Origin of the sequence: Blautia sp. CAG:257 (genome assembly GCF_000433815.1) — a bacterium.
GTDB lineage: Bacteria > Bacillota > Clostridia > Lachnospirales > Lachnospiraceae > Blautia_A > Blautia_A caecimuris.
Genome location: NZ_HF998988.1, coordinates 1 through 57,671, shown reverse-complemented (window position 1 = coordinate 57,671; position 57,671 = coordinate 1). Strand labels below are relative to the sequence as shown.

Here is a 57,671-nt window from a genome sequence, read left to right as displayed (position 1 = left end):
TCATTCCTCCGGGAATGTTTCAGAAGCCGGTTTATACGATTGTGGCAACTGCAACCTCCTGTGTGGTGTTCTGGGTGCTTTATCTGAAAAAAGAGCTTCTGGAAGGCCATTTCAGGGAAATCTATGACCGTTTTATGCTGATCATGGACACCATAGGACTTGGGATCTTTACTGTGGTAGGTGTAAATACAGGAATCCGTCACGGGTATATGGACAATACGTTTCTCCTGGTATTTGTGGGAACTATTACGGGTGTAGGAGGAGGACTTCTGAGAGATATGATGGCAGGAGTTCCACCTTATATCTTTGTCAAGCATATTTATGCCTGCGCTTCGATTGTGGGAGCAGTAGTATGTGTGTATATGTACAGAAGCTTCGGGACGGTGGCAGCCATGGTAGGGGCTTCTGCGGTGGTATTTCTGATCCGTTATCTAGCGGCTCATTACAGATGGAATCTTCCAAGGCTGAAAAGAGAGGACTAGGCCTGTCGGAAAACGGGAGCATAAGCAGAATCAGGCGAAAAAGACCGGAGTTTTTTTGTATACAATGCATATTTGTGATGAAAAATATATAATTAAAATGGAAAATATGGCTAATGTGTGTTATACTAAAGTGTACTAACTGCAAAGCTGAGTGATCTGCCTGTTATTTTTCTAAATGCAGAGGGAAAAAATAGCGAAACAGAGAAGCAGAAAGCTTGTATATCAATTTGACAAGGAAGGTGAGCAATTGGAAAACTACACCAAGTATAAGTTAAAAAGTAACGATGAACTGGCAGAATTATTGGCCGATAAGGATCATTTGTTCGTTGTTGCCTGCAACAAGTGTTTCAAGGAATTTGAAACCATTGAAGAACCGGAATGTGGTGAGTTTGAGAAATTTGCTGCTGAACAGGGAAAAACAGTTACGGGCAGTGTAAAGGTTGATTTCCTGTGCAACAAAACTCAGACTGAGAAAAAATTACAGGATATCATTCCGGAGGGAACAGAAAATGTTATTGTGATCTCCTGCGGACTGGGTATTCAGACAGTTGCAGACCTTGCAGGCAAGCCTGTATATGCTGCCAGCAACTCTCTGAACTATACCGGACATCACGGAATGGCTCTGACCAAAAAGAGCTGTGATGCCTGCGCACAGTGCTATCTGAATCTTACAGGAGGAATCTGTCCTATCGTTGACTGTTCCAAGAGTCTTGTCAACGGACAGTGCGGCGGTGCAAAGGACGGTAAATGTGAGGTAGACGGAAACAAAGACTGCGCATGGGAAAAAATTTACAGAAGACTTGAAAAACAGGGTCGTCTTGAGGAATTTTTAAACCAGCCGGTGCAGCTTCGTGATTATTCCAAAACCAATTTCAAGGTGATCAATGATTATGTAAAAGCTGTCCGCGAAGAACGATTCGCAGGCTACTATGGCGGTGTTCATCCATCAGAGCGTAAAGAATTCAGTGAGCATCTTTCTCTTAAGAGATTTCCGGAGCCGAAGACAGTTGTTATTTCCATGTCACAGCATCTTGGCGCTCCTGCAAATCCGATTGTGCAGGTGGGCGATACCGTTAAGGTAGGTCAGAAGATCGGTGAAGCATCAGCCTTTATCAGTGCGCCTGTACATTCCAGTGTCAGCGGAACTGTAGTTGCAGTAGAACCGCGCCTCCATGCCACCAGAGGCGGTGAGGTTATGGCTGTTGTCATTGAATCTGATGGAAAAAATACTCTGCATGAATCTGTAAAACCACATAAAGGATACGAGGATCTGACACCGGATGAGATCATTGAAATTGTCCGTGAAGCAGGAATCGTAGGCATGGGAGGCGCCGGTTTCCCGACTGCTGTTAAATTAAAACCAAACAAACCGATCGAAGCAGTTCTTCTGAACGGATGCGAATGTGAGCCTCTTCTGACTGCAGACCACAGAGTGCTTCTGGAATTTGCAGATGACATTATCTATGGTCTGAAGGCAGTGCTTAAGACTGTTGACGCTCAGAAGGGTATCATTGTGATCGAGGACAACAAGCCGGATGCCATTGCGCTGATGGAAGAGAAGCTTGCTGACTGCGACAATATTGAAGTGGTGACTGCTAAGACAAAATATCCGCAGGGAGCAGAAAAAACTCTGATCAAGCGTGTAATGGGAAGAACCGTGCCAAGAGGCGGGCTGCCGGCAGATGTAGGAGTGGTTGTCAGCAATATCAGTACCGTTAAAGCGATTTCTGACGCGATCCGTACAGGAATGCCGCTGATCGAGCGTGTGGCTACCGTAACCGGAGAGAAGATCAAAAATCCTGGAAACTATATTGTCAAGATCGGTACCAGTGTGAAGGAAATGATCGATTACTGCGGCGGAACGACAGATGACGATGTTATGATCAAAATGGGCGGACCAATGATGGGATTTGAGCTTACCGATCTCAATGTTCCTATGATGAAGGGCTCCAATGGAATCATTGCCATTGATACTGACCAGACTCAGCCAATGGAGTGTATTAAATGCGGACGCTGCGTAGACGTCTGTCCAATGGAACTTTCACCGCTGTATTTTGCAAAATTTGCGGATGAGCAGAACTGGCAGGGTATGAAAGACATGAACGTAATGGATTGCGTGGAGTGCCGTTCCTGTGAATTTATCTGTTCCTCCAAGATTCCGTTAGTAAGCAAGATCAAAGCCGGAAAAAATGCGATAAGGGAGATGAAGTGATATGCTGATTACTGAACTGAAATCAAAAGAGACTATCGCATCACTGGTGGACGGAAAAAAAGTTTTTATGATCAACTGCCAGGGATGTAAGGAAGTACATTTCCCGGAAAAAGAATCCATGGAACTCCGCAAGGAGCTGGCTGCTGACGGGAAGTTGACAGGTTTTATTACAACCGACTATATCTGTAATCCGGAAAACATGAAGCTGCGTCTTGAAAAACATATGAGCGAAATTCAGGAGGCTGATGCTGTTCTGGTACTTTCCTGCGGAGTAGGAGTACAGACAGTTGCAGAATATCTTGAAGACAAGCCGGTATATGCAGCCTGTGATACATATCCGCTGCCGGGCTTTCAGGGTGTGACTCCTCTGGAATATAAATGCGACCAGTGCGGAGAATGTTATTTGAACTTAACCGGAGGAATCTGTCCTATCACTGCCTGCTCCAAGAGCCTTGTCAATGGACAGTGCGGTGGCTGCAAGGATGGAAAATGTGAAGTGGACAGCGAAATGGAATGCGGCTGGGAACGCATTTACAGACGTCTGGCACAGATCGGACGCCTGGATGTGCTGAAATGCCCCACACAGATCCGTAATTTCGCAACGGATGATGAAGTGTCCAAATAAGACAACGGTTAAAATTTATAGAGTAGGAGCAATGTACGATGAAAATTACTGAAGCATTTGAACGTGGTGAATTTGCAGTAACAGCAGAAGTAGGACCGCCGAAAGGGATTCATATTGAGGGATTGCTGGAGGAAGCAAAAACGTATTTAAGCGATATTACAGCGGTAAACGTAACAGATAATCAGTCTTCTGTTATGCGTCTTGGTTCTCTGGGCGTATGTAAGGCTCTGAAGGATGAAGGCCTTACCCCTATTTTCCAGCTTACCTGCCGTGACAGAAACCGTATTGCGCTGCAGTCTGATCTTTTAAGCGCAGCAATGCTGGGAATCGAAAACCTTCTGCTTCTCACAGGCGATCATACAAAAATGGGTGATCACCCGCAGGCAAAACCGGTATTTGACCTGGATTCCGTATCTCTGATCCATGCGGTAAAACAGCTGGAATCAGGTGTTGATCTGGGTGGAAACCAGCTGGTAGGCGAGCCGCCAAAATTTGCAAAAGGCGCTGTTGTATCTCCGTGCAGCGACTCTGTTGATGCGCAGCTTGCAAAAATGGAACGTAAAGTAGCTGCCGGAGCAGACTATTTCCAGACACAGGCTGTTTTTGAGCCGGAAAAATTTATTAAATTTATGGAAAAAGCAAAACAGTTTGGAAAACCTGTTCAGATCGGTATCATCATTCCGAAATCAGTGGGAATGGCAAGATTCATGAATGCCAATGTTGCAGGCGTTCATGTTCCGGAAGATATGATCAATGAATTGAAAGCAGATAAAGAAAAAACAAAAGCCGGTATTACCGGAGTTGAGATCGCTGCCCGTATTATCAGAGAATGTAAGCCATACTGCCAGGGTGTACATATCATGGCATTAGGCTGGGAATCCAAAGTTCCGGAAGTTCTGAAACTGGCCGGAATCTGATCAGTCCCGGAGCTGCAAAAACAATAGATTTCCCAAATTGAAGGAGACTGTGGTTGTTTGAAAACCACAGTCTCTTTGTCTTATCCTGAGAAAGAAACGGACAATTATTCGATTGGCTGCGTATCCTGAAGTGCCAGATATCCTTCTTCTCCGGTACGGATCTTGACAACATTTTCTATGTCATAGATAAATACCTTGCCGTCTCCGTACTGTCCGGTATGAAGCACTTCTTTGGCTGCTTTCAGAACTGTCTGAACCGGAACCAGACTGACAACAATTTCAATTTTAATTTTTGGAAGAAGATTCATATCCATTTCAATACCACGGTAATAGGTTCGAGCTCCTTTTTGTACCCCACATCCCATCACATTAGTGATAGTGATTCCGGTGACCCCGATTTCATTCATGGCATGCATGAAATCTTCCAGCTTATTCTGACGGGTGATAATAACAATTTTAGTCAGTTTGTGAACTCCCTCTGCCGGAATCTCCGGAATGGCTTCTGCAGGAGCAGATGCGGCAGAATAGTTCTGTACAGGAACTTTTTTAGTGACACCCATAGGTGTCGGAACCGGTGACACGGTATCATGAACAACAAATCCTTCATAAGCACTGGCAAGACCGTGCTCTTTTCCGTCAAGACCTGCAATTTCCTCTTCCGGAGAAACACGAAGTCCCATAGTATGCTTCAGTGCTTGGAAGATGATAGTCATAGTAACTGCTACCCAGCCAATGGTGATGCACATACCAAGAAGCTGTATGCCGAAACCATGGAAGCCGCCTCCGGTAAGAAGTCCTTTCCAGCCTGTTCCTGTTCCGTCAGAAAACAGACCAACGGCAAGTGTACCAAAGGCTCCGTTTAAGGCATGGACACCAACTGCGCCTACCGGATCGTCAATTTTCAGAACCTTATCAATAAATTCAATACCAAATACAACTACAAAACCGGAAATGATGCCGATGATCGCTGCAGAAGCCGGAGAAACGGTATCACAGGCTGCTGTAATTGCCACAAGACCTGCAAGAGAGCCGTTCAGAGACATGGAAACATCAGGCTTTTTGTAACGAAACCAGGTGATAAACATAACAGCTACTGTGGCAACTGCCGCAGAAAGGTTGGTATTTACAAAGATTTTGCCGGCACTTACAATAGCATCGCCTTCCATACTGACAGTAGAAGCACCGTTAAAACCAAACCAGCAGAACCAGAGGATGAAAACACCAAGTGCGCCGACGGTCAGGTTGTGACCGGGAATGGCTTTGGATTTTCCGCTTTTTGAGTATTTTCCGATACGGGGTCCGAGAATGGCTGCACCGATCAGTGCTGCGATACCGCCTACCATGTGTACTGCACAGGAGCCGGCAAAATCATGGAAGCCCATCTGGCTGATAAATCCGCCGCCCCAGATCCAGTGTCCTGATACCGGATATACAATAAGGCTGATCAGAAAACTGTAGACACAGTATGCGGAAAATTTGGTACGTTCTGCCATTGCGCCGGAAACTATCGTGGCGGAAGTGGCACAGAAAACAGTCTGAAAAATAAGAAATGCCCAGAAAGGTACACCATCCGGAAGCATTGCATTACCATAGTTCGCTTCAGATGCAATTCCGTGGATGGAACCAAAGAATCCGTTTCCTGTACCAAACATGATACCGAATCCGATAATCCAGAAAGTCGGTGTACCAATACAGAAATCCATCAGATTTTTCATAATGATATTTCCTGCATTTTTGGCACGGGTAAAACCTGTTTCTACCATTGCAAAACCAGCCTGCATAAAGAAGACAAGCGCGGCACCTATCAGCACCCAGATCGTGTTTACTGCTGAAAATTCCATAATAAATCTCCCCTTTTCCTTTTTATATCGAAAAAGCGCGGGAAAATCAGATTTTCTCGCGCCTTTACGAAGCTTTATAATATGTAAAACAGAGGATATCCGTTATGATGTATGACGAATGGATGAGGAAATCGATAATCAAATTGAGCAAGTCTGACTTGCAGGATATCCTCTGTATTTACCAAAGTATAAAATTAATAATGTTGATCGCTGTTTATACAGAAAACAGTAGTTTTCCATAGGTCGGATATGGAAGAACAGCTTCAGGAAGCAGTGTTTCCGCTTCATCCGCAAAGCTGCGGAGTTTATCCATATCTGCGAGGACTGTTTTCTGATACATTCTGGCACTTTCCAGAAGATCCGCTGTTTCCTGAGCCCGGGCGGTATCTGATTTCAGGGCGGAAAGTTCTATCATCATATTTTCAGAAAGTGCCGTCAGTTTTTTCAGAAGTTCAGCTTCGCCGGAGACAGAGATATCCGGAACGACAGCCTTCTTCAGACTGGCTGTGTGAGCAATCTGTTCCATATAGGTGCAGACAGCCGGGATCAGATCCTTCTGAATGATCTCTGCCATAGTGCAGGATTCAATGTGAAGTGTTTTCACATAGTTTTCAAGCTTGATCTCATAGCGGGAATAAAGTTCGGGTTCTGTAAAAATTTTATGTGAGATCAGAAGCTCTTTATTTTTAGTATCTGTAAAATGAGGCAGAGCATCCGGTGTGGAAACCAGATTATAAAGTCCGCGGTCTGCGGCTTCCTTAAGCCATTCATCTGTATATCCGTTTCCGTTAAAGATAATTCTTTTGTGCTCAGTCACCGTTTCTTTCAGAAGATTGTGAACAGCTGTTTCCATTCTATCAGCAGGGACCTCCTTAAGCTGTTCTGAAAACTGATGAAGTGCTTCTGCAACTGCCGTATTCAGGATGATGTTGGGGTTTGCCACAGAGGATGAGGAACCCAGCATACGGAACTCAAATTTATTTCCTGTGAAAGCAAAAGGAGAAGTACGGTTTCGGTCAGTTGTATCTTTAATGAAATGCGGAAGTACCTTGGCACCGATATCCATCTGCACAGAATCATGACTGCTGAAATATTCATCATTTTCAATTGCCCTGAGAACGTCGGTCAGCTCATCCCCAAGAAAAATGGAAACTACAGCAGGCGGTGCCTCGTTGGCGCCAAGACGATGGTCATTTCCCGCGCTGGCAACTGAGATACGGAGGAGATCTGCATAGTCGTCCACGGCCTTGATAACAGCTACCAGAAATACCAGAAACTGTGTGTTTTCGGCAGGTGTTTTGCCGGGATCCAGAAGATTTACGCCGGTGTCGGTGATCATGGACCAGTTGTTGTGCTTACCGCTTCCGTTGATTCCCTCAAAAGGCTTTTCGTGAAGGAGACATACCAGATCGTGGCGGTCAGCAACCTTTTTCATGATTTCCATTGTAAGCTGATTGTGGTCTACGGCAACATTGGTGGTATCAAAAACCGGGGCAAGTTCATGCTGTGCCGGAGCAACTTCGTTATGTTTGGTTTTTGCAGGTATTCCCAGTTTCCACAGCTCTTCATCCAGATCGTGCATATAGGCAGATACACGGGGTTTCAGAGTTCCGAAGTAGTGATCCTCCATTTCCTGGCCTTTTGGCGCCGGAGCGCCGATCAGTGTACGGCCGCAGAAAATCAGGTCTTTTCGCTGATTGTAAAGATTCTTATCTACCAGAAAGTATTCCTGCTCCGGACCTACGGTGGTATTGATATGCTTTATCTCGTTATTTCCAAGAAGATGAAGAATCTTCACGGCTTCTCTGTTCAGCGTATCCATGGAACGGAGAAGAGGAGTTTTTTTGTCCAGAGCCTCTCCGCTGTAGGAACAGAAAGCCGTCGGAATATAAAGAGTACGGTCTTTGATAAAAGCCGGAGAAGTCGGATCCCATGCAGTGTAGCCTCTGGCTTCAAAAGTTGCACGAAGTCCTCCGGATGGAAAGCTGGAGGCATCCGGCTCTCCTTTTACCAGTTCCTTTCCAGAAAAATCCATAATGATCTGTCCGTCTCCTGCAGGAGAAATAAAACTGTCATGTTTTTCGGCTGTAAAATTGGTCATTGGCTGGAACCAGTGAGTATAATGGGTTGCACCGTTTTCAATGGCCCATTCTTTCATTGCAACAGCTACAGAATTGGCAACATCCAGTTCCAGATGCGTGCCGTTCTGGATGGTTTTGCGCAGAGCCTTGTACATATCCTTAGGTAATTTGTTCCTCATGATCCTGTCGTTAAAAACAAGGCTTCCATACAGTTCGGGAATATTTTTTTCCATAAAGAGTTTCTCCTTTCAGGTATAGGTTTCAGAAAATAAAAAAGACGCCTCGGATCCTGATGGTCAAGATCCAAAGCGTCTTTGCTTATGTGAAGTAGTATACACAAAAAATTACGGTTGTCAATAACTTTTTACAAAAAACTTGACAAAAAATTTTATCACACTATAATGGCAGTGTGAAATAGAGAGGAGGACATAAGATGGCAGAATTAAAAGAAGCCTGTGGTGTGTTTGGAATTTATGACCTGGATGGAGGGAATGTGGTACCGGCTGTTTATTATGGTCTTACGGCACTGCAGCACAGAGGACAGGAGTCCTGCGGACTTGCAGTTTCCAATACAAAGGGAGAAGCTGGAAATATTCAGTTTCATAAGGATCTGGGGCTGGTAAGTGAGGTGCTCCGCCGGGAAACACTGGAAAAAATGTCAGGAGATCTGGGGATCGGACATGTGCGGTATTCTACTACCGGAGCTTCTGTGGCAGAAAACGCGCAGCCTCTTGTACTGTCTTATATTAAGGGAACACTTGCCCTTGCCCATAATGGAAATCTGATCAACACAAAAGAACTGAAATGGGAACTGATCCAGAATGGGGCCGTTTTTCATACGACAACAGATTCTGAGGTAATCGCTTTTCATATTGCAAGAGAAAGAGTTCATTCCGATTCCGTAGAGGAAGCAGTTTTAAAAACAGCGCGAAAATTAAAGGGGGCTTACGGTCTGGTGATCATGAGTCCAAGAAAGCTTATCGGTGTCCGCGATCCTTATGGACTGAAGCCTCTTTGTATTGGAAAAAGAGATCACACGTATGTGCTTGCTTCCGAAAGCTGCGCACTGAATTCTGTAGGTGCTGAGTTTGTCCGTGATGTGGAGCCGGGAGAGATGGTGATCATTTCCCGGGAGGGGATACGATCCAACCGTGAGCTTGCCGGAGAAAAAACTGCACATTGTGTATTTGAATATATTTACTTTGCCCGGCTTGACAGCGTTCTGGACGGAGTTGGAATTTATGATGCCCGTATCCGGGGTGGAAAATCTCTTGCAAGGTCCTATCCGGTGGAGGCGGATCTGGTTACCGGCGTTCCGGATTCCGGCATTCCGGCGGCAAAAGGCTACTCAGAGGAATCTGGAATTCCCTTTGGTCTTGCCTTTTATAAAAACAGCTATATAGGAAGAACCTTTATTAAACCTACGCAAAAGGAAAGAGAATCCAGTGTACATATGAAACTCAGCGTACTGGAATCAGCAGTAAAAGGGAAAAGGATCGTTCTGGTAGATGATTCCATAGTAAGAGGAACCACCATTGCCAATCTGATCCATATGCTGAAGAAGGCAGGAGCCAGAGAAGTTCATGTAAGGATCTCGTCTCCGCCTTTTCTTCATCCCTGTTATTTTGGGACGGACGTTCCTTCCAACGATCAGCTGATCGCATCCATCCACAGTACAGAGGAGATCTGCCGTATGATCGGCGCCGATTCTCTGGGCTATATGAAGCTGGAATATCTGGAAGGGATGGCAGGGGGACTGCCTTTATGCAGAGCCTGCTTTGATGGAAATTATCCCATGGAGATCCGATAAGAGCGGATCGGAACTTTTGAAATTTGCTGACTTGAAATTTTGTTAAAAATATCTTTACAAACGAAAAAAAATAGGTTATAGTAGGGAACATATTTTAAACAGATCAGTAATATCTGACAAAGGCGTCAGAAGCTTTGGGGCTTACCCTCCCCTTTCAGGCTTCCGACGCTTTTTTTATGATCTGGAGGAGGAAATCGAAGATGGTAAAATATGTATTTGTTACTGGAGGAGTGGTATCCGGTCTTGGAAAGGGAATCACAGCAGCGTCCCTTGGAAGGCTTCTGAAAGCCAGGGGATATCAGGTGACCATGCAGAAATTTGATCCCTATATTAATATGGATCCGGGAACTATGAACCCTATCCAGCATGGAGAAGTATTTGTTACAGAAGACGGAACAGAAACAGATCTGGATCTTGGTCACTACGAACGTTTTATCGATGAAAATCTGGACAAAAATTCCAATGTGACAACCGGAAAAATATACTGGTCTGTTCTTCAGAAGGAAAGGCACGGAGATTTTGGAGGAGGAACCGTTCAGGTGATACCTCATATTACAAATGAGATTAAAAGCCGCTTTTACCGTGCAAAAAAACAGGATGAGGACCGAATCGCCATCATTGAGGTGGGAGGAACTGTAGGGGATATAGAAAGCCAGCCTTTTCTGGAGGCAATCCGCCAGTTTCAGCAGGAGACAGGACACGAAAATGCTGTCCTGCTCCATGTTACTCTGATCCCATATCTGAAAGCATCTGGAGAAATGAAAACAAAACCTACCCAGGCAAGTGTAAAGGAACTTCAGGGAATGGGGATCCAGCCGGATGTTCTCATATGCAGAAGCGAATATCCTCTTACCGAAGAAATCCGGCAGAAAATTGCCCTGTTCTGTAATGTTCCGGTCAGCCATGTACTGCAGAATCTGGATGTGGAATATCTTTATGAAGCGCCTCTGGCAATGGAAAGAGAGAAACTGGCAGATGTAGTGCTGGAAAGCCTTCGTATGGAAAACAGAAAGCCGGATCTTCGTGACTGGGAAGCGATGGTGGCAGATCTCCGGGCTCCGGAAACAACGGTGAACATTGCCATCGTTGGAAAATATACGCAGCTCCACGACGCATATTTAAGTGTAGTGGAGGCATTGAAGCACGGCGGGATATCCTGCAGGGCAAAGACAGAGCTTATATGGATTGATTCCGAGGAATTAAATGAAAAAAATATGGATCAGCTGCTCCATACAGCGGACGGAATCCTTGTTCCCGGCGGCTTCGGAAACCGGGGAACCGAGGGTATGATTCTGGCAGCACAGTATGCAAGGGTTCACAGGATCCCCTACCTGGGAATCTGTCTGGGCATGCAGATGGCTATTGTAGAATTTGTCCGTCATGTACTGGGCTATGAGGATGCAAACAGTATAGAACTGGCTCCTTCAACAGGTCATCCGGTAATCGCGCTTATGCCGGATCAGGAAAAAGTGGAGGATCTGGGAGGAACTCTGCGGCTGGGAAGTTATCCCTGTATTCTTGCAGAGGGCTCCAGAGCAGAGGCGCTTTTTGGAACAAGGGAGATCAGGGAACGCCACAGACACCGCTATGAGGTCAGCAATGCGTATCGGCAGGAACTGTCAGAGAACGGAATGGTGATTGCCGGAACATCTCCGGACGGAAGAATCGTGGAAATGATTGAACTGGAAGATCATCCGTTTTTTCAGGGAACGCAGGGACATCCTGAATTTAAGTCACGACCAAATCATGCGCATCCTCTTTTCCGGGGATTTGTGGAGGCGGCCAGTGCACACAGGAAGGAAATGAGGATATCTGATTAAAGATACAGGAGGATGAGGATTATGAAAGAAGTGAGAAAGGAAGAACAACAGGGGCTTTATCGCCGGGAGTTTGAACATGATAACTGCGGTATCGGTGCAGTAGTAAATATTAAAGGCAAAAAAACACATGAAACAGTTGCCAATGCCCTGAGGATTGTAGAGCATCTGGAACATCGTGCAGGAAAGGATGCAGAAGGCGAGACTGGTGACGGAGTAGGGATCCTTCTGCAGATTTCCCATAAATTTTTTAAAAAAGTATGCAAAAAAGAGGGATTTGATATTGGCGGAGAAAGGGAATATGGAATTGCCCAGCTGTTTTTTCCGCAGCATGAGATCCGCCGTGCACAGGCGAAAAAAATGTTTGAGATTATTCTTGAAAAGGAAGATCTGAAGCTTCTGGGCTGGAGGACGGTTCCGGTATTTCCGGAGGTTCTGGGAAGTAAGGCAAGAGAATGTATGCCCTGTATCATGCAGGCATTTATACGGAAACCCCAGGATGTGGAAGCCGGAATCAGTTTTGACCGGAGGCTTTATATTGCCCGTCGGGAATTTGAACAGAGCAATGATAATACCTATGTGGTGTCCATGAGCAGCAGGACCATTGTGTATAAAGGAATGTTTCTGGTGGGGCAGCTTCGGACTTTCTTTGCGGATCTTCAGAATAAGGATTATGAATCTGCCATTGCAATGGTCCATTCACGGTTCAGTACCAATACCAATCCCAGCTGGGAAAGAGCACATCCAAACCGCTTTATTGTTCATAACGGAGAGATTAATACCATCCGTGGAAATGCAGACAAGATGCTGGCAAGAGAGGAAAACATGGAATCTCCCTATCTGAAAGGAGAACTTCACAAGGTACTTCCGGTGGTGAACCGAAACGGTTCTGATTCCGCCATGCTTGACAACACACTGGAATTTCTTGTTATGAGCGGTATGGAGCTTCCTCTTGCGGTTATGATCACGATTCCGGAACCCTGGGCATACAATGATACAATTTCCCAGGAAAAAAGGGATTTCTATCAGTACTATGCGACAATGATGGAACCCTGGGACGGCCCGGCTTCTATTCTGTTTTCGGATGGAGATGTAATGGGCGCAGTTCTTGACAGAAACGGTCTTCGTCCTTCCAGATATTATATTACTTCTGACGGATATATGATCCTTTCTTCTGAGGTAGGTGTGCTTCCGGTACCGGAAGAAAATATTGTTCTGAAGGAGCGCCTCCATCCGGGAAAAATCCTTCTGGTAGATACGGTTCAGGGCAAGGTGATCGACGATAATGAGCTGAAAGAAAAATATGCCAAAGCGCAGCCGTACGGAGAGTGGCTGAACAGCAATCTGGTACGTCTGAAAGATATCAAAATCCCCAATGTCCGTGTGGAGGAATATACAGAGGAGCAGAGGGCGAGGCTTCAGAAGGCTTTCGGCTATACCTATGAGCAGTACCGGACTTCCATCAGAAATATGGCGTTAAATGGAGCGGAAAGCATCGGAGCCATGGGAGCTGATACCCCTCTTGCGGTTCTGTCCAGAGAACACCGCCCTTTGTTTGATTATTTTAAACAGCTTTTTGCACAGGTGACAAATCCTCCCATTGATGCTATCCGTGAGGAAATTGTTACATCTACCAGTGTTTATGCAGGAAAGGACGGAAATCTTCTGGTGCAGCAGCCGGAAAACTGTCGTGTCCTGAAAATCCTGCACCCGATCCTGACCAATACGGATATGCTGAAAATCAAAAATCTGAAGCAGGAAGGCCTGCGGTCCGCCGTTGTATCGACTCTCTATTATAAGAGCACCAGACTGGAGCGGGCAATGGATCGTCTTTTTGTGGAGGTGGACAAGGTATTCCGGGAAGGCGCCAATATTCTGGTGCTTTCAGACCGGGGAGTAGATGAGAACCATATGGCGATCCCGTCTCTTCTGGCAGTTTCCGCGGTGCATCAGCATCTGGTAAAAACCAAGAAAAGTACTTCTCTGGCTATTATCGTAGAATCCGGAGAGCCCAGAGAGGTTCATCATTTTGCTGCTCTTCTGGGATATGGTGCAAGTGCAGTCAATCCGTATCTTGCCCAGGAAACCATCCGGGAGCTGATTGATAATCACATGCTGGACAAGGACTATTATGCGGCAGTAGAAGACTATAATCATGCAGTACTGAGTGGAATCGTAAAGATTGCGTCTAAAATGGGAATCTCCACGATCCAGTCCTACCAGGGATCCCAGATCTTTGAGGCGGTAGGTATCTCCAAAGAGGTGATCGATAAGTATTTTACCGGAACCGTAAGCCGGATCGGCGGTATTACTCTGGAGGATATTGAGGAAAATGTGGAAAAACTCCATTCGGAAGCCTTTGACCCTCTGGGGCTGAATACGGATCTGACTCTTGACAGTGTGGGTGCGCACAAAATGCGCAGTCAGGGAGAAGAGCATCGCTATAATCCAAGAACCATTCATTTACTCCAACAGTCTGCAAAATGCGGAAGCTATGAGATGTTTAAAGAGTATACAAAACTGGTAGATAAGGAGAATCACGGATCTTTAAGGGGACTGATGGATTTTGTTTATTCAGAAAATCCAGTCCCTCTGGATGAGGTGGAAAGCGTTGAGGAGATTGTGAAGCGCTTCAAGACAGGCGCCATGTCTTATGGTTCCATTTCACAGGAAGCCCATGAGACCCTTGCTATTGCAATGAATCATCTTCATGGAAAGTCCAACACAGGTGAAGGCGGGGAAAGTGAGGAGAGGATTGCTTCCTCCGGATCGGCGGATGACCGCTGTTCTGCCATCAAACAGGTTGCCAGCGGACGATTTGGCGTGACCAGCCGTTATCTTGTATCGGCAAAAGAAATCCAGATCAAGATGGCGCAGGGGGCAAAACCGGGCGAGGGCGGACACCTTCCGGCAAAGAAGGTTTATCCATGGGTTGCAAAAACCCGCCATTCCACTCCCGGAGTAAGTCTGATCTCCCCTCCGCCGCATCATGACATTTACTCCATTGAAGATCTGGCCCAGCTGATCTATGATCTGAAAAATGCAAATAAATTTGCGGATATTTCGGTAAAACTTGTATCAGAGGCGGGAGTAGGAACAGTAGCTGCCGGAGTGGCCAAGGCAGGAGCCCAGACTATTCTGATCTCCGGATACGATGGAGGAACTGGAGCTGCCCCCAGAAGCTCCATACACAATGCAGGACTTCCATGGGAACTGGGACTTAGTGAAACTCACCAGACACTTCTGAAAAACGGACTTCGCAGCCGGGTGCGTATTGAAACAGACGGAAAGCTCATGAGCGGACGTGACGTTGCCATTGCGGCGCTTTTAGGAGCAGAGGAATTTGGATTTGCCACAGCGCCTCTTGTAACCATGGGTTGTGTGATGATGCGAGTCTGCAATCTGGATACCTGTCCTGTAGGTGTAGCTACACAGAATCCGGAGCTTCGGAAGCGTTTCCGGGGAAAACCTGAATATGTGGAAAATTTCATGAAATTTATTGCAGAAGAGCTGCGGGAATATATGGCCAGACTGGGCGTGCGTACCGTTGACGAGATGGTAGGAAGAAGTGATCTTCTCAAGGCGGCGGACAGGGCTGACGAACCGCATATCGGAAAAGTAGACCTGAGCGCTATCCTGGATAATCCTTACACAGGCAAAACACAGAAGGTGACCTTTGATTCCAGGGCTGTTTATAATTTTGAACTGGAAAAAACGTTAGATGAAAAAATTCTTCTGAAAAAATGTATTCGGGCTGTCTCCGGCGGAACAAAGGCGGAATTAAACGTGGAAGTGACCAATACAGATCGTACATTTGGAACAATCCTGGGAGCAGAAATTACCAGACAGAACCCAGCAGGTCTTCCGGATGATTCCATTGTAATCAACTGCAAAGGTGCCGGCGGACAAAGTTTTGGAGCGTTTATCCCAAAAGGTCTGACGCTTTGTCTTACCGGTGACAGCAATGATTATTTTGGCAAGGGGCTGTCCGGCGGCAGGCTGATCGTAAAAGTTCCGGAAAAGGCCGGATATAAGGCAGAAGAAAATATTATTGTGGGAAATGTGGCTCTTTACGGCGCCACAAGCGGAACCGCCTTTATCAACGGCGTGGCCGGAGAACGGTTTGCAGTGAGAAATTCCGGGGCCTGCGCTGTGGTAGAAGGTGTAGGCGAGCACGGCTGCGAATACATGACCGGAGGCCGGGTTGTGGTTCTTGGAAAGACCGGCAAAAACTTTGCGGCGGGTATGAGCGGCGGCATCGCTTATGTACTGGATACAGAGAACATGCTTTACCGGAATATCAATAAAGCGATGATCTCTATCGAACAGGTGGAAAATAAATATGACAGACAGGAGCTGAGGAATCTGATCGAGGCCCATGTGAAGGCGACTGGGTCAGAGCTTGGTAAAAAAATTCTGGATAACTTTGCATATTATCTTCCTCATTTTAAAAAGCTGATTCCGGATGAATATAAAAGGATGCTTACTTTAAGCGCCAAGCTTGAAGAAAAAGGTCTTACCGGTGAACAGGCACAAATGGAAGCTTTTTATGAAAGTATCGGAGTAAAACATTAAGGAGGAAGCTATGGGAAAACCAACAGGATTTTTGGAATATAAAAGAGAAAATGCAAAGGTACTGGCTCCTAAGGTGAGAATTGCGGACTTTCATGAATTTCGTTTCCCTTTAAGCCTCGAAAAACAAAGACTGCAGGGAGCACGCTGTATGGCCTGCGGCGTTCCCTTCTGCCAGTCAGGCGCAATGATCGCAGGAATGACTTCTGGTTGTCCTCTGCACAATCTGGTGCCAGAGATAAATGATCTGGTATACACAGGGAACTGGAAACAGGCTTATTTAAGGCTGACCAAGACACACAGCTTTCCGGAATTTACGTCCAGAGTGTGTCCGGCTCTCTGTGAGGCTGCCTGTACCTGCAATCTGGACGGAGAGCCGGTGGCAACCAAAGAAAACGAAAGAGCCATTATTGAAACCGCATTTGCAGAAGGCTGGGTGAAGCCTCAGAAACCAAAGGTTCGTACCGGAAAAACAGTTGCAATCGTAGGAAGCGGACCAGCCGGTCTTGCAGCGGCGCAGGAGCTGAACCGGAGAGGACATACGGTCGTTGTTTATGAAAGAAGCGATCGTCCCGGAGGTCTGCTGCGGTATGGAATTCCAAATATGAAGCTGGAAAAATCTGTAGTAGACCGCAGAATCCGTCTGATGGAAGAAGAAGGTGTAATCTTTAAAGTAAAGACAGACGTGGGAAAAGATGTCAAAGCAGAGGAGCTTCTGAAAACGTATGACAGAGTACTTCTGACCTGCGGAGCTTCGTCTCCCAGAGATATCAGAGTGCCGGGAAGAGACGCAAAGGGAATATGGTTTGCCGTAGATTTCCTGGGAACAGTAACCAGAGCTCTTCTGGACAGTGATTTTACAAAGATACCATATGAGATGGCCAGAGACAGGCATGTTCTTGTGATAGGCGGAGGCGATACCGGAAACGACTGTGTGGGAACAGTGATCCGTCTGGGAGCCAAATCTGTTACACAGCTGGAAATGATGCCGAAGCCTCCGGCTGAAAGAGCTGCTGATAATCCGTGGCCACAGTGGCCGAGAGTTCTGAAAACCGACTATGGACAGGAAGAGGCCATTGCTGTCTTTGGAAAGGATCCAAGAGTATACCAGACAACAGTTACAGAGTTTATTGCCGACAAAAAAGGGAATATTTGCAAGGCAAAGACAGTTGGACTGCAAAGTAAAAGGGATGAAAAAACAGGAAGGATGATCATGATTCCGGCCGAGGGAACGGAGAAAGTGATCACTGCCGATCTGGTTCTGATCGCAGCCGGATTTCTGGGAAGCCAGAAATATGTGACAGATGCTTTTCAGGTAGCTGTAAATGAAAGAATCAATGTGGAGACGGCTCCGGACGGCTATGCTACGACGGTTCCCCGTGTATTTGCAGCAGGAGATATGCGCAGAGGACAGTCTCTTGTTGTCTGGGCAATCCGGGAAGGAAGAGAGGCTGCCAGAGCTGTGGATGAATCTCTGATGGGATATACCAATCTCTGATTCTGTGAAGAATTTTGTCGAAAGTTTATAGGAGATCTTCTTCAGGAATTTGTTGACAAAGGAAAAACACATTGCTATAATACCTGCATGAACAAAGGCGTTCTTTCAATGGGGATACTGTTGGAAGTGCGCCTTTTTTAATTTAGCGATTAAGGAGAGAATAACATGGGGAATTATTCCAGAAAGGAAATATTACAGCTGGTTGAAGAAGAGGATGTGGAATTTATCCGCCTTCAGTTTACAGATATGTTTGGCGTTATTAAAAATATCGCAGTGACATCCAGAGAACTTCCACGGATACTGGATAACAGATGCAGAGTAGACTGGACACTGATAACAGGTGAATGTATGGATAATGAGGCAGAAATGTTTCTTTATCCGGATCTTGATACGTTTGCAATCCTTCCCTGGCGGCCTCAGCAGGGAAAGGTGGCCAGATTTCTGTGTGATCTCTACTGTGCAGACGGTACACCGTATAAGAACAGTTCACGATATATCCTGAAGCAGAATCTGGAAAAAGCAGGAGAAGAAGGATATACGTTTTTTGCAGATCCGGAATGTGAGTTTTTTCTGTTTCATACAGACGATAATGGAATTCCCACTACTGTCAGTCATGAGCAGGCAGGATATCTGGATGTGAGTCCTCTGGATCTTGGAGAAAACGCACGGAGAGACATGGTTCTTACTTTGGAAGATATGGGGGTGGAGGTAGAATCCTCCCACCATGAAAAAGCACCGGCACAGCATGAAATTGATTTCAGATATGGGGAAGCGGGCAGGATCGCCGACTGTGTCATGACTTTTAAGATGGCAGTCCGTACAGTTGCCAGACGCCATGGACTCCATGCAACTTTTATGCCAAAGCCCAGATCAGAGTTTAATGGTTCCGGTATGCATCTGAAATTTTCTCTTGTAAAAGACGGACAGAATATTTTTGAGTGTAAGGAGATACCGGGGAAAATCAGTGATGCGGCATTTTATTTTGCAGGAGGTCTTCTTGCACACAGCAGAGAAATGGCGCTGATCACCAATCCGCTGGTGAATTCTTACAAGCGCCTGGTTCCCGGATACGGGGCGCCTACTGAACTTACCTGGACAGATTCAGATCAGAAATCTCTTGTAAGGATCCCGTTTTTCAGAGGACAGGAGTCCATGGTAGAACTGAGGAGCCCGGATGCTGCGGCAAATCCTTATCTTGTGCTGGCGGTATGCCTGGCAGCAGGGATGGACGGTATTCGAAAACGGCTGGTTCCTCTGAAAGCGGGGGAAACGGAGAATCCGGACTGTCTTCCGGAGACTTTGAAAGAAGCAATCGATATTTTTGAAAACAGTTCCTGGATCAGAGAAATCCTGGGAGAGGATTTCTGCAGGATTTATGTGGAGTCTAAGAAAAAAGAATGGCTGAGATATACGCGGCAGGTAACAGACTGGGAGGTTGAGGAGTATTTGTACCGTCTGTAGCCCGTAAAAAGGAATCCGGGTTTTGGAAGGATTAAGGAGAGGAACATATGGACAGCATTGTGATCGCATTACCGAAAATTGAAGACGCAAAGAAGCTGCGTGCGGTTCTGGAACGGCATGGTTTTTCGGTGGCGGCAGTGAGCAGTTCCGGATCAGGCGCTCTATCTTATTTATCGGAGCTTGGAAATGGTGTGCTGATATGTGGACGTCGGCTTTCTGATACAGGATATCTGGAGATTAAGGAATGTATGCCGGAGGGATTTGAAATGCTCCTGCTGGCATCGGCAGGGTTTATATGTCAGGTACCGGATTCTGTCCTCTGTGTGGAAATGCCTGTCAAGGCCGGCGATCTGATTAATACTGTTCATATGATGCTGACTCAGCAGGAACGACGCAGAAGGAAAGAAAAGAAAAAAAACAAGAACAGAAGCTGGAAAGAGCAGAATTATATTTCCAATGCAAAACTGATCCTGATGCAGAGAAACCACCTCAGTGAGGAGGAAGCATATCGCTATATACAGAAATGCAGTATGGATTCAGGAACGAACATGGTGGAAACAGCCCAGATGATCCTGATGCTGTTTTTTGAGGAATAACGAGGAGTAACATGAAAAAATAATAAGCCACTGACGTAATGGAGGATGAGGATATGGAATATACGGATGGGAAATGGAAAAAAAACAGTACGGACTGGGATGAGCTTATGAGTACTTCCCTGCTGGACCGGGAAGCAGTGATTGAAGGAGCCGTTCACAGCATCCGAAATATGGGCGATGTGGCTTTTATAATATTGAGAAAAAGAGAGGGGCTGTTTCAGACTGTTCTGGAAAATAAAATTCCGGACTGTTCAGTTCATCAGCTGAAAGAAGCAATGACTGTACAGGTGAAAGGAATTCTGAAAAAAGAGGAGCGGGCTCCTCATGGACGGGAACTGAGGATCACAGGTGTGAAGATATTGTCTTTCCCGGCAGAATCTATGCCCCTTGCCATAGACAAATGGAAACTGAATACTTCGCTTGAGTCAAAGCTGAATATGCGTTCCATTGCGCTTCGAAATATCAGGGAACGTTCCAAATTCAGGATTCAGGAGGCTCTTGTGAGAGCATTCCGTGATTATCTTTATGAACATGGTTTTACAGAGATCCATACGCCGAAACTGGGCGCCAGAGGAGCAGAAGGTGGTGCAAATGTTTTTAAATTAAGCTATTTTCATAAGCCGGCTGTTCTGGCGCAAAGTCCGCAGTTTTATAAACAGATGATGGTGGGAGTATTTGACAGAGTGTTTGAAACAGGTCCTGTATTCCGGGCGGAAAAGCACAATACCAAACGTCACTTAAACGAATATACCAGTCTGGATCTGGAAATGGGATATATAGACAGCTTTCAGGAAATCATGTCCATGGAAACCGGATATCTTCAATATGCCATGGCTCTTTTAAAAAAAAGTTATGGTAAAGAACTGTCTTTATTGAAACTGGAGCTTCCAAATGTAGACAGGATTCCGGCAGTACAGTTTGAGAAGGCAAAAAAACTTGTTTCAGAAAAATATAACAGGCCCGTCCGCAATCCTTACGATCTGGAACCGGAGGAGGAAGCTCTGATCGGAAGGTATTTTAAGGAAGAATATAATTCTGATTTTGTATTTGTCACTCATTACCCGTCAAAAAAGCGGCCGTTTTATGCAATGGATGATCCGGCAGATCCGCGTTTTACGCTGAGCTTTGATCTTTTGTTCCGTGGTCTTGAGGTCACAACTGGAGGACAGCGCATCCATGATTATCAGCAGCTTACCGCCAAGATTGCAGACAGAGGGATGGAAGAAGAAGGCATGGAACAGTATCTGGATGCTTTTAAACATGGTATGCCGCCTCATGGCGGATTGGGGATTGGCCTGGAACGGCTGACGATGCAGCTTCTGGGAGAGGAAAATGTCCGTGAAGCCTGTCTGTTTCCAAGAGACATGAACCGTCTGGAACCCTGATCCGGATACAGGAAAAATATTTCAGGTCAACAGGGAATCAAAAAGCAGAAAAGAGGAATATCCATGGCAAAGATCATAGATGATGAAACAATGGAAAATGTCTGCCTTCTTGCAAAACTTTCTCTGGAAGAGGAAGAACGGGAGGCCGCACGGGCGGAAATGCAGAAAATGCTTACCTATGTAGAGAAGCTAGATCAGCTGGATACAGAAGGTACAGAGCCTATGTCCCATATTTTTGGCAGTGAGAATGTGTTCCGTGAGGATGAAATCGTAAATGAAAACCAGAAAACTGCCATGCTGTTTAATGCGCCAAGAACAAAAGACGGCCAGTATCATGTGCCGAAGACAATAGGATAGGAAGTGACATAAATGGAATTAAGCCAGATGACTGCACTGGAACTGTCCCGTAATATCAGGGAAAAAAAGATCTGCGTTTCAGACAGTGTAGAAAGTGTGTTTCACCAGATCAGAAAAAAAGAAAAGAAAATTCATGCATACCTGGATCTTTATGAAGAGGACGCATATAAGAGGGCAGAGCAGGTTCAGAAAGGAATTGAGCAGGGAATCTATACAGGTCCTTTGGCAGGAGTACCGATCGCGGTAAAGGATAATATCTGTATCAGAGGTAAAAAGACAACCTGTGCATCCGGAATACTGGAAAATTTTATTCCTACATATCAGGCTGAGGTGATCGACCGTCTGGAACAGGCAGGAATGATCCTCATAGGAAAAACGAATATGGACGAATTTGCCATGGGAAGTACAACAGAAACATCTGCTTTTGGTGTTACGGCAAATCCGTGGAATACAGAGCATGTACCGGGCGGTTCATCAGGGGGTTCCTGTGCGGCAGTTGCGGCCGGAGAGGCATATATGGCTCTTGGATCCGACACAGGCGGTTCCATTCGTCAGCCCAGCGCTTTTTGCGGAGTGACCGGAATCAAGCCAACCTATGGAACCGTATCCCGATATGGTCTGGTGGCATATGCGTCTTCTCTTGATCAGATTGGTCCTGTGGGAAAAAATACAGAAGACTGTGCTGCTCTCCTTCAGGTAATTGCCGGATATGATCCAAAGGACAGCACTTCTCTCAGGAGAGAACTTCCGAAATCTGGACTGACTTCAGGGAAAGATCTGAAGGGAATGCGGTTTGGCGTTCCTGAAGAATATATGGCAGAGGGAATGGAAGAAGGAGTACGTAAGGTTTTTCTTGCTTCTCTGAAGCTTTTGGAGGAACTGGGAGCTGAAGTGGAATTTTTTTCCATGAAAACTACGGAATATGTAATCCCGGCATATTATATCATTGCCTGTGCAGAAGCAAGCTCCAATCTGGAAAGATTTGACGGTGTAAAGTATGGATTTCGTGCGGCAGAATATCAGGGACTTCATGATATGTACAGAAAAACAAGAACGCAGGGGTTCGGAAAAGAGGTAAAAAACAGAATCATGCTGGGCTCATTTGTTTTGAGCTCCGGTTATTATGACGCTTATTATCTGAAAGCATTAAAGGCAAAAGCTCTGATCAAAAAAGAATTTGACCAGGCCTTTGAGAAGTATGATGTGATTCTTGCTCCGGCGGCTCCCCATACGGCTCCAAAGCTGGGAGAAAGCCTGAAAGATCCTCTTACCATGTATCTGGGTGATATTTATACAGTAGCAGTAAATCTCTGCGCCCTTCCTGCCATTTCCCTTCCGGGTGGCTTTGACAGAAAAGGGCTGCCCGTAGGATTTCAGATGATTGGCCCTTGTTTTGGAGAAAATACGCTGATCCGGTCAGCGGCTGTATTTGAAAATGCACGGGGGAAATTTCCATCAGCAGAAAAAGGAGGCACAGAGGTATGAGACAGTATGAGACCGTGATCGGACTGGAGGTTCATATAGAGCTTGCCACAAAAACCAAAATTTTCTGCGGCTGTTCTACGGAATTTGGCGGAGAGCCCAATACCCATACCTGTCCGGTATGTGCCGGGATGCCCGGTTCTCTTCCGGTTCTGAACCGTCAGGTGGTGGAATTTGCGCTGAAAGCCGGAATTGCGGCAAATTGTCAGATCAATCAACTATGCAAATTTGACCGGAAAAATTATTTTTATCCTGACAATCCGCAGAATTATCAGATATCACAGCTCTATCTGCCTTTGTGTCATGATGGATGGATAGAGATTGAAACCTCAGCCGGAAAGAAAAAGATCAGGATTCATGAAATACATATGGAAGAAGATGCCGGTAAACTGATCCATGACGAATGGGAAGACTGTTCACTGGTAGATTATAATAGAAGCGGAGTACCTCTGATCGAGATTGTTTCCGAACCGGATATGAGAAGTGCTGAGGAGGTTATTGCATATCTGGATAAACTTCGCTGCATGATGCAGTATCTTGGAATTTCGGACTGTAAGCTTCAGGAAGGTTCCATGCGTGCAGATGTCAACCTTTCTGTCTGTGAGTCAGGAAGCGATGTCTGGGGAACCAGAACAGAAATGAAGAACCTGAATTCTTTCAAAGCCATCACAAGAGCGATTGAAGCTGAACGGGAGAGACAGATCGAGCTTCTTGAAATGGGAAGACCGGTAATTCAGGAGACAAGGCGGTGGGACGACAATAAAGAAAGCTCTCGTGCCATGAGATCAAAGGAAGACGCTAAGGATTATCGATATTTTCCGGATCCGGATCTGCCGCCGGTTCATATTTCAGATGAATGGATTCAGAGAATCCGTAATACGCAGCCACAGCTGCGGGAAGAAAAGCAGCAGAGATATCAGGATGAGATGGGACTTTCCGATTATGATGCCAGAGTTTTGACGGAATCGGCACATCTGGCTGATCTTTTTGAAAAAACAGCAGAACTCAGTCAGAATCCCAAAAGGACAGCAGCATGGTTTATGGGGGAAGTTCTTCGCCTGATAAAAGAATACGGTACAGAACCGGAAAAGGTTTGTTTTTCGCCGAAACACCTTGCACGGCTGATTTGTATGGTAGAGGAAAAGAAGGTCAGCCCTGCCAATGCAAAAAAGGTATTTGAGCATATCTTTAACGAAGATACAGACCCGGAAGTTTTTGTCCGGGAGCATGGTCTGGGGATCGTGCAGAATGACGATCTTATGCAGCGTGTGGTTCAGAAGGTTCTTGCAGAGAATCCGGGTCCTCTTTCAGAGCTTCTGGGAGGTAAGGAAAAAGTATTCGGTTTTTTTGTAGGCCAGATGATGAGAGAATTGAAGGGTACAGCAAGCCCTGAGGCGGTAAGGGACGCCCTTACGGAAGAAATAAACAAGAACAGGAGATAGAATATGGTAACAGTAAATAGAAACTATCTGAAACTGCCGGGCAGTTATCTGTTTTCCACAATTGCCGGAAAAGTGTCCGCTTTTCAAAAGGAAAATCCGGAAGCCAGAATCCTTCGCCTTGGAATTGGAGATGTGACACAGCCTCTTGCCCCGGCAATCATTGAAAGTCTTCACAGATCAGTGGATGAAATGGCACATCAGGAAACTTTCCGGGGGTATGCACCGGATCTGGGCTATGAATTTTTGAGAGATGCCATTGCAAAGAATGACTACAAAGACAGAGGATGTAACATTTCAGCAGATGAGATATTTATTTCTGACGGAGCAAAAAGCGATTCCGGAAATATCCAGGAGATCTTTGGGGCAGATAATAAGGTGGCTGTCTGTGATCCGGTTTATCCGGTTTACGTGGACACCAATGTGATGGCGGGAAGGACCGGGGCTTATAACAAAGAAAAGGAAAATTTTGACGGAGTGATCTATATGCCCTGTCTGGAATCCAATGGATTCCTTCCCGAAATTCCGGAAGAAGTGCCGGATCTGATCTATCTTTGTTTTCCGAACAATCCAAGCGGCGCTGCCATTACCAGGGAAAAGCTTCAGGAATGGGTGGACTATGCCAATCGTACAGGTGCAGTGATTATTTATGATGCAGCTTATGAGGCGTATATTACGGAAACAGATATCCCTCACAGTATTTATGAATGCAACGGGGCAAGAACCTGTGCGATTGAGCTGCGCAGCTTTTCAAAAAATGCCGGATTTACCGGTGTGCGTCTTGGATTTACGGTAATACCCCGGGAACTGGTTCGCGATGGAGTGCCGCTTCACAGGTTATGGGCACGACGTCATGGAACCAAGTTTAATGGAGCTCCTTATATTGTCCAGAGAGCCGGAGAGGCGGTGTATTCTCAGGAAGGAAAAAAACAGCTTCGGGAACAGGTGGCATATTATATGAGAAATGCCCATTATATCTACAGTGAACTGAAAAAAGCCGGATATTCCGTTTCCGGAGGAGTGAATGCTCCTTATATCTGGCTGAAAACACCGGATCAGATGTCCTCCTGGGAGTTTTTTGATCATCTTCTGAGAAATGCGCATGTAGTGGGTACTCCAGGATCCGGATTCGGCGCTCATGGAGAAGGCTTTTTTCGTTTGACAGCATTTGGTTCCTACGAAACCACACAGGAAGCAATCCATCGTATAACGCAGATTTAAAGAAACAGAAGGCTGCAGGTCTGTATATGACCTGCAGCCTTTTTTGAAGAAACCAGGTTTTCATTGCGTTACTGTGAATTTTACCGTATAATAGAAAGGAGTCAAAAGATAAAGGGGTAAGTAGAAATGTATTACGAAACAGCAGAGAAATTACTTGAATTTATCAGAAAAAGTCCAACTGCTTTTCATGCAGTGGATACAATGAAAAAAACACTGGCCGGCCATGGCTTTCAGGAGCTTTCCGAAAAAGAACTGTGGAGCCTGACCCCCGGCGGAAACTATATGGTTACAAGAAACAATTCAGCGCTGATCGCTTTTTCCATTCCGGAAAAAGCGCCGTACAGCTTTCACATTATGGCAAGTCACAGCGATTCTCCGACTTTTAAGATTAAAGAAAATCCTGAGATCACAGTGGAAAAGGCTTATGTAAAGCTGAATGTGGAAAAATACGGAGGAATGCTTATGTCTCCGTGGTTTGACCGTCCTCTTTCCGTGGCAGGAAGAGTGGTTGTCCGGGAAAACGGAGAGCTGAAAGAAAAACTGGTAGACATTGACAGAAATCTTCTTATGATCCCCAGCCTTGCCATTCATATGAACAGGGAAGTAAATTCCGGATATGCCTATAATCCGCAGAAGGATCTTCTTCCTCTGTATGGAACAGCAGGAACCAAAGAGCCATTTGGAAAACTGATCGCAGAGGCAGCAGGAACCAGTGAGGAAAATATTTTAGGGCATGACCTGTTTCTGTACAACCGGGTACAGGGAACCGTATGGGGTGCTGAACGGGAATTTGTTTCAGCAGGAAGACTGGATGATCTTCAGTGCGCTTTTGCATCTCTGGAAGGCTTTCTTTCAGGCGGCAAAAAAGAGAGCATTGCTGTACATTGTGTTCTTGACAATGAGGAAGTGGGAAGCGGAACCAGACAGGGGGCAGCTTCTGCATTTCTGAAGGATACACTGCTGCGCATCAATTCCGGTCTGGGAAGGACCTATGAAGAATATTTGATGTGCCTGGCAGACAGCTTTATGATCTCAGCAGATAATGCTCATGCTCTTCATCCGAATTATACAGATCAGTCCGACCCGGTGAACCACCCGGTTCTGAACGGCGGAATTGTCATTAAATATAATGCAAACCAGAAATATTGTACAGACGCTGTATCAGCAGCAGTATTTAAAGAAATTTGCGCGAGAGCAGAGGTTCCGTACCAGACATTTGTAAACCGTTCCGACATGGCAGGAGGTTCTACGCTGGGAAATATTTCCAATACTCAGGTGCCGGTAAGCACGGTAGATATCGGACTTCCTCAGCTTGCTATGCATTCTCCTTATGAGACAGCCGGAGTGATGGATACCTACAGTCTGGTAAAAGCAGCAGAACTGTTTTTTGCGTAAAAGAATACAGGCTGATTTTGAAAATAACAGCATAAAAGAAAGACAGACGAGGAAAAATGAATAAAAAAGCAGTATTTTTTGATGCGGATGGTACTGTCTGCGATATAGAGAAGGGAGTTCCGGATAGCGCGGTAAGAGCCATTACACAGCTTGTGAGAAACGGACATGAGGCATGGCTGTGTACAGGAAGAAGCCGGGCGTTTGTTCCGGGATATCTGGAACAGATCCCTTTTACCGGAATGATCAGCGCCTGTGGCGCCACCATAGAAAAAAACGGCCAGCGGCTGTTTAACAAGGAGATGTCTTCTGAAGTTGCAGAGCTTTCTGTAAAAATCCTGCGCAGATACAGTCTGGTCCCGGTAATGGAAGGGGCGGATTTTATGTATTATGACAAGGATGAGTATACACTGGAAGTAAACTGGTACCGGGATCTTATCACGGAAGCTCTTGGACCGAAGTGGCGTCCCATTAAAGGCAATGAAAAGTCTATGAGGATCAATAAGATCAGTGCAAAAATGAAAGAAGGCTGTAATGCAGAGCAGGCTCTGAAAGAACTGTCCGACTACTATGATGTGATTCGTCATGAAAATAATTCTTTTGTGGGGACAACAGTGGAATTGATACCAAAGGGCTGCAGCAAAGCTGCGGGAATAGCTGCTGTGTGCAGAATCTACAATATTCCATGGGAGGATACGGTTGTCTTTGGAGACAGCAATAATGACCTTTCCATGTTTGAATATGCGGCAACAAAGGTGGCAATGGGAAATGCCTCACAGAAGATCAAAGAGCTGGCAGATCATATTACCACGGATATGTTCCATTATGGAATAAAAAACGGGCTGGAAAAGCTGGGACTGATCGGAACAGGAAGCAGATTCTGACAGACAGAGAATATGCTTTTCGTCTGAAAGAGAGAAACAGAATAATTTACAGGAAAGTGAGGGAATTTGAATGAAAACACTTGAATTACGCGATGGTTTTTACTGGGCAGGAATTGTGGATGATAATCTTCGGGTATTTGATATTATCATGTATACGGAATTTGGAACTACCTATAATTCCTATGTATGGAAAGCCGGAGACAAGGTCGTTCTTTTTGAGACAGCCAAAGAGAAATTTTTTGACGAATATCTTGACAAGCTGAAAGAAATTATTGATGTAACAAAAATTGATTATCTGATCGTGGATCATACAGAGCCGGATCATGCAGGAAGTATTGGAAGACTTCTGGAGTACAGTCCTCAGATGAAAATTGTGGCTACAGGCTGTGCCATTGGATTTCTGAAAGAAATTGTAAATCATGATTTTACTTCCATTGCTGTAAAAGATAATCAGACTATGGAAATCGGCGGAAAAACTCTCCGTTTCCTTGTAGTTCCCAATCTTCACTGGCCGGATACCATGTATACTTATATTGAAGAAGAACAGCTTCTTGTAACCTGCGACTCTTTTGGTTCTCATTATGGTTTCCATGATGTTCTTGCCAGCAAGGTCACAGATCAGGAAGGCTATATGCGTGCCACAAAATATTATTTTGACTGTATTATCGGACCCTTTAAGCCGTTTATGCTAAAGGCTCTGGACAAGGTACGCCAGCTTGATGTCTCCATGATCTGCCCGGGACACGGACCGGTGATCGATGAAAATATCGACCGTATGTATAACATTTATGAGGACTGGTGTACAGTTGTGAATCCCAACCGGAAAAAAACAGTCATTATTCCTTATGTAAGTGCATATGGTTATACGAAGCAGCTTGCCGAAGAAATTTCAAGAGGTATTCAGGACAGCGGCGATATTGATGTCAGAAGCTATGACCTTGTGGAAGCTGACCAGGACAAGGTGCTGGAGGAACTGGGCTTTGCAGACGGTATTCTGTTCGGTACTCCCACAATCGTAGGAGAGGCCTTAAAACCAATCTGGGATCTGACTACCTCCATGTTTGCCGGAACACACGGCGGAAAGCTGGCAAGCGCCTTTGGAAGCTACGGATGGAGCGGCGAGGGAGTTCCTCATATTATCGAGAGACTGAAACAGCTTCGCATGAAGGTTGTAGATGGTCTGAAGATTCGTTTTAAACCGGGCGAAAATAATCTTCTGGATGCCTATGAATACGGATATAATTTCGGATGCATTCTTCAGAAAAAAGAGAATCCGAAGAAAAAAGGTTCACGCACACTGGTAAAATGTCTTGTCTGCGGTGAGATCTTTGATTCATCCATGGAAATCTGCCCGGTCTGCGGTGTGGGAAAAGAGAATTTTGTGCCGGTAGATGCAGAAGAAAGCAGCTTCCGTAAAGATACAGATCATTTTTATGTAATCCTCGGAAACGGTGCGGCAGGATTAAGCGCGGCAAAAGCAATTCGTGAAAGGGATAAAACAGGCTCTGTGATCATGATCTCAAATGAGGCTTATCCTACGTACAACCGTCCTATGCTGACAAAATCCATGGTAGCGGAGCTGGATGCAAAAGAAATCCTGGTTGAGCCGGAAGCCTGGTATCAGGAAAACAATATCCACCTTCTCCTTGAAAAAGAAGTAACAGGTATTCATACAGATAAAAAAGAGATAACACTTTCGGACGGAACAGCATTGAAATATACAAAGCTTATTTACGCGCTGGGGTCCGAATGCTTTGTGCCTCCGATTCCGGGAACGGACAAGCCTGAGGTTGTTGCCATCCGCCGTATGAGCGATATCGAAAAGATCGAGGCAATGCTGGACAGAGTACAGAATGTGGTTGTGATCGGCGGAGGCGTTCTGGGTCTGGAAGCCGCCTGGGAGCTGAAAAAAGCCCGCAAACAGGTGGTTGTTCTGGAGGCTGCGCCACAGATCATGGGACGCCAGCTTGATGAGGGCGCAAGCCAGATGCTTACAGACATCAGCAGGAATAATGGAATTGACATTCACGCAGGAGTTCAGATTGCGTCAATCGAGGGCGAAAGCTCTGTAACGGGTGTAAAACTGGCTGACGGAAGAGAATTTCCGGCAGAGCTGGTGATCGTTTCTGCGGGAGTACGCGCAAATGTGGGAGCTGCAAAAAATGCAGGACTTGACATTAACAGAGGCATTGTGGTAAACGCAGATATGAGTACCAGTGACGAGAATATTTTTGCCTGCGGAGACTGCGCGGAATATGAAGGGATCAATTATGCCATCTGGCCTCAGGCTCTGGAACAGGGAAAGGTTGCAGGAGCCAATGCGGCAGGAGATGCGCTGACATATACTACGGTTTCAGCAGGACTTTCTTTCCACGGAATGAACACAGGTCTTTATGCCATCGGAGATAATGGAAAAAATCCGAATCTTATTTACAGAACTGTGGAATTTAAAGACATGGGACGGAAGCAGTATGAGAAATATTATTTCCTGAACAACCGTCTCTGCGGAGCTATTCTTATTGGTGATACTTCAAAAATGGCTTTTGTTACAGAGGCAGTGGAACAGAAAAAAACATTTAAAGAGATGTTCAGTTAATGAAAGAGGCGGAAAACTATAAAGAAGAGCTTCTCCGGCACAGGCATTACTTTCATATGCATCCGGAGCTGGGTCTTGAGGAAAAGGAAACATCGGCATATATAAAAAGCTATCTGGAGAAACTGGGGTATGAAATTACCCCGGTTTTTCCTACAGGAATGATCGCGGAACTGCCTGAGCTGAAAAAAAGGAAAAAAACTGTGGTGGTAAGGGCAGAAATGGACGGCCTTCCTATGGAAGAAAAGACAGGGCTTCCCTATGCCTCTGTGAATCCGGGGCGTATGCATGCCTGCGGACATGACGGTATTCTGGCAGTGGCGCTGACTTTATGCGGTATTCTTTCTGAGGAAAAAGAAGAATTTCCGGTAAATGTAAGATTTTTGTTTGAGCCGGCAGAAGAAATCGGAGAAGGGGCAAAAAGGATGATAAAAGCAGGAGCCCTGGACGGGCCGGCAGATGCTTTTCTGATGTTTCATTTTGCTGTGGATATGCCCTTTGGAATGGCGGTTCACGAAGGCCAGGCTTCTGCTATGATTGCAGGAATCGGAATTGAGGTAAAAGGAAAATCCAGCCACTGGAGTGAAGCTCATAAAGGAATTGACAGTATTTATGCAGGCGCCAGAGTGATACAGGAGGTGCATGACCTTAACGAAAGCTATCAGGGACATGCGCCCTGCCTTGTGGGAATCGGAACGGCTCACGGAGGCGAATACGGAAATATTATTGCAGATTCCATGACGCTTACCGGAAATATAAGGGCCTGCAGAGAAGAAGACTTTCAGGCGCTGTACCGTCTGTTGGAAGAACGTCTGAAAAATACAGAAAAAGAAACCGGAACAAAGATCACTCTGAGTCTTTTAAAGGAACCTGTGCTTTCTTTTGCAAACGATTCTGAGTTTACAGAGCTTGCAGCAGGAATCGGTCAGGAGGTCTTCGGGGAGCGTTTTATTCTTGAGGGAGAGGATGAACTGTTTCTGGCAGGAGACAATGCCTATCGCTACTTCCAGAGGACAAGGGGAGTCTTTTTGATTTTTCTGGCAGCAGTTCCGGGAAAAGAATATCCGCTTCATCATCCGAAGATGGAACTGGATGAAAATATTTTTCCGTACAGTCTGGAAACGGTTTATCAGATGATAAAAAAAATGGGAAAAGTCTGCTGAACCTGCGACAGATCACAGGAATAAGAGAAAGAGAGAAAAAGCCAATGGAAAAACATGGCGGAAATCTGCAATGGGGGGATCATTATGAAATATGGGAAAATAAGGATTGAAGATGGAAATCTGGTCTTTGCCAGACATATGATGATGAACTATCTTCCATGCAGGGATATCCTGTGGGTTTATAAAAGACAGGAAGGTGTGGAAGGCGGCGCTCAGAAACAGATCAGCACCAGTTATCTGGTGGTTGTGACCAGAAGACGCAAACGCTATAAATTTGATATGACAGACAGGGAAGTAAGAGACTGTGTACAGCTTCTGAAAGCGCTGAATCCTGACATTGTGGTGGGCTTTCCGAAAGGAGGCAGGATCCACCTGCAGAGTCTTCCGAATACCAGAGACCTGGGAGCGCTGATGACAGAGGACGGAAGACATATTCTTCCCAGACGTCTTTTAAGAAGCGGCAGTCTTTATCATATTTCTCTGACAGACCAGGATGTCCTCACAGAAGAATATCATCTTACGGAAGTGATTGATTTCAGAACCCAGAAAGAGATCCTGGAAAAACCGGATACTGTGATCGAGGGAGTGCGTTATCATGAGATTCCCATTGTGGATGAAGAGACGGCCGGGATTTCCCAGGCAGGAAGTTTCCTTGAGCTGATTACAGAAGCCGGTCAGCTTCCCGATGATTTTTTACATAATCAGTACCGCAGCTTTGTCAGGGACGAGTATTCAGTGAAGCAGTATGCCCGTTTTATGGATATCCTTCTGAACCATGAGAAGGGCGCTGTTCTGTGGCACTGCAGTGCAGGAAAAGACCGGGCGGGGATCGGTACCGCCCTGCTTCTCTGCGCTCTTGGGGTTCCCGGAAAAACCATCCGTGAGGATTTTATGAAAACAAATCTTTATCTGGAAGAGGAGATGCAGCATATGGTCCGTTATCTGGAAACAAAAACCATTGTAGACAGTAAGGTAATGGACAAAGTGCGGATTCTTTATAAGGTCAAAGGGGAATATCTGGACACAGTTTTTGACACAATTGAAAAGGATTACGGTTCTGTGGAACATTTTCTGAAAAAAGCGCTTTATCTGACTCCTAAGGCAATTGAAACCCTGAAAAATAAATATCTTGTATAAACATACATTTTTACATTGACAAATGATTGAATCTTGTTATAATGATATCCATGCAGAGTTTTTATGAAGTAAAGGTTTACAGGACTAAAGTGGTGAAAGCAGGTGTGTTATGCAAAAGAGAATTTTGTCCCTGTTAGTAGATAATACCGCAGGTGTGCTCAGTCGTATTTCAGGACTTTTCAGCCGGAGAGGTTATAACATTGACAGTCTTTCCGTTGGTGTTACGGCAGATGAGCGTTTTTCCAGAATGACAGTTGTATGCAGTGGAGATGCGCTGATTTTGGAGCAGATTACAAAACAGCTTGCAAAGCTGGTAGATGTAAGAGATATCAAGGTACTGGAGCCGGATAACAGTGTCAGCAGAGAGCTGGTTCTGGTAAAGGTTGCAGCGAAACCGGAGCAGAGAGAAGGAATTATATCTATTGCCAATATTTTTCGCGCCAATGTGATCGATGTGGGAAAAGATTCCCTTGTGATCGAGCTTACCGGAAGTAAAAGTAAGCTGGGGGCGTTCGTGGATCTTCTGGAAGACTATGAGATTCTGGAACTTGCCAGAACAGGGATCACAGGACTTTCCAGAGGAGCGGCAGATGTAAGATTTTTCTGATTTTTCAGCCGGATTGCTGAGGGGAATCCCTTGACGATATATTATGAAAAAATTTATAAAAACTTAGGAGGAAATGAAAATGGCAAACAGGATTTTTTATCAGGAAGACTGTAATTTAAGTTTACTGGATGGTAAGACGATTGCGATTATCGGTTACGGAAGCCAGGGACATGCTCATGCGCTGAATTTAAAGGAGTCAGGATGCCATGTTATCATTGGTCTGTATGAAGGCAGCAGATCCTGGAAAAAGGCTGAGGAGCAGGGATTTGAAGTATATACAGCGGCAGAGGCAGCAAAACAGGCAGATATTATTATGATCCTCATCAACGATGAGAAGCAGGCTGCTCTTTACAAAAACGATATTGAGCCGAATCTTGAGGAAGGCAATATGCTGATGTTTGCTCATGGATTCAATATCCATTATGGATGTATTGTGCCTCCGAAGAATGTAGACGTTACGATGATCGCTCCAAAAGGACCGGGTCATACTGTAAGAAGCGAGTATCAGGCCGGCAAGGGTGTTCCGTGTCTGGTAGCTGTTCAGCAGGATGCCACAGGAAAAGCTCTTGATATGGCGCTTGCCTATGCTCTCGGAATCGGCGGAGCAAGAGCCGGTGTTCTGGAAACAACTTTCCGTACAGAAACAGAAACAGACCTTTTTGGTGAGCAGGCAGTTCTCTGCGGTGGTGTATGCGCGCTGATGCAGGCAGGCTTTGAAACTCTCTGCGAGGCAGGTTATGATCCGAGAAACGCATACTTTGAGTGTATCCATGAAATGAAGCTGATCGTTGACCTGATCTATCAGTCCGGATTTGCAGGAATGAGATATTCTATTTCCAACACTGCAGAATACGGCGATTATATTACAGGACCGAAGATCATCACAGAAGATACCAAGAAGGCTATGAAGAAGATCCTTGCGGACATCCAGGACGGTACTTTTGCAAAAGATTTCCTTCTGGATATGTCTTCAGCAGGCGGTCAGGTTCACTTTAAGGCAATGAGAAAGCTTGCTGCAGAGCATGAATCTGAAAAAGTAGGTGAAGAGATCCGTAAGCTGTACAGCTGGAACGGCGAAGACAAGCTGATCAACAACTAAAATCAGTACATCAGTGGACAGGAAACGAGAAGTTTCCTGTCCTTTTTAATATCCGGGAAAAAGTATTGGAGCAGGGGAAGTCCTCTGTCTTTTTTTCTGCACACAAATCCGATTTCCCGATCCGGAAAATCAAAATCCAGAGGGATCTGGCAAAGAATGCCGTTTTTCAGCTCCGGTTCCACAAACTGACGGACAACGCCTGCAATTCCCAGTCCTGTTTCCGCAAACTGTATCAGAAGATCCATAGTGGAAACCTCCAGAATATGGGCCGGTTCCATATGGTGCTCCCTCATTCTTGCATTCATGGTCTGACGGGAAATATTTTCTTCGTCAAGCATCATAAATACTGCATTGTGAAAAAGAGGCTCCCCAGGATAGAGTTCCTGCAGGTTTTTTAAATACTGTGTGGTAGAAACGAAGGTATCGCTGACTGTCATAACCGGGCGGAAATAATATCCCTGAAGATTATGGGGTCTGCCAATCAGTCCTATGTCAATTTTTTCTTCATCAAGAAGTTCCAGAGTCTGATAAGTGGACTGGCAGGAAATGCTGATCCGCACCTGGGGATAAGACAGGATATAGGGCTTCAGCCGGGGAAGAAGAACATATCGGCAGAGCGTGGTACTGGTTCCGATACGGAGCTGCGGAACGTTTCTGGAACCGTTATGAAGGATGGCACGTTCTCCTTCACCGACAAGCTCAAAGGCTGCCTGTATTTTTTCAAAAAGGATTTTTCCGTCAGAGGTAAGGGCAACTCCTCTGGAGTTTCTTTTAAAAAGCAAGGTGTTAAGGTTGTGTTCAAGCTTCTGTACAGCACGGCTTACAGCGGGCTGGCTGATGTACAGTTCTTTTGCGGCTCTGGAAATACTGCCTGTTTTTCCTGTAACATAGAAAATATGATAAAGGGATAAATTTTCCTGCATAATTAGCCTCCTTAATATAACTATAAAACATAATAAGTATGAATAATATGTATTAGTATTATATCAAAGCCTGTGATAAAATAACATCATAAAAAGAAAATTATCTGCAGTTTTTATAAAACGGCTGTATGAATTTACAGGGAGGACATAGATTATGGGAATGACAATGACACAGAAGATTCTGGCTGCCCATGCAGGACTGGATCATGTGGAGGCCGGACAGCTGATAGAGGCGGAACTGGATCTGGTTCTTGGAAACGATATCACATCTCCGGTGGCGATTCATGAAATGGATAAAATGAAAGCGGATACCGTGTTCCACAAAGATAAAATCGCCCTTGTTATGGATCATTTTATCCCAAACAAGGATATTAAATCAGCAGAGCACTGTAAATGTGTAAGAGAGTTTGCCTGCAGGCATGAGATCAGCAATTATTTTGACGTAGGAGAAATGGGAATTGAACATGCGCTTCTTCCGGAAAAAGGGCTGACAGTAGCTGGCGATGTGATCATAGGTGCAGATTCCCATACCTGTACCTACGGAGCTCTCGGGGCATTTTCCACAGGTGTGGGAAGTACGGATATGGCAGCAGGAATGGTCACAGGCAAAGCCTGGTTTAAGGTTCCGTCAGCCATTCGATTCAATCTGACAGGAAAACCGAAAAAGTGGGTCAGCGGAAAAGATGTGATCCTGCATATTATCGGAATGATCGGCGTGGACGGAGCTTTATATAAGTCCATGGAGTTTACAGGAGACGGAATTAAGAATCTCAGCATGGACGACCGTTTTACCATTGCAAACATGGCAATTGAGGCAGGTGGAAAAAACGGTATCTTCCCTGTGGATGACCAGACGGAAGCTTATATGAAAGAACATTCCATGAGATCTTATAAAGTGTATGAGGCGGATGAGGATGCCGTGTATGAGGCAGAGTATACCATTGATCTCAGTAAGCTGGAACCTACGGTTGCCTTTCCGCATCTTCCGGAAAATACAAAAACAATGAATGAGATCAGCCAGGAGATCGTGATCGACCAGGCTGTGATCGGATCATGTACCAATGGAAGGATCGAGGATCTCAGAACAGCAGCAGAGATTCTTAAAGGACGCAAAGTGAAAAAGGGCGTGCGCTGCATTATCATTCCGGCAACACAGTCTGTTTATCTTCAGGCAATGGAAGAGGGACTTCTGAAGATCTTTATTGAGGCAGGTGCAGTGGTCAGCACTCCGACCTGCGGTCCCTGTCTTGGAGGATACATGGGTATTCTGGCAGCAGGAGAAAGATGCATTTCTACTACAAACCGAAATTTTGTAGGACGTATGGGTCATGTGGAGTCTGAAATTTATCTGGCAAGTCCGGCTGTGGCTGCTGCAAGCGCAGTCATGGGAAAAATTGCAGCGCCGGAAGAACTGGGATTATAAGGAGGAAGAAGAATGCAGGCAAAAGGCAGAGTTTTTAAATATGGAGATAATGTAGATACAGATGTGATCATTCCTGCACGCTATCTGAATTCCTCAGATCCGGCAGAACTGGCAACACATTGTATGGAGGATATAGATAAGGAATTTGTAAATAAGGTAAACAGGGGAGATATTATTGTAGCGGACAAAAACTTTGGCTGTGGTTCTTCCAGAGAACACGCTCCCATTGCCATTAAGGCGGCAGGAGTCAGTTGTGTGATCGCAGAGACTTTTGCGAGGATTTTTTACCGTAATGCCATTAATATCGGGCTTCCTATTATTGAATGTCCTGAGGCTAGCAGAGGGATTGAGGATGGCGATCAGGTTGAAGTGGACTTTGACTCAGGCGTTATTTATAACCGTACCAGAGGAACAGAGTTCCAGGGTCAGGCATTTCCTGAATTTATGCAGAATATCATTCAGGCAGGCGGTTTGATCAATTATATTAATGCAAAAACCGAAAAATAAACATATATCAGCTTCCGGATCCGGGACAGGTTTCGGAAGCTGATTTTTTGGCTTTATCACTTTTATCTATATCCTTTGTTTTCTGTAAACGGAGAAAGACTGAATATGGAACAATGAAGCCCGGCATATGCACACAAAAATGCTCAGGTTTTTTATGGGTACACACAGGCAAATACAAAAGAATCGGACACATTTTTACAGGCATTTCAATTTAAAAAACATGTGGTTTTTACAGACAGAACAAAATAAGAAAAATGTCATAATTTACAGGCGTAATTTGGCGAACGAATTTCGTTGACTTTTTGTATTGGCAGGACTAGAATAAAATCATCTTAACAAGCAGGAGCTTCTTCCTGCACCACCTTCTTCTGAAGGAATATCGGGGAAATTCCATAAACGGATTATTTGGATATACACAGAACGGGACGCCTTTGTTCTTCCCGTACAGCAGTTTTATTTATTTATTGCGAAGGTTAAGGAAAATATATTTCCTTGGTCTTATATAAAAGAATACGCCGCCTTCTCCTTACAGGGGATCTTCAGAGCAGAGCATATGATCTGTTTATCGTCAGGTGTCATTCAATTCTTTTTTATTCTTAAATTTCAATTCAGAACATTTCATTTCATCAAACCTCTTTTAAAGAAGGAGAAAGCGGGCGTGATCTATGAAAAAATATCTGCGGGGCAGAGCTCCGCCAAAAGAAAGCGGAGCTGTTTTTATTTGATCAGACAGGAAAGGATGAGCATATGAAAAAGAGGGAGTATGCGGGAAGAATCCTGCTTGCAGCTATTGCCGGAGTATTTTTGCTTCTTGCTGCTTTTAAAAGATTTTCTGTGAACGTAGTATTATCCGGTTCCATGGAACCGGCGCTGAAAACCGGTGGAATTATTTTTACAGACACAAAAAAGACCATGCCGGGGATCGGAGATATTATTACGTATCGTATGGATGATATGCTGGTCACACACAGGGTTACTGATAAGAGGGATTCTGCTTATATTACCAGAGGCGATGCCAATGAAGGTGAGGATGCGGCTCCTGTTATGCAGGAACAGATTGTTGGAACTGTGGTATTTTTTATTCCGGTTTTGGGATATGTGGCAGCATTTTTGAAGAGCAAACCCGTATTTGGTCTTATCAGTCTTATGCTCATACAGGAATTGTTTTTTCTTGGAATGCAATGGAAAGGAGTGTGCAGGCAGTTCTGCACAGACAGAAAATATGAAAAAATCAGTAAGAAATAAAAGTAAAGCGATATTTTTAACAGGTGCTTTGTGTCTGGCTGTTCTTGGGGGTGTTTCTGCGTATCTGACAGATTATGACAAAGCTGATAATCAGTTTACAGTAGGAAAAGTAGAAATTGAACTGGAAGAGCCGGGATGGAAACAGGAAGAACATACGAAGATCGAACCGGGAAAAGAAATAGAAAAGGATCCTCAAATCCAAAACACGGGAGTCAATGATGCATTTGTGTATATGGAAGTAACAGTTCCTATGGCAGATGTGATGGCAGCGGATGAGGAGGGCAACCGGCTGAATAAAAAAATGCAGGAACTGTTTACCTTTACAGCAAAGGAAAACTGGTCCCTGATCGACAAAAAGAAAAAAGAAACGGCAGCTGTTTATGTATATGCATACGATAAAATACTGAAACCGGAGCAGACCACGGAGCCGTTGTTTGACATGGTGAAATTCCTGAATATTATTGAAGGACAGCTGGACACACAGCAGATCAGTATTCCTGTAAGAGCCTATGCCATTCAGAGCTCCTATACAGGAGGAGATAAGGACAGCATTCCGGAACAGGCAAAAGAAGCCTATAAAAAATATGTAAATCAGAATAAAGAGCAGGAAGGTCAGGTGACAACATGACCGTTATGACAAAAAGGAGGCCAGATGTGAGAAATGACCGGAAGAAAAAAGATTACAGGGGTGATCCTGATACTGGCAGCAGCGTTGGGAATCGGGGGCACTGCAGCATATCTGACGTCTTTTGACAAAGCTGAGAATACAGTGGCAGCAGGACATAATACAACAGATATAGAGGAAGAGTTTCCCAATATAACACCCACTCCCATTGATAAAAATCCGGAATATAAGAAAAAGGTATGGGTATCTAATACAGCGTCAGGGGAAGAGGGCTTTAATGTAGACTGTTTTGTACGGATTTCGCTGGGATATTCCAATAATGATATCGGAAAGGCAGTGGTTCTGAAGAATCTGGATACGGATAACTGGGTGCATAAAGATGACGGGTATTATTATTATCGCCATATTTTAAAAGAGGGAGAGACCACTGCTCCTTTGTTTACAGGAGTATCTATAGACTCTTCCAGGCTGGATGATACTTATCTGGATCTTTTGCCTGAATTTAAAATACAGGTATACGAGGAGTCTGTTCAGTCCGCCGGATTTTCTGACTATGAAAAGGCCTGGGAATATTATGGCTCTCCGGTCTGAAAGGAAGGTGGTGCAGATGAAAAAGCTGATTAAAGCAGCGGCGGTTTTAACAGCGGCTGCTTTTCTGGGAGGAACCGGTACTTATGGATATTTTTCAGATACTTTAAAGGTGAAAAATCATATTTCCACAGGAGACATTAATATCGGACTGAAGGAATATGAAAAAAAAGGAAGTACAGAGGTATCTTTTGCAGGAACCAAGGCAGTAGTTCCGGGAGATGTTATATCCAAAATTCCCAGAATCACCAATTATGCAAGCCCCTGTTGGGTGCGGGCACGGATCACTTACAAAAATGACAGGGAGAATATGGAGGGATTCAGTGACAAAAATATATCCGGAATGTCAAAAAAGTGGGTGCAGAGAGGTGAGTATTATTACTATACAAGTATTCTGAAACGGAAGGACAGTACAGATCTTTTTAAAGAGGTAACAGTTCCGGAAACATGGACGGAGGAGCATACCGGGCAGCAGCTTGGAATTACCGTTCAGGCAGAGGCAATCCAGGCGGCAAATTTTAATCCGGATTTTAAAGCAATGTCGCCATGGGGAAATCAGGAGATACAGCTTTGTGTTCATGAAGAGAATGGTACAACTGTATGCAGAAAGGAAAAAACAAAATTGTCAGTGGAGTTTAACGGACAGGCTCATAAGCTTTTGTCTGTTCCGGGTGACTTTTTTGTGAATATGGGAACTGCCATGCCGGGAGATAAATTTCAGGATACAGTCACAGTTTCCAATACAACGGATCAGGAAGCGGAAATATTATTCCGTACAGCAGTGGAAGGACAGAACAAAAGCCAGACAGAGCTTTTGAAGGGAGTAAAACTTACAGTAGATATGGATGATACGAGACTGTACGAGGGAACTCTGGATTCTCCCGGACTTAGTAAAAATCACTCCCTTGGGAAATTCTCTCCTGATGAAAAAGGAAAACTGAGGTTTTCCCTTTCAATACCTTCAGAATGGGATAATTCCTACGCATTGAGGGACGCAGAAGTGCAGTGGATATTTACGGTAAATGAAAATCCTGAAAAGGAAACTGGTTCAGGAAAAAGTGAAGCTTCAGGTCATAAAAAAGCGAAAAAAGTCTCATCTGTAAAAACAGGAGATTTCTCACAACCGGAGGCAGTATTCATGATTCTTTTAAGTTCCGGAGCTGTGATCCTGATAGTGTTTATCTGCAGGAAAGGAGGGCGGAGGAAATGAAAAAAACAGTAGTCAGTTTTTTGCTGGCAGCAGTGATGGGACTGTCTTCGCCGGCAGGGAGCCTGTGTATTCCGGAAGAAGAACACAATGGGACAATGGAACAGGAACAAAATGAAGAAGGGGAGTTTGAAGGGCTGGAATCAGAGGAAGAACCTGAAATTAAGGTTGAGGAAGATACTGAAGAAGAGATGCAGGGAGACGCGTCTCCGGAAGAAGCGCCGGAAAATCCGGAAGATTCCGATGGGGAAAAGCCACATGCAGAGCCGGAAGAGATTCCGGAAGAATTTACAGGAACCATTCTTACTCCGGATAATGCAGACAGTCTTTTTGGAGATACACCGGAAGATGAACAGCTGATCAGGGAAATTGAAGAAGGAGAGATTGTAGGATTTGCCCCTGCCTCTCTTACAGATATTGGTGAAACAGAGCTGATGTCAGAAGAGGATGCGTCAGTTCTGCTTGCTCCGGACAGGTACAGACTTATTTCCACTTCGACAATTGTAAACTGTGATGAAGTGTGGACTGCAAATTCTCCTATTCATGCCCGACTGCGTTATATAGAGTATGTAGATTCAGATGGAGCGGTAACAAGATCGCCTCTTTATTGTATGAAGGCGTCTAAAATGGGAATTGACGGAAACGTGGATCTGAAGCCGGACGCAGTAAAATTTTTTTCCAATTCGACTCTGAGAAAGATTCTTTATTTTGGATATGGAGGGCCGGGAGATATCTGCGACAGTTATGATCCCAGTTGTTCCCATGTGAACTGGTCAAAATGGCAGAACAGATATGTATTTACTCACCAGGCGCTTTCCAAAGTATATGCCAATGATGTAAATGGAGCGACGGAAGCTCAGATCAAGCATGTGGGGCTGCTTCGTTTTATTGACAAACTGAAAAGTCTCACCATTCCCAGCAGAAGTGCAGTAAAACTTAAATCAGTCAATACCAGCGGCAATACCGTTACAGCCAATCCTCTGAATATTGGTATGACCCTGTATCGGACCAAACCGTCCTCCGGATTTGGGTGGCTGGAGTCAACATTTAAAAACGGATTTCAGATTTCACCTTTGTGTACAGTAATAGATACAGGAAAAGCCGGAAACGGACTGACAATCTCCAGAGGAACTAACGATGCGTGGCAGCTTGCTTACTGGACCAGTGAAAGCGCGGCAAAAGAAAAACCGGATAGCCCTAATCGTCTGGCAAAGGGAAAAAGTGTAAAGATGAAAAACGGATACTGTTTTAAACTGGTATTTCCGGAAAATTCAAAAGGCACGAAACAGTTTTCCTGGAAAATGACACTGAGACCTGTAAAATATATTATTGTAGATGGTTCTGTTCAGACTGGACAGGATATTCAGGATTTTGGAGCCTGCGTATACCAGGGAGACAGGGGGATTCTTAAATTAAATCTTTCGTTTCAGCCTTCCGGAAGTATTCTTCTCCAAAAAACAAGTTCTCTGACAGGCCAGCCGGTTGCCGGTGCAGTATATTCTCTATATGCAGGACAGGATCTGTACAGTGGAGGCATACGCATTTACGCAAAGGATGAAAAGATTGCAGAGGGAACTACAAATGAGAAAGGAGAGATTCTTTTTGACAGCCTTGTTCCGGGAAAGTACTATGTGAAAGAAAGAACGGCGGCTCCCGGCTATCTGATCACAGTTTCTGCTTCATCCTGTACTGTTTCTTCCGGGAAACGCGTTACACTGGAGGTAAAAGATGATCCGGATATGAAGGGAAAAGTATCTGTTGAAAAGGTTGCTGACGGAACAGGAATTTTTCTTGAGGGAGCAGAATTTACTTTGTTTACCTGGAATAAAAATTCAGGAAGCTATGAAAACGAGAAACTTTTGAAGTACGATAAAGAACAGAAAAAATATATTTCAGATGTTTTTGTGTATACGGAAATAAATCAGGGAAAGTTTAAAGTAGAGGAGACAAAAAATCCCCCGGGATACACAGGAAGCTGGAGTCAGGAACTGATACTTACAGAACCGGGAACTGATAAAACATTTACTTATCGTGTAACCAATGCTCCTCTTAAAGAACACATAGTGGAAATCCGTAAGCTGGATTCTGAGACAGGAGGGTTACTGAAAGGTGCGGAGTTTGTTATTTATGAGTGGAATGAGAAACAAAAAGAGTATCAAAAAGAGGGAACAGCACTGATATACGATGAGCAGAGGGAGATTTATAAAAGTCAGATCCTGAAGATCACAGACAGTAATCAGGGGAAATTTCGAATAGAGGAAACAAAGAACCCACAGGGGTATCAGGGAGAATGGAGTCAGGAAATTGATCTGATGAAACAGGACGTACAACTGCAGTTCTCTGTGAAAAATGATCCAATCCCCAAAAAGTACGGAACTGTGCATATCAGAAAAAAGGATGCCATTACAGGAGAGAAGCTGAAAGGTGCGGAATTTCAGGCTTATGCATGGAATGAAGCAGCAGGAAGCTATGAAGAAAAAGCAGTTCTTTTTAGCTATGAGGAAAAAGAACAGTGTTACACATGTTCTGAGCTGGAACTTACGGATGAAAATCAGGGGAAATTTATGATAAAGGAAACCAGAGTTCCACAGGGGTATCAGGGAAAATGGGAAAAGGAAATCCATCTGACAGAAGACGGGCAGATTCTGGAACTGGAGGCGGAAAATGAACCGGTTCAGCTTCCCACAGGACAGATCACAATTATCAAAAAGATCCTTGAATCAGAAATCACCTGGGCACACGGAAATCCTACGTTTTCTTTTGTGATCGAGGGCACGGATATTCGCGGAAATAAACGAAAATATGAAGATTCTGTTGTTTTTATGCAGGATGCATATCAGGTGGACGGAAATGGCTATGCGTTTTTGGAAGTGACAATTTCCAATATTCCCCTGGGGACTTATCAGGTATATGAAAAGCCGGTGCTCCGTTACTATCTGAAAAAAGCTCAGGCAAACACCTCCAACGTGGAGATTATAAAGGGCAGGGAACCTGCATATGGAGTGGCTCCGGTAGATATTGCATATGGAACGGTTGGCCTTGATAAAGATCATCAGAAAGCTTCTATAACCTTTTATAATCGGAAAAAACGCTATGACGGATATTCTCATAACAGTCTGGCAGAGAATACACTTCCCGTTATAAAATCACAAAGCTAAAATAATTTTTACTCTCAGACAGAAGGGCGGGGCTGAGGTGCTGTTCCGATGCCCTGTCCTGCAGAAAGGAGAAGACGAAATCCAGGCAAAGAACCGGAAGCTGCTTTTGCATTTTAGGCATCAAAAAAATTTGTAAAAGTTGTTGCAAAAACATATACAGTTTGGTATAATACCAAATATCGGGGTATGGCGTAGCTTGGTAGCGCGCGCGGCTGGGGGCCGCGAGGTCGCAGGTTCAAATCCTGTTGCCCCGATTTATATTTAAGAGTGGAAGATTTCCGAGATTTCGGGAATTTTTTTTTATTAAGAAAATAATTGTTCACAACAACCTGGTCCAAATGCATTTCCAATTATTTTTTGTAATGGTATTTTGTCCTGTGTGTTTCGGTATTTTGGTATATATTGAAATATTCTATAGAATCATATTGTGCGAATAATTATCGGAAGCAATCAGAGGTATAAAAACCTCTGATTTTTTTCTTGACAGAATTGTATGATATGTGTTAGTCTATATCCATCAAAACAATTTAATACGTAAATGCGTTGATAAGGAATAGTACATGAAAACTGGAGCACAGAGAGCTGTCGGCTGGTGGAAGACAGTGGAAGGGAATCATGGAACTCACCTTGGAGTATCTGCCCCAAAGCCAGTGGTTAGTAGGCGCAGACGGAATCCACCGTTATATGGAAGGGATATAAGGATTTTCAGCAGACAGATGCAAGAGGAAGATTCCGTATCCTGTGAGTGTATGAAACTGTTCATAAAGAAGAGTGGTACCGCGGAAGTATAATCTTTCGTCTCTTACAGAAATGTAGAGATGGGAGATTTTTTTGTATACCGGAAAAGCAGCATATTCTGTATTGATTTTTCTGGTATATAAAAATGCTCCAGGAGGATGGAAAGAGTTCGAAGCTGTCTTGTCTGTTCTGTTCTTTTGCAGAGAAATCTATTATATATTTTTTCTGTAAAAAGGTACTGTTCTGCATACTGGCAGAAATATCTGAAAAATATGAATGGAACAGTCTGTGAAAATGGTTTTTCGCTATGCTTTTGTTCTTTTTATAAAGAGAAATATCACATTGAAAACGCATGATACGAAAATGGAGGGAAAAAGAATGGAAAATGTAAAAAAATATCAGAGGCAGTATCATATGCCGCCTGAAAAGTGTACAAAGTGGGCGCAAAAAGAATATGTAGAAAAAGCTCCGTCCTGGTGCAGCGTGGATCTTCGCGACGGAAATCAGGCCCTTGTGATTCCCATGAGCCTGGAGCAGAAAATAGAGTTTTTCAAGCTTCTTGTAAAAATTGGCTTTAAAGAAATTGAGGTTGGTTTTCCGGCCGCTTCTGAGACGGAATATACATTCCTCAGAACTTTGATCGAGCAGGACCTGATCCCGGAGGATGTAACTATCCAGGTTCTGACTCAGGCAAGAGAACACATTATCAGAAAAACCTTTGAGGCGGTCAAAGGCGCTCCAAAAGCGATCATCCATGTGTACAATTCCACTTCTGTAGCACAGAGAGAGCAGGTATTTAAAAAGTCAAAAGAAGAAATTATCCGTATTGCCGTAGAAGGTGCACAGCTTTTAAAAGAACTGGCAGAGGAGACGGAAGGCAATTTCCAGTTTGAGTACAGTCCGGAAAGCTTTACAGGAACAGAGCCGGAATATGCTCTTGAAGTCTGCAATGCGGTGCTGGACGTATGGAAACCAACAGCGGAAAATAAATGCATTATCAATCTTCCGGTAACTGTTCAGCTTTCCATGCCTCATGTGTACGCAAGTCAGATTGAATACATGAGCACTCATATGAAGTATCGGGAACATGTGATTCTTTCTCAGCATCCTCATAATGACAGAGGCTGCGGTGTGGCTGACGCAGAGATGGGACTTCTGGCAGGCGCAGACAGAGTGGAGGGAACTCTTTTTGGAAACGGAGAGCGTACCGGAAATGTGGATATTGTAACTCTTGCAATGAATATGTATTCTCAGGGAGTCGATCCGGGGCTTGATTTTTCAGATATGCCGGGCATCTGTGAGGTTTATGAAAAATGTACGGGCATGAAGGTAGATGAAAGAAGCCCCTACAGCGGAGCGCTTGTGTTTGCTGCTTTTTCCGGATCACACCAGGATGCTATTGCCAAGGGAATGCACTGGAGAGAGGAAAAAGATCCGGGTCACTGGACAGTTCCTTATCTTCCTATTGATCCTACAGATGTGGGAAGAAATTATGATGCAGATGTGATCCGTATTAACAGCCAGTCCGGAAAAGGCGGCGTAGGTTATATTCTGGAAACACAGTATGGTCTGAATCTTCCGGCAAAAATGCGGGAGACAATGGGGTATGCTGCCAAGGCTGTTTCTGACCACAGTCATAAAGAGCTGCATCCGGAAGAAATTTTCAGCCTGTTTAAAAAGACCTTTGAAAATGTGGTGGAGCCATATCGTGTGGATGAGGTTCATTTCCGGCAGAAAGACGGAGGCTTTGTTGCTCAGGTAACATCCAGCTTTAACGGAAAAACAATTACCACAGAAGCTGCCGGAAACGGACGTCTTAACGCAGTCAGCAATGCTCTGAAAAAGGCATATGAACTTAAGTTTAATCTTGTAACCTATCAGGAGCATGCGCTGGAGCAGAGCTCCAGTTCCAAGGCTATTGCATATGTGGGTATCCAGAAGCCGGACGGCAGTCTTTCCTGGGGCGCCGGTGTAAACTCGGATATTATCCATGCCTCTGTTGACGCGCTTGTGACAGCTATTAACAACCGATAGAAATACTCAGGGATCATAGATCAATGATCATAAGAGAGGATGGTCTGAAAAAAATATAAATTTTCAGCTGTCTGGCCCTGTACGGGGAGATATAGGATTTCCGGCTCCTGCAGAGTGTATGCTGTAAGGGTTAAACGAAAATTTTAATCTGTATATGTATGTTATGTAATTATGTAAGCGGCAGTTCAGTGACAGAACTGCCGTTTTTGCACACAAAGCAGGATTTCATTGTGGCAGATACCACGCTTTTCCGGGTAGTGCTTCACTTGCTGGTCGTATTCACAGAACAGTTTTTCGCCGTTCTGGTAAGTAGCGGGTATTTAGTTGTATAAGGTTTATATCCGATCAGACGAATATAATTATCATTTCATTAAAAGTGTTGCTAATAGATACAAGGCAATAATATGGGTTGGATAGAAAATATAGAAAAAATTTTTAAATCCTTTTCCTTTCTGCCCATTATACAGAACCATAGGAATCAGAGCTAACAAGATAGCCCATTGTACACCTCCAAATCTAAAATACGCAATAGCCCCAACTACAATAACAACAGCAATTTGGATACGACGGTTTTTCCTAAAAATATAAAGCAGAATCCCCATCAAAACATACAGTAAGCCGCCTTCAACAGAAACGGGATTCGGAAGCAGCATAGAAATAAATGCCAATGTTTGGAGTAATCCACCGGATGTAGACCCAGATGAAATGAGATAGCTCATGAGAACCATCGGCAGCATAAACAGGATTGGTAAAAGCATAAACAAAGCAGCTTTTCCAATATCTTTCTTATTCTTTTTCCTTATACCTGCTTTTATATAGTCCCAGCTTAGCATATATATTGCTACGACAAAAAATGTGCTGAACGCATTGTTCGCCAGCATAATCGTATCGTTAGGAACAAGCCGTTGCACCATAAAGGTTAAAATCGTCATACCCCAACTTGCAAACAACAGTCTTTTAATATATCCTTTTTTGCTGTGGGTATAGTAAAAACTATCTGCGGCAAGAAACAGGAATAACGGAAATACAGGGCGCCCAAATAAATCAATCCAATGAGGGACGCCCATAGAATTCTTGTTGGAGTTCACATCCATAATGGAATATCAGAGCAATACTTCGCAAAACCAAAGCTACAAGGATTCCTTCTATAAATAACAATACACTGAGGTGATAATATGGATATATCGGACATATCACAGATAAAAATGCAAAAACAGAGATTTTTTCAATGCATTTTGTTGTGTTGCTAGTAAAGGGCGATTCAGCTTTTGAAATGCAACTAAATAGTTTTTTTGAGTATCTAACCATACAAAACATGCAGCTGCATTTTATGATGAAACAAATTAATAATATAATCCATTCACTAAAACTCAACCCCATGTCTGCTTGTATCATCTGTGTTACCAAGTATTCCGGACTAATAATCTGACTTAATAATGTTCCACTTAAAAGAAGTATGGCGCCAATATTTGCTATCATTGTAATTGCAGCAATAATGGTGCAGACAACTGATAATAAATGTGTTGATTTTTTTAAATTTAACTGATTCATAAAATTAAGCTCCTTTCATTTCACAACTCACATCATATCATATTTTATATCTTTATCAACTATATTTTAATGATAAACATAAATTAAAATGCGTTTATCATTAAAATATGGCAAATCGTAAACAGAGGAAAATTTTTCTCTGGAATTTTTCTTACCTCTGAAATCTTAATTTTTCACTGGATTTTTTGAAATATTCCTGTTAAACTTAAATTAAGTATGCCCGCTCACAGAAAGAAGGGCATGGACACCTTCTGTTTTTGCAGCAGATATATTTTATATAAGAAAGGAAATTCATATGCTAAAGATTAAAAGCTATGAAAGAGTAAACAGTATTGCAGAAGCTTACGAGCTGAATCAGAAAAAATCAGCCTGCGTGCTTGGCGGTATGGTATGGCTGAAAATGGGAAACCGAAATATTTCCACAGCAATTGATCTGTCTGGTCTGGGACTGGACACTGTTCAGGAGCTGGAAGATGAATTTGTGATCGGATGTATGACAACACTTCATGATCTGGAAACAAATGCAGCTCTGAATGAATTTACAGGAGGAGCAGTCAGGGAGAGTCTGCGTCACATTGTAGGAGTGCAGTTTCGGAACTGTGCTACAGTTGGAGGCAGTATTTTCGGAAGATATGGATTTTCTGATGTTTTGACCATGTTTCTTGCAATGGATACCTGGGTGGATATGTATCAGGCAGGAAGAATCCCGCTTACAGAATTTGTAACACAGAAAAAAGACAGGGATATTCTCCAGTCTGTGATCGTAAAAAAGACACCTCTTAAAGTCACATATTTAAGCCAGAGAAATTCTGAGACGGATTTTCCGGTTCTTACCTGTGCGGCTTCTCTGATTGGAGACACGCCGAGAACCGTGATCGGGGCAAGACCCGGACGGGCTATGATTGTTGAGGATGCGGAAGGGATTCTGAAAGACTTTGGTGAAATGACTAAAAACCAGAAGCCGCAGGCAGCGCAGGATTTTGCCCGCTATGCCGCAGAACATGTGCCGGTGGGATCAAATATGAGGGCTTCTGAAGACTACAGAAAGCTTCTCACACAGGTACTCACAAGGCGAGCATGGGAAACAGTAGGAGGGATGAAAAAATGAAGCTGAGCTTTTGGCTGAATGGAGTTTACCGTCACGATGATGTTGAGCCGGATACGTTGCTGCTGGATTTTCTGAGAGACAAAGGCTGCTATAGTGTAAAGAGAGGCTGCGAGACAGCGAACTGTGGATTATGCACTGTACTGATGGACGGAAAGCCTGTACTTTCCTGCAGCACGCTTGCGCTGAGAGCAGAAGGCAAAAAAATTGTGACCATGGAGGGAATGCAGAAAGAGGCAGAGGAGTTCGGCGCATTCCTTGCAGATGAAGGCGCAGAACAGTGCGGCTTCTGCAATCCGGGATTTATCATGAATGTTTTTGCAATGGAAAAGGAACTTGAGAATCCTTCAGAAGAGGATGTGAAGGAGTATCTTGCCGGAAATCTCTGCAGATGCTCCGGGTTTGTGGGACAGACAAGAAGTATCCTGAAGTATCTTGAACATAAAAAATCACAGAAAAAGGAGGAGGCAGAAGAATGAGCTATGTCAGCAGGCCGGTAAGAAAAAAAGACGCCATGGCGCTTGTAACCGGAAAGCCGGTATATACAGATGATCTGGCGCCGAAAGATTGTCTGATCGTCAAAGTTTTGCGAAGCCCTCATGCCAATGCCTGGATCGAGGAGATTAAAACAGGAACTGCCCGTCAGGTAAACGGAATTGCCGCTGTTTATACATATAAAGATGTTCCCCAAAAGCGTTTTACCCTTGCAGGACAGACTTATCCGGAGCTGAGTCCGTACGATCATTATATTCTTGACCGCAGACTGAGATTTGTGGGCGATGCTGTGGCGATTGTGGCAGGTGAAACAGAGGAGGCAGTAGACAGGGCGCTGAAACGGATCAAGGTAAAATATCAGGTTGACCAGCCTGTTCTTGATATGCATAGAGCAAAAGACGCTGATATCCTGGTACATCCGGAGGAAGACTGGGAGGCAAAAATACCAGTAGGGGCAGATAATAAGAGAAATCTTTGTGCTTCAGGACTGGAGGAATCCGGTGATGTGGATAAAATTCTTGGCGAATGTAAGTATACTGTGGACCGGACCTATCACACCAAAGCAAACCAGCAGGCAATGATGGAGACTTTCCGGACCTATTGTTATATGGATCATTTCGGACGTCTGAATGTGGTATCATCCACACAGATTCCTTTTCATGTAAGAAGAATCCTGGGAAATGCTCTGGACATTCCCTCTTCGAAGGTTCGTGTGATCAAGCCAAGGATCGGAGGCGGCTTTGGCGCAAAGCAGACTTCTGTCTGTGAGATTTATCCTGCATTTGTCACCTGGATGACAGGCCGTCCGTCAAAAATCATTTACTCCCGTTACGAATCCCAGATCTGCGCATCTCCTCGTCATGAGATGGAGATCCGTGTAAGAGCAGGCGCAGATGAAAACGGAATCGTTCGCGCCATTGATGTCTATACTCTTTCCAATGCAGGCGCGTACGGAGAACACAGTCCTACGACAGTTGGATTAAGCGGGCATAAATCCATTGCCCTTTATCGTCATACGGAAGCTTATCGTTTTGCCTATGATGTTGTTTATACCAATGTACAGGCAGCAGGAGCGTACCGTGGATACGGAGCAACACAGGGAATCTATGCAGTTGAATCAGCAGTGAACGAGCTGGCTGAGATCATGGGAATGGATCCGGTAAAGATCCGGGAGCTGAACATGCCTCTTCAGGGAGAGCCTCTTCCTGCATATGGAGACTGTGATACAGCAGAAAGCTGTACCATGGATCAGTGTATGGAACGGGCAAAGGAAATGATGAACTGGGATGAAAAATATCCCTGTAAGGATCTTGGAAATGGAAAAGTCCGCGGAGTAGGTGTTGCCATGGCCATGCAGGGTTCCTCGATTGCAGGAATTGACGTGGGCGGCGCAGATATGAAGCTGAATGAAGACGGTTCCTATACACTGGGACTTGGATGTGCGGATATGGGTACCGGCTGTGATACCATTCTTGCCCAGATGGCAGCTGACTGTATGGAAACTTCAATAGATAATATTGTTGTGTTTGGGGTAGATACAGATATTTCTCCATATGATTCCGGCTCCTATGCCTCAGCCACAACTTACACCACCGGAATGGCAGTAGTTCAATCCTGTCAGGAGCTTCGCGGTAAAATCTGCGCTCTTGGCGCAAAAATTCTGCAGGCGGATCCGAAGGAAGTAAATTTTGACGGAGAATTTGTATTTACAGATGAAGAACATAAGGTTTCTCTGAAAGATATTGCCATTCAGGGAACCTGCGGAAATTCTCAGGAGCTTCAGGTTACAAGAACCTATTCTTCACCGGTATCTCCGCCGCCTTTTATGGTAGGAATGGCAGAAGTAGAAGTGGATAAAGAGACCGGAAGCACAAAGGTGATCGATTATGTGGCAGTGGTGGACTGCGGAACACCCATTAACCCGAATCTGGTACGGGTGCAGACGGAAGGAGGAATTGCACAGGGAATTGGAATGGCTCTCTATGAGGATATTCAGTATAATGAAAAAGGCGCTGTCCGCAACAATTCCTTTATGCAGTATAAGATTCCGTCCCGTCTTGATATCGGAGATATCCGGGTAGAAATCCGGGGAAGCTATGAGCCTACCGGTCCTTTTGGGGCAAAATCTGTAGGCGAGCTGGTAATTGACACTCCTTGTCCGGCAATTGCCGCAGCAGTATATAATGCCACAGGCGTCAGGGTTCGTGAACTTCCGATCACACCGGAAAAAATAGCAATGGGAATTCTTCAAAAAGAATCGGAGAAATAGTATGGGAATGGTGGTTAAACTGATTCTGGCAGGATTCTGGCTGGTTCTTGTACCGGCCGCTGCCGGAATCCCGTTTACAGGAAAAAAACAGTCCGGTTTTTCAGAAACATTTCTGAACGGATATCTGGTGCTTTTTACTGTAATGGAAATCCTTACTTTGCCTATGACAGTTATGAAAATGCCTCTCCATGTGCTGACTGCTGCCTGGGGAGGCATTGGAATAGTACTGGCCGTTTTTGGACTTTTTGCGTTTGGAAAAAGGAAAGCTTCTTTTCTGTCTGCCTGGAAAGAAAAAAAACGTCCGTCCTTTTATTTCTGTATTGCCATATTACTTATTCTCCTTCAGATAGCAGTGTGTTCACTGATGGCTCATATGGATGCTGACGATTGTTTTTATGTGGCAACGGCTACAACAGACGTTTACACAGATACGATCTTTGAGGTGGATCCCTATACAGGAACTGCATACAGGGTGCTGCCCAGACGATATGTGCTTTCGCCGTTTCCGGTATTTCTGGCAGTGGTAAGTCAGCTGAGCGGCAGACTCCATCCTGCAGTTATGGCACATATGGTATTTCCGGCAGTTTTTCTTTCAATGGCGTACATGGTGCAGGCTGTGCTGGCAAAAAAATGGTTTCCCGGAGAAAAGAAGGCCCAGGGGATCTATCTTCTTCTGGCAGCATGTATCTGCAGCTCTTCCGGCTATTCTGTTTACAATGCGGGAAACTTTCAGATGGTTCGTATCTGGCAGGGAAAAGCTGTTTTGGCTTCCGTACTTTTGCCGTATCTGCTTTGTTTGTGTATATCGTTTTTCCTCGAAAAAAAGCAGGAGATATCTTGGGTTCCACTGGTGCTTGCCAATATAAGCTGCTGCCTTCTGTCCTCTATGGGAGTGATACTTGCACCTCTTTTGACAGGCTGCTTTTTTATCATTTCCCTGATTGTCAGGAGAGACTGGAAACGGGCATTGGTAGGATTTTTATGCTGCCTGCCTTCCATTGCCCTGGGGATCGTGTATATTTTAATGGGCTGACAGGAGGATGGAAATGAAAGAAGTATTAAAACAGTCAGTAAATTTCTGGCAGAGCTACTGGGGTGACAGCCTGATGCCGTGGCTGCTTCTGGCAGCTGTTCTCTTTCTTGTGATCTTCAGAAGAAAGAAAAAAAGCACAAAATATCTGTTGTTTTATCTTTTTCTGGTTCTGTCTCTGTTTTTCTGCCCGCCTGCAGCCAGGATCATACAGAAGTGTATAGGCTCCAGTGTATACTGGCGTGTTCTCTGGCTTCTTCCGGTAGTTCCTGTTATTGCTGTGGCTATGACAGAATTTCTGAAGGAGAGAAAAGGCATTTTGCAGTTTCTCTTGGTCATAGCGGCGGCAGGAGCGGTAGCTGTGTGCGGAAAGGGCATTTGTCAGGCTGGAAATTATAAGCTGGTTCATAATTACCAGCAGGTGCCGGATGAGGTGGCAGCCATCTGTGAGATGGTAAAGCAGGATGCCAAAGATTCAGAGTTCCTTCTGGCGGCAGATAATTATATTGGACCTTATGTCCGTGTGTATGATCCGTCTATTTATATGCTGTTTAACAGAGAGGGACGGGGCGGCGCTGGCGAAGGAGTAAGGCAGCTTTATCTGGAGATCAATGCGCCGGTGTTTAATTACCGCAACATTGCGTCTGTGGGAAAAAGACTTTCCTGTAATTATCTGGTTGTAAAAATTCCGGATAAGCAGCAGAAAAGTGAACTTGAACTATATGGATACCAGGAGGTGGGAACAGCCGGAAGCTATGCCCTGTACCGGCTGGGAGATTCAGCAGATGCTGTAAGAAATCCCATTCTTGACCGTTGGGACTGGAGATGAGAAAGCGGATGAGACCGCTTCGGACTTTCATAATCCCTTGATTATTGAGGGAATTGTATCATTTTATACACCAGATGCAGACTGGATGCGGCAGTCTGCATCTGGTGCTTTTTGCTTTTATATACTTTTAAAATCCGGCGTCCCCATAAGGTCGTAGGGGGTGCTTTGATACACGTAATAATTCAGCCAGTTTGTGTACAGGTACGAAGAAAAAACACTGTAAAATCAATGGTTTCCGGCATTGCGTACACCATGAAAAATCGTCTGTACACCATTTTTACACCATTTACCCTAATTTAATGATTTTATTTGAATCCAACAAATCAGGCATATCATTAAAGCCTATGGTACTTTCTAACAGTTTTATATCATCAGTTTTTTTCTGTTGCATAACACTTGTGTACAAATCCATTGTCATTGATAACGAGGTATGACCGAGATATGTCTGTACTGTTTTGGGCTGTATCCCTGATTCAAAACATCTTGTAGCAAATGTGTGTCTGAATGTATGACCTGAAAAACTTTCAAATTTTTCCAGAGAATCCCTTGTTAAATTTATTTCTTCTATAATCTTATTAATTGCAGCACTATAAAGTACAGAGTTTAAAGGAGTACCATATTTCGTTGTGAATAATAAATCAGGAAAGGCTAAATTATTTTGATAAGGTGATTTATGCAAAACGACCTGATGTAATTGTATCTGTCTGTATAATGCATCCTGGCAAAATTTATTAATAGGTACAGCCCTATAACTGGATCGTGTCTTTGGCATTTCAACATGGAATGTTTTTTTTGTATCTCCTTCTAATTTCTGGTACAGCAGTGTTTTAGTAACAAGGATTTCTTTATTCTTAAAATCAATATCCTTTTCTGTGAGGGCAAATAACTCTCCGGGTCTAAGTCCTGTATTGATCGCAACTACAAAAAGATTGTTGTAAAATGTGCCTGCACTGCATTCAAAAAATGCCTGTTGTTCTTCTCTGGATAAAGATTTTATATAATTGGTTGGCTTGTTTTTAGGTAATCGTACACCTTTTGCAGGATTCTTGTACATAAAATCATCTTCCATAGCACGATTAAACATGTCTATTAAAATCACTTTAACTTTATTTAGGGATTCCCACTGATATCCTTTTTGGGAAAGTTGATTAATCGCATCTGTTATCATTAATTTTGTAATGGAATCCAGTTTCTTATTACCTAAATATGGCTGTATAAGTTTTTGATAGATATATTCGTAATGCCTTTTGGTATTTTTTCTTATAACAGGTTCCTTATAAACTCTCATCCAGATATCATACCATTCATCTAAAGTGGTAGTAGGTGTTACTACATTTTTCTTTTCCAGATCTTTTGAAATAGCCTGTGCTAGGTTAGCTCTTACTTCTTTTAATGTGCATCCATAAATTGAACAACGTTTACCAAATCGGTTTACAAAACGTGCCTGATAAACACCATTTGCTCTTTGGCTAATGCCGTTTCCTAATTCTTTACCTTTTAAATCTTTTCCCATTATAACTCCCTTCTTATCTTATTTCCTGAAAGAAGAACGCAAGGAAAAGAAGATATATCTCCATAAATAATAGTATCACATATAGAATTGTAGCTCAATACCTGATAAGAGGTAACAATCAGAGCTTTATAAATTTGCTGTCAAAGAATGAAACCCAAAATGCGTTTTAAGGCAGCAGAATGACATAGACGAGAAAAGCTTTATACAAATATACAGAATCCATTTTAGCTATGCTTTTGAAGCTTAAAGAGTGATTCTGAATCAATGATAACAACAAATAAGAAAATAATTCAATTTTAAGGAGGAAAACAATATGATCGTAGATAAATTGCACTTTATTCGTTTAGTTCATCACAAATTAAAAAAGGAATGGGATATAAAAGTTAGATACTGGGATGTCTACTATATGATACAGGCATTCATTGAAGTTGTTGTTGAAATCATGGAAGATGGAGACACGCTTAAATTAAGTGGATTAATGACACTTGCTCCGCATTATAAGAAAAGCAGAAAATATAATATCGGTGGTGCTAAGTATTCCGTAGATGAACACTATATCCCTAAAGCAAAATTCCATAAAAATATCAAGGATGCATGTCAGGTATACGGGGAATCTCTATTGCAGTTGGATAAAGAGATGAAAGAAATGGAAGGGGTAGAAGAATGATGGATATAGAAACAAAAATATGTACACGCTGCGGAGTAGAAAAACCGATAGAAAAATTTCAGTTAAATAAGCTTAAAGGTCAGAAGCCCTGCAGAATATCTGTCTGTAATCAATGCCGCTATCAAATCAAAAAAGAAAGAAAAAATAAATTAAGTGATGATATAGATATTAAAATCACACGGCAGTTCAAGAAGATTGTACCGCAAAGAATTTTAGATACCAAACAATATGGGATTGATTTAGTTGGAGAAGATGAGATATTTGTGCCTAAAGCAGATTGCATAAACTTTTGGATTTCAAATTACGGGAGAGCTGTTCAAAGGAAAGATGATGGATATTCTGTAAAAGAAGGACAGTATGATAAAAAGGGAAGCTTGTTTTACAGAGTAAAAAAAGAGAGATATAAAAACGGAACATGGGAAATATATAATTCCTCAATTACTGCTGCAAAGGCGGTTATTGAGGAATTTGTTGTTAATCCGGATGTAAAGAACAACGATCACTATTGGCACAAGGGATTTAACAAGAGAGATAACTATTATAGAAACTTATATCCGTTGAATCAAGAGCAGTATCGTATTGTGAGATCTTATTTTATGGACACAGGCGAGGATTCTGAAGAGTTCATTATAAAGGTAATGAATGATATTAAATTTAAACCGCATGACTGGAGCGGTAAATACTTGAAACCTACCATGTGTGGGATTGGGTATGCTGGAACAGAAAGAGATAGTAAATCAGTATCGTACATAAAATGGCATGATATGATACACAGAAGTTATAATGCAAAATTTCACATAAGAAATCCGCAGTATAAGGATTGTGAAGTCTGTGAAGAGTGGAAGAACTATAGTAATTTCAAGGTATGGTATGAAACGCATTGTTACGGAGATACAGTCCTGGATTTAGATAAGGATATTTTATATAAAGGAAATAAGGTATATAGTCCTGAAACCTGCTGCCTTGTTCCACATATCATTAACACAGTTTTTATCAATGGCAAAAAAGATAGGGGAGATTATCCCATAGGAATCTATTTCGATAAAGATAAGAATTGGTCCTATGTCAAGATTTAGTACAAGTTAAAATGAGG

General features: G+C 44.0%; 43 protein-coding genes, 1 tRNA gene and 1 other annotated feature (1 of these 45 running past the window's edge). Of the genes, 38 read left to right on the top strand and 6 right to left on the bottom strand.

The features are described 5' to 3' along the window. From QVP40_RS01300 to QVP40_RS01285, 4 genes are all read left to right on the top strand, one after another. Window positions 1-482, top strand: partial view of a trimeric intracellular cation channel family protein gene (locus QVP40_RS01300; RefSeq protein ID WP_022066711.1) — the 3' portion only. Its footprint begins 166 nt before the window's first position; the window shows 482 of its 648 coding nt (coding positions 167-648); the start codon falls outside the window, past its left edge; the stop codon is at window positions 480-482. Window positions 483-729: 247 nt separating this feature from the next. Further along, entirely contained in the window at window positions 730-2,694 is a 1,965-nt protein-coding gene (rsxC, locus tag QVP40_RS01295) for an electron transport complex subunit RsxC (RefSeq protein ID WP_022066710.1), read from the top strand. Between the two features lies 1 nt (window position 2,695). Then, window positions 2,696-3,319, top strand: a complete 624-nt coding sequence (locus QVP40_RS01290; protein WP_022066709.1) for a methylenetetrahydrofolate reductase C-terminal domain-containing protein — start codon at window positions 2,696-2,698, stop codon at window positions 3,317-3,319. A 38-nt stretch (window positions 3,320-3,357) separates the two neighbouring features. After that, the gene (locus QVP40_RS01285; RefSeq protein WP_022066708.1) at window positions 3,358-4,236 is read left to right on the top strand and encodes a methylenetetrahydrofolate reductase; all 879 of its coding nucleotides are present in this window, start codon (window positions 3,358-3,360) and stop codon (window positions 4,234-4,236) included. A 104-nt stretch (window positions 4,237-4,340) separates the two neighbouring features. Here the strand turns inward: QVP40_RS01285 and QVP40_RS01280 are convergent, their stop codons facing one another. Next, complete coding sequence (locus tag QVP40_RS01280; protein WP_022066707.1) at window positions 4,341-6,077, bottom strand: ammonium transporter; 1,737 nt, start codon at window positions 6,075-6,077, stop codon at window positions 4,341-4,343. A gap of 214 nt (window positions 6,078-6,291) precedes the next feature. Then, the gene (locus QVP40_RS01275; protein ID WP_022066706.1) at window positions 6,292-8,391 is read right to left on the bottom strand and encodes a glutamine synthetase III family protein; all 2,100 of its coding nucleotides are present in this window, start codon (window positions 8,389-8,391) and stop codon (window positions 6,292-6,294) included. 200 nt (window positions 8,392-8,591) lie between these two features. Between QVP40_RS01275 and purF the strand changes: the two genes are divergently transcribed. From purF to ilvC, 18 genes are all read left to right on the top strand, one after another. After that, window positions 8,592-9,968, top strand: a complete 1,377-nt coding sequence (gene purF, locus QVP40_RS01270; protein WP_022066705.1) for an amidophosphoribosyltransferase — start codon at window positions 8,592-8,594, stop codon at window positions 9,966-9,968. Between the two features lie 200 nt (window positions 9,969-10,168). Beyond that, on the top strand, window positions 10,169-11,788 hold the full coding sequence (locus QVP40_RS01265; RefSeq protein ID WP_022066704.1) for a CTP synthase: 1,620 nt from the start codon (window positions 10,169-10,171) through the stop codon (window positions 11,786-11,788). A 21-nt stretch (window positions 11,789-11,809) separates the two neighbouring features. Then, entirely contained in the window at window positions 11,810-16,360 is a 4,551-nt protein-coding gene (gene gltB / locus QVP40_RS01260; RefSeq protein ID WP_022066703.1) for a glutamate synthase large subunit, read from the top strand. A gap of 10 nt (window positions 16,361-16,370) precedes the next feature. Beyond that, entirely contained in the window at window positions 16,371-17,855 is a 1,485-nt protein-coding gene (locus QVP40_RS01255) for a glutamate synthase subunit beta (protein ID WP_022066702.1), read from the top strand. A 165-nt stretch (window positions 17,856-18,020) separates the two neighbouring features. Then, on the top strand, window positions 18,021-19,316 hold the full coding sequence (locus QVP40_RS01250; protein WP_022066701.1) for a glutamine synthetase family protein: 1,296 nt from the start codon (window positions 18,021-18,023) through the stop codon (window positions 19,314-19,316). 47 nt (window positions 19,317-19,363) lie between these two features. Next, complete coding sequence (locus QVP40_RS01245) at window positions 19,364-19,912, top strand: ANTAR domain-containing response regulator (protein ID WP_022066700.1); 549 nt, start codon at window positions 19,364-19,366, stop codon at window positions 19,910-19,912. Between the two features lie 53 nt (window positions 19,913-19,965). Next, entirely contained in the window at window positions 19,966-21,297 is a 1,332-nt protein-coding gene (gene aspS, locus QVP40_RS01240; protein ID WP_022066699.1) for an aspartate--tRNA(Asn) ligase, read from the top strand. 63 nt (window positions 21,298-21,360) lie between these two features. Then, window positions 21,361-21,654 carry an Asp-tRNA(Asn)/Glu-tRNA(Gln) amidotransferase subunit GatC gene (gatC, locus tag QVP40_RS01235; protein ID WP_022066698.1) on the top strand — a complete coding sequence of 98 codons (294 nt, stop codon included), beginning with the start codon at window positions 21,361-21,363 and terminating at the stop codon, window positions 21,652-21,654. A gap of 12 nt (window positions 21,655-21,666) precedes the next feature. Then, a complete protein-coding gene (gatA, locus tag QVP40_RS01230; protein ID WP_022066697.1) occupies window positions 21,667-23,139 on the top strand; it encodes an Asp-tRNA(Asn)/Glu-tRNA(Gln) amidotransferase subunit GatA in 1,473 nt (490 codons plus the stop codon). Beyond that, window positions 23,136-24,578 carry an Asp-tRNA(Asn)/Glu-tRNA(Gln) amidotransferase subunit GatB gene (gene gatB, locus QVP40_RS01225; RefSeq protein ID WP_022066696.1) on the top strand — a complete coding sequence of 481 codons (1,443 nt, stop codon included), beginning with the start codon at window positions 23,136-23,138 and terminating at the stop codon, window positions 24,576-24,578. Before gatA ends, gatB begins: the two co-directional genes overlap by 4 nt. A 3-nt stretch (window positions 24,579-24,581) precedes the next feature. After that, window positions 24,582-25,796, top strand: a complete 1,215-nt coding sequence (locus QVP40_RS01220) for an LL-diaminopimelate aminotransferase (RefSeq protein WP_022066695.1) — start codon at window positions 24,582-24,584, stop codon at window positions 25,794-25,796. 126 nt (window positions 25,797-25,922) lie between these two features. Continuing rightward, window positions 25,923-27,191 (top strand): M18 family aminopeptidase, encoded by a 1,269-nt coding sequence (locus tag QVP40_RS01215; RefSeq protein ID WP_022066694.1) that lies wholly within the window; start codon window positions 25,923-25,925, stop codon window positions 27,189-27,191. Window positions 27,192-27,247: 56 nt separating this feature from the next. After that, complete coding sequence (locus QVP40_RS01210) at window positions 27,248-28,072, top strand: Cof-type HAD-IIB family hydrolase (protein ID WP_022066693.1); 825 nt, start codon at window positions 27,248-27,250, stop codon at window positions 28,070-28,072. A 70-nt stretch (window positions 28,073-28,142) separates the two neighbouring features. Beyond that, window positions 28,143-30,668 carry an MBL fold metallo-hydrolase gene (locus QVP40_RS01205; RefSeq protein WP_022066692.1) on the top strand — a complete coding sequence of 842 codons (2,526 nt, stop codon included), beginning with the start codon at window positions 28,143-28,145 and terminating at the stop codon, window positions 30,666-30,668. After that, window positions 30,668-31,828, top strand: coding sequence for a M20 metallopeptidase family protein (locus QVP40_RS01200; protein WP_022066691.1), 1,161 nt, complete (start codon window positions 30,668-30,670; stop codon window positions 31,826-31,828). The genes QVP40_RS01205 and QVP40_RS01200 overlap by 1 nt, the downstream gene beginning before the upstream one ends. Before the next feature lie 84 nt (window positions 31,829-31,912). Further along, window positions 31,913-32,965, top strand: coding sequence for a tyrosine-protein phosphatase (locus QVP40_RS01195; RefSeq protein ID WP_138270666.1), 1,053 nt, complete (start codon window positions 31,913-31,915; stop codon window positions 32,963-32,965). 109 nt (window positions 32,966-33,074) lie between these two features. Beyond that, window positions 33,075-33,572: an acetolactate synthase small subunit gene (gene ilvN, locus QVP40_RS01190; RefSeq protein ID WP_022066689.1), complete on the top strand. Its 498-nt coding sequence runs from the start codon at window positions 33,075-33,077 to the stop codon at window positions 33,570-33,572. A 79-nt stretch (window positions 33,573-33,651) separates the two neighbouring features. Further along, window positions 33,652-34,671 (top strand): ketol-acid reductoisomerase, encoded by a 1,020-nt coding sequence (ilvC, locus tag QVP40_RS01185; RefSeq protein WP_022066688.1) that lies wholly within the window; start codon window positions 33,652-33,654, stop codon window positions 34,669-34,671. 2 nt (window positions 34,672-34,673) lie between these two features. Here ilvC and QVP40_RS01180 read toward each other — a convergent pair whose 3' ends face one another. Then, on the bottom strand, window positions 34,674-35,594 hold the full coding sequence (locus QVP40_RS01180) for a LysR family transcriptional regulator (RefSeq protein WP_022066687.1): 921 nt from the start codon (window positions 35,592-35,594) through the stop codon (window positions 34,674-34,676). A 154-nt stretch (window positions 35,595-35,748) separates the two neighbouring features. Between QVP40_RS01180 and leuC the strand changes: the two genes are divergently transcribed. The 9 genes from leuC to QVP40_RS01135 all read left to right on the top strand — a co-directional run bounded on the left by leuC (window position 35,749) and on the right by QVP40_RS01135 (window position 47,119). Further along, window positions 35,749-37,017 carry a 3-isopropylmalate dehydratase large subunit gene (gene leuC, locus QVP40_RS01175; protein ID WP_022066686.1) on the top strand — a complete coding sequence of 423 codons (1,269 nt, stop codon included), beginning with the start codon at window positions 35,749-35,751 and terminating at the stop codon, window positions 37,015-37,017. Window positions 37,018-37,029: 12 nt separating this feature from the next. After that, window positions 37,030-37,524: a 3-isopropylmalate dehydratase small subunit gene (leuD, locus tag QVP40_RS01170; RefSeq protein WP_022066685.1), complete on the top strand. Its 495-nt coding sequence runs from the start codon at window positions 37,030-37,032 to the stop codon at window positions 37,522-37,524. 747 nt (window positions 37,525-38,271) lie between these two features. Next, window positions 38,272-38,769: a signal peptidase I gene (locus tag QVP40_RS01165; RefSeq protein WP_022066684.1), complete on the top strand. Its 498-nt coding sequence runs from the start codon at window positions 38,272-38,274 to the stop codon at window positions 38,767-38,769. Then, window positions 38,747-39,397 (top strand): TasA family protein, encoded by a 651-nt coding sequence (locus tag QVP40_RS01160; protein WP_022066683.1) that lies wholly within the window; start codon window positions 38,747-38,749, stop codon window positions 39,395-39,397. The genes QVP40_RS01165 and QVP40_RS01160 overlap by 23 nt, the downstream gene beginning before the upstream one ends. Window positions 39,398-39,430: 33 nt before the next feature. Next, on the top strand, window positions 39,431-39,985 hold the full coding sequence (locus QVP40_RS01155) for a SipW-dependent-type signal peptide-containing protein (protein WP_022066682.1): 555 nt from the start codon (window positions 39,431-39,433) through the stop codon (window positions 39,983-39,985). Window positions 39,986-40,001: 16 nt separating this feature from the next. Continuing rightward, window positions 40,002-41,192, top strand: coding sequence for a SipW-dependent-type signal peptide-containing protein (locus QVP40_RS01150; RefSeq protein WP_022066681.1), 1,191 nt, complete (start codon window positions 40,002-40,004; stop codon window positions 41,190-41,192). Continuing rightward, entirely contained in the window at window positions 41,189-44,347 is a 3,159-nt protein-coding gene (locus QVP40_RS01145) for a SpaA isopeptide-forming pilin-related protein (RefSeq protein ID WP_022066680.1), read from the top strand. Before QVP40_RS01150 ends, QVP40_RS01145 begins: the two co-directional genes overlap by 4 nt. A gap of 180 nt (window positions 44,348-44,527) precedes the next feature. Next, window positions 44,528-44,601, top strand: a tRNA-Pro gene (locus QVP40_RS01140). A gap of 280 nt (window positions 44,602-44,881) precedes the next feature. Beyond that, window positions 44,882-45,153: a binding site (T-box leader), on the top strand. A gap of 310 nt (window positions 45,154-45,463) precedes the next feature. After that, window positions 45,464-47,119, top strand: a complete 1,656-nt coding sequence (locus QVP40_RS01135) for a 2-isopropylmalate synthase (protein ID WP_022066679.1) — start codon at window positions 45,464-45,466, stop codon at window positions 47,117-47,119. A 362-nt stretch (window positions 47,120-47,481) separates the two neighbouring features. On the opposite strand, the gene QVP40_RS01130 is transcribed toward QVP40_RS01135, so the two are convergent. Both QVP40_RS01130 and QVP40_RS01125 read right to left on the bottom strand, forming a co-directional pair. Beyond that, window positions 47,482-48,186 carry a TraX family protein gene (locus QVP40_RS01130; protein ID WP_288200105.1) on the bottom strand — a complete coding sequence of 235 codons (705 nt, stop codon included), beginning with the start codon at window positions 48,184-48,186 and terminating at the stop codon, window positions 47,482-47,484. Next, complete coding sequence (locus QVP40_RS01125; RefSeq protein ID WP_022066677.1) at window positions 48,164-48,670, bottom strand: hypothetical protein; 507 nt, start codon at window positions 48,668-48,670, stop codon at window positions 48,164-48,166. The genes QVP40_RS01130 and QVP40_RS01125 overlap by 23 nt, the downstream gene beginning before the upstream one ends. A 295-nt stretch (window positions 48,671-48,965) precedes the next feature. Between QVP40_RS01125 and QVP40_RS01120 the strand changes: the two genes are divergently transcribed. The 5 genes from QVP40_RS01120 to QVP40_RS01100 are packed head-to-tail and all read left to right on the top strand — an operon-like array spanning window position 48,966 to window position 54,398. Further along, window positions 48,966-49,778 (top strand): FAD binding domain-containing protein, encoded by an 813-nt coding sequence (locus QVP40_RS01120; protein WP_022066676.1) that lies wholly within the window; start codon window positions 48,966-48,968, stop codon window positions 49,776-49,778. Beyond that, window positions 49,775-50,254, top strand: coding sequence for a (2Fe-2S)-binding protein (locus QVP40_RS01115; RefSeq protein WP_022066675.1), 480 nt, complete (start codon window positions 49,775-49,777; stop codon window positions 50,252-50,254). The genes QVP40_RS01120 and QVP40_RS01115 overlap by 4 nt, the downstream gene beginning before the upstream one ends. Then, entirely contained in the window at window positions 50,251-52,539 is a 2,289-nt protein-coding gene (locus tag QVP40_RS01110; RefSeq protein WP_022066674.1) for a xanthine dehydrogenase family protein molybdopterin-binding subunit, read from the top strand. The genes QVP40_RS01115 and QVP40_RS01110 overlap by 4 nt, the downstream gene beginning before the upstream one ends. Before the next feature lies 1 nt (window position 52,540). Further along, entirely contained in the window at window positions 52,541-53,572 is a 1,032-nt protein-coding gene (locus tag QVP40_RS01105; protein WP_022066673.1) for a DUF6077 domain-containing protein, read from the top strand. A gap of 13 nt (window positions 53,573-53,585) precedes the next feature. Then, on the top strand, window positions 53,586-54,398 hold the full coding sequence (locus QVP40_RS01100; protein ID WP_022066672.1) for a hypothetical protein: 813 nt from the start codon (window positions 53,586-53,588) through the stop codon (window positions 54,396-54,398). A 286-nt stretch (window positions 54,399-54,684) separates the two neighbouring features. Here QVP40_RS01100 and QVP40_RS01095 read toward each other — a convergent pair whose 3' ends face one another. After that, window positions 54,685-55,911, bottom strand: coding sequence for a tyrosine-type recombinase/integrase (locus tag QVP40_RS01095; protein ID WP_022066671.1), 1,227 nt, complete (start codon window positions 55,909-55,911; stop codon window positions 54,685-54,687). 313 nt (window positions 55,912-56,224) lie between these two features. Between QVP40_RS01095 and QVP40_RS01090 the strand changes: the two genes are divergently transcribed. Continuing rightward, the gene (locus QVP40_RS01090) at window positions 56,225-56,578 is read left to right on the top strand and encodes an HU family DNA-binding protein (protein ID WP_022066670.1); all 354 of its coding nucleotides are present in this window, start codon (window positions 56,225-56,227) and stop codon (window positions 56,576-56,578) included. After that, on the top strand, window positions 56,575-57,654 hold the full coding sequence (locus QVP40_RS01085; RefSeq protein WP_288200100.1) for a hypothetical protein: 1,080 nt from the start codon (window positions 56,575-56,577) through the stop codon (window positions 57,652-57,654). The genes QVP40_RS01090 and QVP40_RS01085 overlap by 4 nt, the downstream gene beginning before the upstream one ends. The last annotated feature ends 17 nt before the right edge of the window (window positions 57,655-57,671 follow it).

Excerpts from the sequence above, each read along its gene's own strand:
- QVP40_RS01290 (WP_022066709.1), top strand. The coding sequence starts at position 2,696 with ATGCTGATTACTGAACTGAAATCAAAAGAGACTATCGCATCACTGGTG.
- QVP40_RS01285 (WP_022066708.1), top strand. The coding sequence starts at position 3,358 with ATGAAAATTACTGAAGCATTTGAACGTGGTGAATTTGCAGTAACAGCA.
- QVP40_RS01280 (WP_022066707.1), bottom strand. The coding sequence starts at position 6,077 with ATGGAATTTTCAGCAGTAAACACGATCTGGGTGCTGATAGGTGCCGCG.
- QVP40_RS01275 (WP_022066706.1), bottom strand. The coding sequence starts at position 8,391 with ATGGAAAAAAATATTCCCGAACTGTATGGAAGCCTTGTTTTTAACGAC.
- purF (WP_022066705.1), top strand. The coding sequence starts at position 8,592 with ATGGCAGAATTAAAAGAAGCCTGTGGTGTGTTTGGAATTTATGACCTG.
- QVP40_RS01265 (WP_022066704.1), top strand. The coding sequence starts at position 10,169 with ATGGTAAAATATGTATTTGTTACTGGAGGAGTGGTATCCGGTCTTGGA.
- gltB (WP_022066703.1), top strand. The coding sequence starts at position 11,810 with ATGAAAGAAGTGAGAAAGGAAGAACAACAGGGGCTTTATCGCCGGGAG.
- QVP40_RS01255 (WP_022066702.1), top strand. The coding sequence starts at position 16,371 with ATGGGAAAACCAACAGGATTTTTGGAATATAAAAGAGAAAATGCAAAG.
- QVP40_RS01250 (WP_022066701.1), top strand. The coding sequence starts at position 18,021 with ATGGGGAATTATTCCAGAAAGGAAATATTACAGCTGGTTGAAGAAGAG.
- QVP40_RS01245 (WP_022066700.1), top strand. The coding sequence starts at position 19,364 with ATGGACAGCATTGTGATCGCATTACCGAAAATTGAAGACGCAAAGAAG.
- aspS (WP_022066699.1), top strand. The coding sequence starts at position 19,966 with ATGGAATATACGGATGGGAAATGGAAAAAAAACAGTACGGACTGGGAT.
- gatC (WP_022066698.1), top strand. The coding sequence starts at position 21,361 with ATGGCAAAGATCATAGATGATGAAACAATGGAAAATGTCTGCCTTCTT.
- gatA (WP_022066697.1), top strand. The coding sequence starts at position 21,667 with ATGGAATTAAGCCAGATGACTGCACTGGAACTGTCCCGTAATATCAGG.
- gatB (WP_022066696.1), top strand. The coding sequence starts at position 23,136 with ATGAGACAGTATGAGACCGTGATCGGACTGGAGGTTCATATAGAGCTT.
- QVP40_RS01220 (WP_022066695.1), top strand. The coding sequence starts at position 24,582 with ATGGTAACAGTAAATAGAAACTATCTGAAACTGCCGGGCAGTTATCTG.
- QVP40_RS01215 (WP_022066694.1), top strand. The coding sequence starts at position 25,923 with ATGTATTACGAAACAGCAGAGAAATTACTTGAATTTATCAGAAAAAGT.
- QVP40_RS01210 (WP_022066693.1), top strand. The coding sequence starts at position 27,248 with ATGAATAAAAAAGCAGTATTTTTTGATGCGGATGGTACTGTCTGCGAT.
- QVP40_RS01205 (WP_022066692.1), top strand. The coding sequence starts at position 28,143 with ATGAAAACACTTGAATTACGCGATGGTTTTTACTGGGCAGGAATTGTG.
- QVP40_RS01200 (WP_022066691.1), top strand. The coding sequence starts at position 30,668 with ATGAAAGAGGCGGAAAACTATAAAGAAGAGCTTCTCCGGCACAGGCAT.
- QVP40_RS01195 (WP_138270666.1), top strand. The coding sequence starts at position 31,913 with ATGAAATATGGGAAAATAAGGATTGAAGATGGAAATCTGGTCTTTGCC.
- ilvN (WP_022066689.1), top strand. The coding sequence starts at position 33,075 with ATGCAAAAGAGAATTTTGTCCCTGTTAGTAGATAATACCGCAGGTGTG.
- ilvC (WP_022066688.1), top strand. The coding sequence starts at position 33,652 with ATGGCAAACAGGATTTTTTATCAGGAAGACTGTAATTTAAGTTTACTG.
- QVP40_RS01180 (WP_022066687.1), bottom strand. The coding sequence starts at position 35,594 with ATGCAGGAAAATTTATCCCTTTATCATATTTTCTATGTTACAGGAAAA.
- leuC (WP_022066686.1), top strand. The coding sequence starts at position 35,749 with ATGGGAATGACAATGACACAGAAGATTCTGGCTGCCCATGCAGGACTG.
- leuD (WP_022066685.1), top strand. The coding sequence starts at position 37,030 with ATGCAGGCAAAAGGCAGAGTTTTTAAATATGGAGATAATGTAGATACA.
- QVP40_RS01165 (WP_022066684.1), top strand. The coding sequence starts at position 38,272 with ATGAAAAAGAGGGAGTATGCGGGAAGAATCCTGCTTGCAGCTATTGCC.
- QVP40_RS01160 (WP_022066683.1), top strand. The coding sequence starts at position 38,747 with ATGAAAAAATCAGTAAGAAATAAAAGTAAAGCGATATTTTTAACAGGT.
- QVP40_RS01155 (WP_022066682.1), top strand. The coding sequence starts at position 39,431 with ATGACCGGAAGAAAAAAGATTACAGGGGTGATCCTGATACTGGCAGCA.
- QVP40_RS01150 (WP_022066681.1), top strand. The coding sequence starts at position 40,002 with ATGAAAAAGCTGATTAAAGCAGCGGCGGTTTTAACAGCGGCTGCTTTT.
- QVP40_RS01145 (WP_022066680.1), top strand. The coding sequence starts at position 41,189 with ATGAAAAAAACAGTAGTCAGTTTTTTGCTGGCAGCAGTGATGGGACTG.
- QVP40_RS01135 (WP_022066679.1), top strand. The coding sequence starts at position 45,464 with ATGGAAAATGTAAAAAAATATCAGAGGCAGTATCATATGCCGCCTGAA.
- QVP40_RS01130 (WP_288200105.1), bottom strand. The coding sequence starts at position 48,186 with ATGGGCGTCCCTCATTGGATTGATTTATTTGGGCGCCCTGTATTTCCG.
- QVP40_RS01125 (WP_022066677.1), bottom strand. The coding sequence starts at position 48,670 with ATGAATCAGTTAAATTTAAAAAAATCAACACATTTATTATCAGTTGTC.
- QVP40_RS01120 (WP_022066676.1), top strand. The coding sequence starts at position 48,966 with ATGCTAAAGATTAAAAGCTATGAAAGAGTAAACAGTATTGCAGAAGCT.
- QVP40_RS01115 (WP_022066675.1), top strand. The coding sequence starts at position 49,775 with ATGAAGCTGAGCTTTTGGCTGAATGGAGTTTACCGTCACGATGATGTT.
- QVP40_RS01110 (WP_022066674.1), top strand. The coding sequence starts at position 50,251 with ATGAGCTATGTCAGCAGGCCGGTAAGAAAAAAAGACGCCATGGCGCTT.
- QVP40_RS01105 (WP_022066673.1), top strand. The coding sequence starts at position 52,541 with ATGGGAATGGTGGTTAAACTGATTCTGGCAGGATTCTGGCTGGTTCTT.
- QVP40_RS01100 (WP_022066672.1), top strand. The coding sequence starts at position 53,586 with ATGAAAGAAGTATTAAAACAGTCAGTAAATTTCTGGCAGAGCTACTGG.
- QVP40_RS01095 (WP_022066671.1), bottom strand. The coding sequence starts at position 55,911 with ATGGGAAAAGATTTAAAAGGTAAAGAATTAGGAAACGGCATTAGCCAA.
- QVP40_RS01090 (WP_022066670.1), top strand. The coding sequence starts at position 56,225 with ATGATCGTAGATAAATTGCACTTTATTCGTTTAGTTCATCACAAATTA.
- QVP40_RS01085 (WP_288200100.1), top strand. The coding sequence starts at position 56,575 with ATGATGGATATAGAAACAAAAATATGTACACGCTGCGGAGTAGAAAAA.